Here is a 57,671-nt window from a genome sequence, read left to right as displayed (position 1 = left end):
GATAGATCTTTACAAGTTGCTCTCTAAAATTTTTCATTATTTAATTCCTTTTCAACATTTGGACATGGGAGACATTGAGCAAGCCATGTTTTTCTTTTCGAACTCTTAAACACGCAAGGGTTAAATCAGTTGGCCAATCAAATGAGAAAGTAAGAGTGAACGATTTTAGAAGTTCCTGAATAAACGTGAAGGGGTATTCATCGAGTACCAAGAGGATAGTTAACTTATAATCTTTCTCAACAGCCAAGCTGAATTTTGATTAAGATTGTTAAGTTACCTGTCCTCCGTCATTACCAATATCTTTTAAAAAGTAATGAAATAAGTGAAAAATTGTGCGAATTGTAATTGTTTGATAACGAATTTTAAAGAGGTTGGTTCTCAGCGTTGAGCCAGCTCTTTTGCTGCATTCAGGTCCAGTTTTGTGATCAAGGAAAATATATGGTCCATTTCCTGAGTTGAAAAGGAGTCCTTTAAAAACTTCATGCAGCGATAAGTCAAACTAAGTGCCTCTAATGCTAAGCCAGGCTCCCAAGCTATTAAATGATGTTGATTGATTAATTCAATAATAAACGACAAATAGGCTTTTAGAAGGGATTGTTCATTGGTATCAAGCAAGGATTCGCAAATCGTCATATAGGATAATAATTTTACCTTATTGCTGATGGAGTCTTTGTGCAGCAACTCAAGTTGTTGGCGCGAAATATTCGGTTTTTTGCTGTTGAATTGAGCGATGACTTCTTTTATTTCTTGCAATTGTTGGTGCTCGATTGTAGATAAAGTTTTCTCACTCTCTGAAGTTTGTGAACCTTTCTTTGCGATAAACAAGTTAAGTTGCGTAACATAATGCTCACTCAAAAAAGGAGTCTTGTTGTTAAATCTTAATTTCTCTATACCAGGAATTCTATTTATAAAATGGGCCAATTCGCGTTTGACTGTTTCATAGGCAGGATTAAATGTTCCATCCAGTTTTTGCAGTGCGTTAAGACTAATTAAATTTAAATCGAGCCAATAAGGTTCTTGAGGGATTATTTCTTCTGCGGTGGCGACTATTTCAGCCCAATTGCTCGTGTCTTGAACTTTTTTGAGGCGCTCTTGATTGAAATATTCAGGAGGTTCTACCAGGGTCACTCCATGGTCGTTAACAGGGAGTCCGGTGATTCTACTCCAGGCAGCAACACGATTTAAATAATAAGCATAGGGATTTGCGCGATCCTTTTCCATGAGCTCGCGGGCAAATTGTGTATATAGAATAAACGCGGATTCTAAATTAGCACTTGATTGATTTTGTAGATTGGAGTTCTGCACCTCTGTAAGCATTTGTTCATGTACAGTTGTTGGTATGGTGATTACTTTGGTTGACTCTATTTTCTTTTGGAAATTTGAAAAGAGTTCGATATTGACACCGCGGGTAAGTAATTCCCGTTCGAGATTTTTTAAAGCACTAATACTAGGTTGCAGGAACTCTTCATCGTCGGTACCAAATTTGAGGTGCCTTAAATGATTCAGTGATTGGGTTGCATACCAGTTTAGCGATTCAATTTTGGCTTTTAACCGGCCCTGGGGATAAGCTTCTTCCCAGAAATTTACAATAAAATTTAAAAGAAAATTTAATCCAGCAGCAAGTCCTCTAAATTGGTATTGATGAAATAGACCATAAGCCAAATAAGAAGCGATTTGCATGTCTTTAGTATAATAGGTGAGTAACTCAATGGAATTATCAATAATACTTAACCAGTGCACCTCCGATGATTGCCCTACCCGGGATAATTTCTGCACTTCATTACGAATCTGGGCGTACTGAGCAAACTCATAACATTGTTCACCGGCTTTGTTGATGCCAGGAATAGCTTGCGTTCCCAATTTGTTAATCGAATCAATTTTAAACATCGTATTCGCCCTGGGCCCAACAATCAGTGATGGTTCTTGGAAGCTTAGACACATGAGAGAGATTTTGTTGTGCTACTCTGTAATCTTTTTTGGCAGCAAAGTATTTGTCAATTTGCCACATTATGTCATGACCACCTTTTATGTAATAACTCACGCGAATTTTATCAATTTTATTTGCTTGTAAAAATTTCGCATGCTCTGGAAAATTATGCGGATAAAAATCTTTAACGCCAGTATCAAAGTCTTGTAAGAAGTGCAAAAATCCTTCGTCCCCTTGATAGGGAATTACTAATTTAGCGCCTGGGAAAAACAGAGTAATCTCTGTTGGCCCACAACTTTCTAATTGCCAATGAGGAATTTTTTGTTGTGATGGGTAATTATAATTTTCTAAAGAATATTCTTTTTCCTTACATTCAACATGTAATACTGTTTTATAAGGCAGTACTGTAGCTTTCACATCAAGGTTTGTAGGTTGAGCATAAATCATTAAATTCACTGGGGAGCGTTCTTCAGGTTTTTGTTTTAAATGGCCTAGCGCTTCCAGATCTTCATTGATTCTCATGCCAAAGGTTAACAATTGGTAATACTGATCTTTAAATGGGAATTCGTGGCCTAGAATGTATCTGGGTAAGAAATGAGTTCCAATTTGTTTCATGAAAGGAAGCGCATATTTGTCATTAAAGATCCAGACCAGGCCACCCTTGGCAAATAAAGTTTGATTCAATTCCTCGCCACTTAAAGCAATCGTTCGAAGGTATACTTCATCCAGCCACTTCTGTTGGATATAGCACGATGCAAAACGATTGGTATAGTCAATGTAATAGTCCAAAGGACCACGCATTAATGTCCAAAAAGGATTGGAGGCATCGAGTTGGTCAAAATGTTCAAGAGCTCTTCTCATATCAACTAAAGACTGATATGCCTGCATGACTAATGAAGATTGTCTGTCGACTTCAATTTGACTTAGATACAACTCTCGAGCATTTGTATAAGCCTTTACTGATTGTACATAAGGTTCTTTATAGAGTTGTTTTAGTAAATCACGGTACCTCATATAAGATTTAGCCGCATTTACTTGGGTGTTGAAGTTCAACTTATTCGCAACACTGGGCGGTCTGTTATATACATTACTGGGGCTATCGATTTTCAATTGAGAAGGCTTTTCCTGAAGTTTCTTCATCCAATCTGAAATAAGATCAGAAAGCTGTTTAAACTCTATGCCCTGCTCACTCGTATGGCTATAAACCATAAGGTCAGAAAATTGTAAAACGAGTTGAATCCAACGAGGTTTCGCGAAGGGTAGATTGCCTTGAAACTCTGATGCTAAATCTTGCAAGAAGGCATTGTAAGGACTGGTGGTTTGCAGCATATCATTAAAGGTCTGATCCCATTCATATTGGAAGGCTAGGGTTTTAGTTCCTTTATAGAAATTAAGCGCAAAATTTTTCCATACACTAAGACGATTTTCAGCATACCATAGGTCAAAACTTGTTTTGGACCGGCTCATATCGAGGTATAAAGGTAAGGCATGATTAATTTGTAGCAGTAATGATTGAATGGCTGCATATCCTGTTTTGGTGTAGGCAGGGTCAATTAGGTAATCCCTGACAATATTGGATCCAATCCAGAAGCTGTTTAATCCAAGTTCAGTTACATTGTCTTGAGTATTTGCCCAGGCAAGAAGCCAACGCAAATCCGATGCCAAGAGATGTGATTGATCAAGCCAGAGGGTCAGTTTGCCAGCTTCACCTCGTAGTTGTTCCGAATTTGAATTCCAAATAACATAATCTTTGTATAAAGGACCAAATGTATTAAGAAAACGTTCTGGCAAGCGAGTGTACCCTAAGTATTTTATTTGTGGGTCGGGCATTTGCATCAGTGTGTTAGGGCTTACTCCACTAATAATTTTGGCTTGGATTAAGTTTATCCGACTCACCATATTCTGGACCAAATAGGCTTTTTGGGTGTCGTTAAGACCTCCATGAGTCAGCATTTGTTCCATTCGATTATCAAGAAGTACTAAAATGTATTGTTTAAAATGATTTACATATTGCTCGCTGTAATACGTATATAACCGATTTAAACCGCCTCGGTAAGGTAATATTTTAATTTGTAATTGATTTCTAAAGAGATCAAGTTGCCCCATCAAAACATGATAATCACCAAACTGCAGTAAATTTTGTTCCAATTGATCGGAGAACGATTCTTTTTTGGGTAAGGGTTTGATTAATTCAACTAAACGATTTGATGTGGCGTTATAGACATAAATTAGATAACCCGCAGCTATAGCACTTGCAAAATACCATACTCCTAGATATTCCCATCTCCGTTTATTGCGTTCTTTAATTTCAGAGGTTAATAACGACATTGGGCGGATGAGAGAAAGCTGGATTTGATCAATAAAATCATAATAAAAAACACTCTCTTCTTTGCCATTGTGCTGATATTCACCCAGCAAATAAACCCCATGTAGTACTGCAGGTTCTGTATAGGGTGAGGAAGCAAAAAATAAACTGGTAAACCGTGAATAGTTTTCTTCAAGTTTTCTCAAGGTTGGGGGGAAGTTAAATACAGTTACATCGATTGGCTTTTGAGTATCAAATAAAACAATATCAATCACTTCATCAGCACGATTACTAATGTATTTAAGTGGTTCAGTGGAAGTTGAATCTTTTAGTGGGTTGGCAACAATATACCCCATGGCTTGACTCCACAAGTTGTCAGGCATGAGTGCAACGTATTCATCAAAACCGCTCAAGTCATTGCATTGGGTAATGCAAAAAAGTACTTGCTGGCGATAACCGGTCATAAGACTGACTTGATCAACTCTATCCTTCAATGTTCGGGCATGATGGGCAATATCTGATTTATCGCCATTTAAAAGTTTGGAGGCGGGTAGTTCGATTACAATCTGATCAACGGGGGTACTGGCTTTCTTTTGACTCTTGATGTACTTAAGAAAATCCAGCCATTGTTTTTCCACTTTTTTTGAGGTGTTGGATTCTAGAAGATCTGAATCAACACACCATATGGCAAAATTATCGAGTACATAAACTTGATTACGCTGCAGGGCTTCATCTTCAGCATCGCCAACCATAAAATGGGTATGTAGTTTCAATCCATTAGATAGAAGGATTGTTGTTTTACCAAAAAAAATAATCCAAGGCATTTGCCAAAAGCGCTTTGCTCCACCGGCGATATGATTGGTTTCTATATAGTTCAGGGCATTTTCTAGGGTTAAGCGCAACCCTTCCGTCTCAATTTTTTCGCCAGTTTCTTTTGCTTTTGCAGCTTTTCTATTTTTATACCATTTTCTAATAGCCCAAGTGAGGCTATCGAGGATTATGAATGCCAAAAGCATTGCTAAGAAAATGAGTATTCCTACCCAAATTGGATAATCAAGATGAAATGTTATAAAGGTGGCATAGGCCGCCAAAATAACCACAAGCAAGATCCAAAAAATGATATGTCCTAATCGTCCCATTTGACTCTCTTGCTTACTTAATTAAATGTAAATAATTAGTAACTGTATTATTTATTACAAAATAAAAAAAGAAATAAATAATTAAAATCACCGGAATAGGTAATAACCACCAAAGTACACTTCGATATTGATCTAATTTGGGGGGGATCTTTTGCAAATTATCATTCTTATAAGCTAAAGGAAATGCAACAAATTCAGAGGGGTACTTCGTCATGTCAAACCCATGACTTAGCTGTTCTAACGCAAAATGCTTATATTTTAATAAGTCTGGTTTATCCAACGGTTTATGATAAACCCCTTCAAATCCTAGAACTAAACAACGGTAATAAATGCGTACGAGATCTTCTTGTTTGCTTGGGATTTTACTTAAGCGAACGAAAAATTCTTCCCCGGCGCTGGTAGTATTAAAATATTCAGCTTGCAATAACTTATCTTGCCACGGTCTTACACCTTCCCAACTTGTTTTTTGTACCAATTCATCAATCCAGGCACAAACTGCGAATAAAGCAGAATTCAGATTATGTTTATCCACCTCATTTTCTTTCAATTTAATCTCAGCGATTAAAGAAGTAACTTTGGCTCTGAATTCATCATAACTCACAGTCGCGAACTGATTTGTATTTAAATCCCAGACGTATTTAAATAAATCATAAAAAATGGCTTGAAGATTCACCTTATCCTCCTACCGCGACAATATCAATCACAATGTCTACCGGTGTTTTCCCAAGATAAAAAGCAACCTTTCGTTCCATTTCAATCTTGGACCACATTAAGGATTTATGGTCAATATGGTAATAAAGACAATTCGCACCTTTTGGAACTCCTTCTGGAGCAGAGATAAGTCTGGAAATAGGCGCTCCAGGTAAAGCAAAGTCGATATAGTTTTCTATTTCTGAATAAGCACATAACTTTCCAAAATCTTTTATCATGTCCGCAATTTCTTCTAGATCATTTTGTGCATACATAACTAAATAATAATTTCTGTTTTTTTGGATGAAGTTATTACCCAGATCTGCCCAATAATGAGTTTTCTCTTTAACCATGCGTCGAATACGATCGGGATCTGCAGTAATAGCGATTAAAAGCTTATTCATTAACGCGATAATCAGATTAAAACTTTTACTCAAATTGCTATGGTCATATACAGGTATTGCCGATACGTTGCCACTTCCGCCTTCGAAAAAGTTAATTTCAGTAGAATAAAAACTTAATTCCCCAATCATATGCTGGAGAAGACCGTAGACTTGCCATGGGTGAACTGTTTTGGCATTGAGATAATGTTCCATAACCGGAACATTTCGTAATAATGAGCGTAGCGAAAATAAACGGCCGAAGTTACTTTTATCCACTTGAGTACTGTAAGAGTCAAGCGGTTGTTTGAATTTTTCTAATTTACTGGTTGTTTTAACTAAGTCACTCAGAAGATGATTCATTATTGAATTGAGATTTTGGTGTGCAGAGAGGCTAACACAGGACGGATAAAAATTAGGATCATAAAGAACTTCGTCTTTTGTTGTTCTTCTCAATTCTGCTACTTGGATTATCGAGTAATTATGGGTATTTTCTATCTCGAATTCCCAAAATAATTTGACCACATAGAATAAGGACCTAAGATGAGCTTGTGCTCCTTGATGATAGTAGTCCGGAAGTTCATCACCAGCATTCCAACTAATAAAGCGAGTACTCACGTTACTTAAATTGTCCAGACTCTCTACAACAGTAACATTGCCTACATTTTTCGAAAGTTCTTTGACACCGATGTATACTTTCAGTGAGTTTGCATTCGCTGGCCATTCCGAGATAAAGGAACGAGGTAAAAATTTGGCATTAACATCGATTTCGACAAACTCACCAGTTGGTAAAAAAAAGGCCATTTTTTCCACGTCAAAAATGCCGCTCTTCAATGATTTTTCATTCACTATCAAATCAGTAAATCCCCAAAAGTAAGGGGTTATGTAGCGTAAAAATTGAGAGTGAATATAATGTTGATTGAGTTCAGTATATTGGAAATGTTGCGGTTGTAAAAAAAGTCCATGTTCCCAATCAATTGGTGTATTCCAAATCATATTTATTTATCCCAATATTTTTTTAAGGACTCACGATTTTTCTGTTTCGTGATTATTGTCTTTTTCGAGGAACTTTCAGTGTAGTTAATTCCTTGTGACCCAAATTCAAGATAAATGGCAATTCGTCCCATTTCTTTTGTTTTTTTCCAAAATGTTAATGGATTCCATTTCTTAAAGACTGGAATTTCATAAACGCGCACCGCTCCCGCAGGAGTTAGATTGAAGTATCCTGCAACAACCACAATTTTCTTGACCGCAGCCAGACGCGCAAGCGTAAAGGTTTGAGTCATCCCCGGTGCAATAAAAAAGGTTTGAATATGGACTTTCTTGTTCGGTTGTGTAGTGTTATCTGCTTCAGTATCCCCATTAAGCAGTTGACTGATGCCTTCCGAATTCACTATTTGATTTTGTACATCTTCTATTTTCTCGACCTGAACTACAGCAAACTTTAAAGTATGTTTTCGATGATCATATTGATTCAAATCCTTACTGGCTACTGCCCGAATAAGGATAGCATTATCTTGGTAGCTGCTTGCTAACTGCGGCTCTTTTTCCTTTCCACCTGTAGTGCATCCACCGAGAATTAGAAATAAAATACAAAGTATTATTCGTAGCATGACGTTAATTTTATTATCCTTAACATGAGATGAGCGTTAATTAGTAACAAAATGAATACTTCCATAGTATCAGAACTCTTAAGGAAACAATAGATCTTGTATATGTTTCCTAAAGCTAAAAATCATAGTTCAATCAATCAAGTGGCATCTTTTATTACGATTTTATGTCTATTATTTTAACCAGTAGCGCATTTTGAATAGGTCAATTTCTTTCTGGGGTGACAGCCAGCTGACCACACCTAAAATACTTGTGGTTTCACAGGTTAATCGTATTGGTTTGAAGCAACCTTTATCTAAAATGACCTCAATAAAATAAGAGAATGGTTCTTTCACATAGAGTTGAAGGAGTAATTTTAATCGATTTATATTTTCGGTATTTGCTAAAAATGTAGGAAAAATATCCGCATGTAGAGGGCCTATAGAAATGAGTAAGCTGTTGCTGTTTGCTTTAAACTGACTACCCAGATACGCAGTTTTGCTTAAGCAATGGTTTTCTTTCCCCACCAGACAATATTGTTCTTGAGGGATATCTTGCATGGAGCGGTAAAATGAATGGACTTTGAACGGTACTTTAAAGTAATCATTTAAAAAGCTCTGTAAACTCCAAATAGATTTAGTATCAGAAGCCCAATGACTAGCATATCGCAAGAGGTAATTGTAATTGGGTATTTTTTCACGAACCTCTTCGATTGCTAATCCAATGAATCCATAAAGTGCCTTTTCATAAATCTCATCATGTTGTTCTGCAAATTGTTCAAATATTCGGTTTTTTGACCATGCCTCGAAAAGTAGTTTGTAAAGTCTTTTATGTAAAATATCAAGCAAGCACTTCATTTCGTCAGAATCCAGATCATTATCTTGGATTAACTGCTCGGTATAAAATGTGGGTAAGGGGGAAGTTGTCCCATAAAGACTAAAAAAAGTAGCTGTCAGTGTAAATTGATTATTTTCCTGATTTTTTTGGATCGCATGAATATCCGTTTTTGGAAAAGCCAAGCTTAATAAAGGAATAATCTCTAATGTTCCTTTAAGCCCTTTTTTCGCTTCATAAGCTAAGAGATGGCTAATTAAGCGAATTGCTTGATAAAAATTAAAGCTTTTAGGTTCAGTGAGTAACTTGTCTAAGATATTAAGCTCGGGTTGTTCAACCTCGGTTGCCATTTCCATACCTCTTTAGTTCGTGCATTTTGCAAATGTAATAAAGTAAACGTGTTGAACGACGCATTTGATCCGAAAAAAGCATCCAGGATGCAACCAAATAAATACATATCTCCAATGCATCTAAAACAATCAGGATCACAGATTAAGGTGATATGTAATCCTGGAATCATTTCTCCATAATAGAGACGACGTGCTTTATCAACAATAATATGTTCAACTCCTCTAATCCGGCTCATATTCAATTGATAGTTTTCGCCTTTTTCATAGATGTACAAGTTAAAAATATGCTTGAGGTGATCTTTATCTAAAAGTTGTAATAGATTAAGTGCTAATAAGGACTGAAAATTCCAAATTAAACCGTGATCATAGGTGGGAACCAAAAAAGATGATGGCGGGATAAGATTTGTGTACGTCAAATTCTCAGGTGAGCTATCTGTAGGTAAAATAATATCGTCTTTATCCAAAAGCCTGGTTAAAGGACCATTACTACATAAGAGTTCTATCGATAGTGTCTCATCAACTGGTAACTCCTTCTCGAAATCATAGAAAAAACTGATATAGGTATTCCGGCCTGGTCCAGTGACAGAAGGCCTGTGATGGAAAATATATTTATAATTCAGATTGAGTTCGGGATTAAAATTTAATAAATGATCGTATTCGATCTTTTTTCTTTCTTGTTGGCGATAACCTATAACCGATGTTACATCATAGATTGAATAGTTTTCATTAAAATCATTATTAGGGATAATCTGGTAATCGGGTTGTCTATGATCAAGGTAAATGGGTTCTGCATGATGAGAAAATAAATTAACTATAGGTACCGCATGCAAGGACAGTTGAAAATTATCTAAATTAGCTACCCATGGCGGTACTTCTTCTAATTCAAAGTTAATTTTAAAATCAAATGCATCCGTTTTCTTTTGCCAACGTTCTAAACCGAATAAACGGAGAAATAAAAACTTATTTGGTTGATGGAGATATTCATACAAGACTCGATGAGGATGATGAACATTAGGAGGTGCCGGGTATAGGGTTTCTTCCTGTTCAAAGGCGCAAGGCTGTAGATACTCAGGCGATAAAACCAGTATATCCTCTCCGGGGGCTTCAATAGTAATTCGGTGAACATATCGCTGCAGTAAATAAAAGGTGTTACTGGCATCATGCCAATTTTGATTGATAAAAAAGCGTAGGGAAGATGCTTGCCAATTCTTTAATGTAATACCGCACAGATGGCAATTAATTTCGATTTGCCCAACTCCACTTATTGAGTCTTTAAAATTAATGCTGCTAATCGTAACGGGTTCAACAGTTACAGGTACTGTTGTGCGAAAAATACATTTAACTCCATTAATCGGAATTGAAGCCAGTTCAGTTCCCTTCGGTACTAGAAGGGCCTCTCCTAAGTTCGCCTTAGGAATAAATTGGATCACTGAGGTACTTGGTACTGGTTTTGAGTATTGAGAAAAAAATAATTGGGTTAAATCATCCACCATTCCAGGTAATTTTTCATCAATTACCATGCGTACCTGGCTCGTAAGAAAAGCGACGCCTTCCAAGATACGTTCCACATCGGGATCGGTACTCTGCTCTCTAAGCAATGGGGCAATTGCAGGATAATGCTCGGCATATTCTCTAGCGAGCTTTCTAATTTTATTTAATTCATTCTGGTAGTAATCGATAATCATGTCTCTACCTTGATTTACAACGTAACAAGTACTCGGCCTTTACTCGTTAAAATAGTAGTAAAATAAACTTTGAGGCCATCAAATGACTGGTTCAAATTCGCTAAAATGTTACAGGTAATGGTTTGTTTCCCTGGATCTATTAAAATTTGAGATACTTGGACAGACTCCAGACGCGGCTCATAACGAAGAAGGGTTTTCTCCAAATGAATCCTCAACTCTTCTTGATACGCAAATGAATAATCTTCAACAAGAGTGGGTAACTCAGATAGTCCATATTCTCTATCAATAGGTGCGCTACCTTGTCTTGTTGATAAGATTTTTTCTATATGGTCGCGTATGGATTCAATGAGCATCGATGAATCCAATTTGGCTGGCAAAAGAGATCCTTGACGAGCATAACGACGTACTCGTTCAGTTAAACGCTCTGCTCTCATTAACCAACCCGCATCAATTTAGTCAAATCCCAACCGAATTCTTGATTATTCTTTTTATCCATTACCTTATACACAGTAGGACGCATGTCTACGATGAATAATGGGCCTGCTGGATGCGAATAGGCATAATCTACCTCTAATACTTTGGCATTTTCCAAGGTGATTTCAACCGCAACTTCAACCTCGCCTGAAGCACTGGAGCGCAGACAATGGATTAGGGCGGTGTTTATATTTTCACCTGTAAATATGCTTTGAGTATGGGGCACTACACCTGCTTGATCCCACAAACCGGTAAGACGAAAATATTTGCAATCGGGAACGCCAATAAGTTGATTTTGCGCATCGAATGCTCGAGTAATACGCTGTTTAAAGTCCAGGAGCGCTACCCAACCTTCATATCCTTTTACAGTACTGCTTCCTTTGACAACTCCTGAGGCTTGAGTGGTTATTTTTGCCATTAACTTATACTGAGTTCTTGCTACTTCACTGTCTGGGAGCATAGGTAACATGGCTGTGTCATGTCCATCACTTTCTCTTGAGACCACTTTTATTCTCCTTGTGTAAGATCTAGACTACCAGTTAATTGTAGTGTGATATACGCACCCATGAATTTGAAATGAGGACGAACAATTAATACACACTTATACCATCCCGGTTCGCCAGGAACGTCTTCAACATTTACTTTGGCAAGTCTCAACGGTTTTTTTGCTCTGACCTCGGGTACTGGATTATCCATATCAACAACATAGCCACTAATCCAGGTATTTAATTCACGCTCTATATCATCACGTTCTTTGGCTAGACCAATTTTTTCACGTTGTATTACTTTTAGGTAATGAGCAAGCCTGCAGATAATAAACATATAAGGAAACTGTGTTCCTAAACTATAATTCGTTTGTGCAGTTTTACCTTCAGGGGTATCTGGAAAATGTTTTGCCTTTTGGATTGAGTTCGCGGAGAAAAAGGCAGCATTATCCGCACCTTTTCGCATGGTGAGTGGAATAAATCCTTGTTCAGACAACTCGTATTCACGTCGTTCGGAAATGAGTAATTCTGTTGGAATTTTTACTTGGACTTCACCCATTGCTTCAAAAAAGTAAGAAGGTAGATTCTCAACGGCGCCACCACCTTGGGGACCAATAATATTGACGCACCAACGATATTTAGCAAAACTCTGAGACAAGCATCCAGCAAAAGCAAAAGCACTATTTCCCCAAGAAAAAGCCTCTTCACCAGAGCTTACATTTTCCTCGTAATTAAACGAACGAACACCATAAGTATCTTTGCCATAGGGCATACGTAACATAAATCGAGGTAAAACCAAGCCTATATAACGGGCATCCTCAGATTCACGTAAGCTGCGCCATGCAATATAAACAGGACTTTCAAATATTGCTTCAATATCATTTAAATGAGGCAACTCAGCCATTGATTTGATGTTGAAAAAATCAGGGCTTGCTGCGGCAATAAAAGGAGAGTGTGCCATGGCACAAACTGCAGCAATATTTCTGAGTAAGGTAACATCTTTATGACTCGGACCGAATGAATAGTTACCAATTATGGCACCATAAGGTCTACCACCAAATTGTCCATATTCCTTGGTATAAATTTGTTTATATAGACCTGATTTTGGGATTTCAGGTGCATCAATAAAGTCATCAAAAAGCTCATCTTTGGATACATGAATGAACTCAATCAGGCTGTTTTCACGGAAGTCTGTGCGATCAACTAAATATTTCAAGCTGCGCCACGCGGATTCAAGTTTTTGAAATTCAGGGTTATGGAGAATCTCGTCCATTTGCGCGGATAACTGTTTATCCAGATGTGCGATAATGTCATCTACTAAAGCAGGGGTCACTGTTTCCTCAGTAAGCTTACTTTCAACAACGTTATCTATAAAAGCGAGTAATCCTTTCTGGGTGAGGGCATACTGTTCCTCATCATCAGTTATATTCGTTCCGGCAAACAATTTTTGCAGCGATTTTTCTTCTTTTTTCTTAGCGTTATCTTGTGCATCAGCCATGGCTGTCTCCTTGATTCAGCGACTCGATACTGCTTATTTTTTGTCTTTAATTTCTTTGACCAATTCTTCGCGTGCCGCAGAATCTTTCATGATCGCATCCAATCTGCGTCGAAACTCTGGGATGTTGCCAAGAGGCCCTTTCAGCGCTTTTAACGCTTCGCGTAACTCAAATAGTTTTTGTAACTGGGGAACTTGATGAAGAATTCCATCCGGATCAAAATCTCTCATCGTTTCAAATTTTAAATCAACACTTACAGTATCATCTTTGTTTTTACTAAAACGATTGGGTACGCGAACGGATAATTTGATGTTGTGTTCTTTGAGCACATCATTAAAATTATCTTTATTAATATTTACTGTTGGGCGCTTTTCTAAAGGGGCATTCACTCCATCAGGATAGAATTCTCCTAGAACAAGTTGGCGCAAAGGAAGTTCAATTTCTTCCTCAACCCCTTCAATGAGAGCTTTATACACAATATTAATGCGTTCTTTAGGAGCGACAGATTGTTCCTTATTAGTCATTTTTTTTTCCTTATGAATAAGGGAGGCAATGATAAAGTAAAAAATCTTCTCATATAAATTAAACTAGCATAAATCTCCAAATTTGCAAAATTATTCTCCTAAACCACAATTAATTAAGTGGATGAAATTGAAGATAAATCTAAGTGTGTCTGGAAGAATACCGTCTTCGTCCATGGTTTTGAATGCTTTCTTTTTTACAAAAATGAAGTAGACGCTCCCATGTCAGCTAATCCTCATCAAACTCTGCTTCATATTTTGGGATTTCCAGTCCTTGAGATAAAAGTTGGGACTTAGCCGCCAAGGATGTAAAATAACCAGTATAAGACATTGTTGGGTTAATAACCGACTCCTCTACTGTTGATATCCCCCCTTTTACTTTCTCTACCCCGGTCTCCAATTTCTCAACCACAGCCGATGCTTTCCCAACAAGTGGTGCCAGTTCTGCTTTCATAGCACTCCCTAATTCAACAAATGCATCCGCTGCGACAGTAAACCCTTGTTTTGCACTTGCCCATGCACCAAGAGCTCCCCCTATGAGAGGCACACTTTCGGCCATATTCCAAGCTGCTTCCGATAGGGCTTGGGCCACTGCAGCAGCCTGCGCGGGTGCGGCAAGCTCACCAGCCCCCGCACCAAACTCCGTCATAGGCCCCCCAGATATGTTACCTAACACACTCACGTCAGCGCTGGCTAAATTTATTGTCGCATCAGAGATCAATGTTAACTCTGCTTCAGAGACAACATCAACAGTAGGAGCGGTGATAGTGATACCTTCAGGAGTAATAGTAATTGAAGATGGTCCCACTGTCAGTGAAATAGATGCTTCTGCTTCTTGCATAATAATAGGTGCTGTTTTCAAACTCGTTGATGAGTCTTGTTCATATCGCCAACCACTGCCTAATTTAACTTGAAAACCGGATGTAGAGTCGATCATTGCTCCAGTTCTTGAAATAAAATCAAGTCCGAGCACAGAGGAGGCGCGAGCACCATAGCAAGAGTAATAATCAGCTCCATACACGGTTTTCGAAGAAGTTCCCTTAACACTCACAAGATGATTCCCACCAATACTCAATGCACTATGAGCAGCAACGTCAGTAATCGAATTTTTTCCAATACTTTCGCATACGCTATTATCTGTTCGAAGGCAATATCCTGCATCCAATTGCGAGTTAAATATATTATCTGTGCCTAACACCATGGTGGTATTGTTATTCGTTGTAGAAAATTGTATCCCTTTTGTTTTTCCGTCTTGTTCATTGATAATAAACAGATTGTTTTCTTTGGTGTAAAGCCCCATATAATGTTGGCTATTTGAAGTAATAATATTCCGATGAGTGGAGTTACTCACTGCGCCGAGTATAATAGGCAAGTCGGGGTTACCAAATTGAAAACCAATTAGTACCTCGTCTCCTTTACGAAGCGGCAAATCAAATGCATATTGATCTCCAATATAAGATTCCATTTTGCGTACCCATCCAGATCCTTTTCCTGGGCTGTCTTCACTAATTGCTAAACGAAACTTGTATAGTCCTTTTTTACTAATTTGGACTGTATCCTCATCTCCTTCATGATCCACAAATCCGGGTAAAATACCTGCAATGCGGGGAATTCGATCGTCTATCGTCTGCCGGTAGGCGATTGCTTTATTTATGGCTTTATATTCGCATTGGAAATAATCCTCAGAACCCTGTTCCTCACCACTATGTAATGATGCAAAGGATTTTTTCTGAGAGCCTCGATAGGTACTTTGAATAATCATCATGGGTTTGTTAATTGAAGCTGTTTTGAAATTTTTATGTTGAATTATTGTTCCAGGAATAATCAATGAGCATGAAGAAAAACCCATAAATATTTCTTTTTTCCATTTATAACTTTCACTTATAAATTTTGCGATTTGCTGATTTTCCTGAGCACTTTTGGTGTTTTCCGCCCAATACATTATTTCGGCATGCCCGGTTGGATCTATAATTGCTTTCGAGGTATAAGATTTTGATGATTGATTATGGTTATATGATTTTACAGTAACTTGATGAGGGAGTGCATGGGTTGTGAATTCAAAATTATATACCAAATTTGCAGTTGGATTATTTTGACTGGCATTGGTATACGAATGATAATACATTTCATGGACATCTTTGTTATCTTTCAAAGTAGTATTAGCATCTGTTATAACAAGTTTCTCTTCATTTTGATCTTGACTAAAGTAATAAAATAAACCTTCAAACTGCATCCAACGAGTGATGAAGCTCCAATCCACTTCATCATATTGAAAAATAAATTTTCGGGTTTTATGTTCCATCATCAAATCAAGCTCGACTTGAGTAATTCCATTTCTATTAAGGATTTGCTTTATCACTTGGGGTATTGATTTGTTCAGGTATACCTCGGTATTGCGTGTATATTGCAGGCGATAGACTTTGGGCATTATTAGAATTCTATACCGATAATAATTGTCGTTATTATCAAGTTGTGAAAAAGTAAATATCTCTCCACTCAATGGGGTTGTCCCACCGTCTTTTTTAGTAAAGATTAACTGTGCTTTTTGACTTATAACTTGTTGGCCTTGAATCAACCTTTTGCTCGCAAACTCAACTTGAAATTCATATAAAGCTGCAATAGCTTGTTGTCCTTCAAACTCGAGTACAATGATTTCTGATGGAGCAACTCCTGGAATTTGTAATTGGGGCATTAATAGCTTGGCGTTCATAAGACTCCTGTTGCCTTGATCGTTAGAGTAAACGCAAACATCCGTATACTAAAAAATGGTACATCTGTAGGTGCAGAATGTTTTACTGTGAGCGGATGTATTGACAATATCGAAGGATTCTTCTTCGTGTCAAGATAGCATGAGCCTGTCTCACTTTTTCAAATTGTCCAATTGACAACTATTCATACATCCCTCATATTGTCAGCAACTGTTTAAGTTGATGTTCAAAATCAGGACTACTCTTCAAAGATGAAGATACTTAAAGATAAACCTCATACCGTTATTACATTCAAATTCCGCCACCAAGGTAAACCGCAGTTAGCTGTTACTATTATGACAATGTTCTCTTTTACTCAAAAAGGTGCGTTTCTGAGTTATGCCGATTTTTGGAAGGTTGCAAAAAAATCGTTTAATTCCAGCCAAGGTGAGTTTATCGATTTATACATACCCAAAAAAAAGGCAGAGTTTTTTGTCAAAGGCTCTTGTTATGCCTATGACGACAATACCAGCACAAGTTTTGTGAAGATAACACTTGGCAACATGCAAAAACAATTAACTGTTTTTGGCGATAGGCAATGGGAAGTAGTTGAATCAAATTACCATTTATCCAAACCTAAGTACTTTCGTAGTATCCCGATTAATTTAACAAACGCGTATGGAGGGGAGGGGCATGCAATCAATCCTGACGGTAAGGGATATGTAACAACCGATTCCAGCAATGAAACGAAGGTTCCAAATGTTGAAGTTCCGACACAACTGATTAAATTACCCAGAGATACCCCACCGCCTGCTTTATTGCTTCCTCATACGCCTACGTGTAAGTACCAACTTGATAAATTGGGGACGTTTAACGATGAATGGTTATTAAATGAAAGTCCGTATTACCCAGGAGACATTGATTGGCTCTATTTTAATCGTGCAGAAGAAGATCAGCAAAGTGAACATTTTTTTAAGGGTGACGAGGTATTTACTTGTACTAATATGCATGCTGAGCAATCAACGATTAAAAGCCAGCTACCAGGTTTACGTGTACGTTGTTTTTATAATCGCATTGCTGATCCGGAGAGTTTGAGGGAATTAAATTTGAACCTTGATACACTCTGGTTACTTCCTGATGAAGAAAAAGGGATTCTCATTTGGCATGGTATGTTGGATATTCAGGATATAGCCACCAATGAGATTGATTTCATCTATACGGTTAGTGAATCCTTAAATGAACCGCCAAAGGATATCGATTATTACGTTAAGCTACGCAATAAGCCTAAAGAAATGGCAGCACAAGCTAAGCCAAGAGAGTCAAGATCTAAGACTCGCTCCGCTAAACCCGTTGGACTCGATTTGGATTTAGACAAAGAGATTAGAGAAATAGCTCAAATTTTTCATCCGCACAAGAGTTTGGATGAAATTGAAGCGGCAAAGTTTTTTAAAGGAAAAACTCCAGAGGAAGTATTATCGGAAGTCGAGCAGTTTTATAAAAATCAAAATCAAACAGTGCCTGTATTTGATAAATTCACGTTTGAAAGGGCTCAAAAAAACATTCACCCACAACAAGTTAACCATTTAGATTATCTTAAAAAACAGATCATCAACAATGAATTTCCAGAGGAAAAAAAATCGGAAATCCTAAAAAATTTGGAACAATTTAAACAACAATTTAATCGCTTAGATAAAGTCAGTGCTTTAACTTTATTTCGATTAGGACGGGTTGGAAAGTCACCTTATTCACGAGAAGAAATTATTCGGGATATCCAACAGGGTAAAGAATTTGCCAGTGAAAATTTGGCAGGTATTGATTTATCTGACTTGGATTTGTCAGGTATGGATTTATCGGGTTGCAATTTAAGCGAATGTAATCTGTCCCGTACCCGATTGCACAAGGCGAATTTATCAACCGCGACGCTGATTAATACTAATCTATCCGAGGCGGTATTGACTCATGCCAATTTGTCTCAGACTTTAATAAAGAACTCTGCTTTAAATCGAGCTGATTTTAAAGAATGCGATATGCATCAAGCACAGATTGAAGGGTGTTCAGGAAAAGAATGTAACTTTTCTGCGGCTTTTTTCAATTACGCCAAACTTAAAAATTGTCAGTTTAATGGGAGTTTATTTCTCAGTCTAAAAGCCAATTTTCTTGATATTTCAGACAGTAGCTTTGATTCCTGTAATTTCTCTGAAGCAAGGATGCAATTTGCCAACATTAATAGATGCGTTTGGGTAAATCCTAATTTTGTTAAAGCCGATTTATCTCATGCGCACTTTGATGATACAAAACTATCCAATATGAGCGGGAACAATCTCATCGCACCCAAACTCTCCTTAACTAAATGTTCGATCGATAATCTAAGGATGGAAGATAGCAATTTTGACCATTTAAGTTTTAAAGGAACAAGTATTTCTAAGTGTAGTTTTTCTAACTGCTCATTGTCTGGTTTAAACTTGATGAACGCACAATTAACTCGCGCCGAGTTTATAAAATGTGTGATAACGAAATTGCGGGGTAATGACCATACTTATATATCAACTAGCAATTTTGAGCATTGTGATCTAAGCAACGGGGCAATATTAGGTGGCCATTACGAACAAATTTCTATTGGCGAGTGTGACATTAACTCATCACAGTTTATTAATAGCACCGTAAACAAATCAAATTTCAGCAAATGTAATGCTAAAAAGTTTAGGTTTAGTAACTGTAAAGTGGACTCTTGCCTCTTTCAGGACATCAATTTTTTTCAAGGTATTTTTTACAGTTCAACTTTTGCAAATACTGAATTTAATCATTGTAATTTATACAGCATACCGTTTACAGACTGTCAGAAAAATAATGTGAAAATACTGGATTGCTTGGTGAGAAATATTTCGTTAAAACAAGAAGAGTCCTTATGAACGCTGAAGAATTAGCAACGAAACTATCCAAAAGAGAAATAATTCAAAACGTATCGCTGGATTCCATAATCATTGAACATATTGAATCGCGACGTGCCGTGTTTTTAGACGTTGTTTTTAAAAATGTGGTGTTTAAAAACGTCCAATTTGTTGCATCTGTTTTTGAAAGATGTCGATTTGAACAGGTTACCTTTGAATCATGCACGATGCAGTTATGTACAATAATTTCCTCCACAATAAGTCAACTAAAAAGTCACAAGTCCAGCTGGATTGCGACGGATTTAAACTCCAATGAAGGCTCTATTGATATTCGTGCCTCTGAATCAGATTTCTCGAATAGCAAATTTCGTGGTCAGGTTCTTAAAAATTGTGAGTTCAGCAACTGTACTCTTACTAAAATCAATCTTTCAAAATGTGATCTTTCTCAGGGAAAGTTTGTCGATTGTAATATGGAACGGGTTACTGCAAAAAATTCGAAATTTGTTACAGTCCTCTTTGAAAATGTCAACTTAACTGCGGCAAATTTTGAAGCAAGTGAATTTAATCATATTCAATTTAACCGCTGTAACCTCCATAGAAGTTTGTTTATTGAGGCGAAAATTCAAGAAACAGATTTTTCGATTGCTTCTGAAACAAAACACATCAATTTATTTAAAACGACCATAAGAAAAACTACTTTTAAAGGAATGAACCTGGAAGCAGTTTGTCTTCAGGAGGCCCAATTAGAGGGTGTTGATTTTTCTCAGTGCCAATTAAACCCAAGTAATTTTAATCAGTCCAGGATAATAAATTGTCTCTTTGATTCTGCTAATTTAACCCAGTCATTATTTGAAGAGACAGAAATAAATGATAGCTCATTTATAAAAGCTGAACTAAGTTATGCGCGATTCAATAACAGTTTCTTAACGGCTTGTAATTTTACGAAGGCAAATTTAAATTTAACCTCTATGCATCATGTTACCGAAGTTAGGGTCAATTGGGAGCAGGCAGCTCTTGATAACGTACTGAAAACAAACCCAGAATTATTAGAAGCAGAACAATGGTCATAAAATTAAGGAATTCATCATGCTTGAATCTGATGTAGCCAGTATAAGTACCAAAGGCGAATTGCTGAAGGGAAAAATTAAATTCTTTTCAGATGATACCTACCATATTCTTTTGCAAGGACAATTGGTTAGCGCTCAGCCAGCTTTTTCCTGTTTACTCACTCCTTTAGTTGATGATGAAGTATTACTCTTTAAAGATGCAAATAATTATTATATTTTATCAATTATTCATCGTCATCAATCAGCCGCTTTATCGATTAAATTGGGGGAGAATTTAAGTCTGGTTGGTGAGGATAACAATTTAAAACTTAAAGCACCGACGATTAGCCTGATGGCCGATGACACCATTAATTTAAGTGCATCATCACAAAATATTGATTGTGATACGGGGAAATTTTCGATAACACATGCTCACTTTCGTGGGGAAGAGTTAACATTTTCTTATCAATCACTCAAGATAATTTGTCAGTATATACAAACAATCAGTGACACAATTAATACCCAAGCATTACGTGTTTATCAATGGGTAAAAGAATTGGAACATCAACTTCTGGGCCGATTACGAACTATTGTAAAACACAATTACCGAATTGATTGCGATGAAATGGAAATACATGCCGAGGGTGATACTAAAATTGCTGCGAAACAAATTCAATTAGGGTGATCAAATGACAATGGCGTGTATGATAGGGGGTGAAGTACTCACTCCTGGTCCAATTGATATCTGCAAAATGCCTCCTCGAGGCGTTCCTAATCCTTTTATGAATATTGGTACTTGGCTCATGAGCGTTGATTTCGTTCCTGCGGTATTAATCAATTCATCACCTAGTTGTAATACAGGAACCATTATTCCCGAATCAAATGGAGATCAGGCTGGGACTATGGGAGGAGTGATTTCAGGAACGTTTATGCTTTTAGTCACGCCGCTAACAGGTGCTTTTAATGTACTTATAGATGGTTTACCTGCGAATAACCTGGGCATGACGGTAACTTTATCAAACGACACAAACACCACAGGGATCTATTCCATTCCTTCACAAACAGATGTGATTGCGCTTTGACGTGGAATGTTATTAATAGCTGTTGTAGCCTGGGTGAAACAAAGCGTAACCCAGGTTTCCTGGCGCAGATTTCCTGGGTTACGGTTTGAGCCGTCACCCAGACTTCAATAATGCAGAAACTGCGAACAATCTAATTAAAAAACACTTATTTAACTGTTTTTTATCGTGAAAAATTGGGCTGTTGGATTATCAGGATTATTGTCACTTGGTTTAAAGAATAGTTGCCCAGGAGGTGTTGCTTGCATATCTAACAAAGCTAAAAATTCGTTCATGAGCGAGAGCTGATTCTTAAAATCTTCTTCCAACTGAGGGTTCGCTATACGTTTTTCTTCAAACATCTTAATTGAAATTTTAAGAGCTTCTGCAGGCTTAAGTGGACCACTTTTATCTTGATAGGCACTTAGTTCAGTAGAAATCTCACTTTGAATAAGAATAAAAGGTAAATGATGTTCTATAGCGGAATAAAGATTTGCTACAAATAGCTGTTCTAACTGCTCTTTAAGTTCAGGCTCTTCTTTTGCAAATTGGTTAAGGAGTGCATTTTTTAGTGTCATTAAGCCAGTTAATATTTGGCCCATAGAATGTTGTTTGGAGATTAATGGTCGATGTCCAAATTGTTTTATATTCGCTTCAACGTAAGGATAATAATCTGCACTTTGGCCGCCACGAAATTGCATTACTCCCTCACTATAAAGCCATGCAGTCAATTTATCTTGGTCTAAAGAAGTTGTTTCAGCAACCTTTTTTATGAATGCGCGCATTTCTTTTTCATAGATGCTGAACACAGAGAAGTTAGGCATGAAAGATCCTTATTCATTAATTAAAAAATCGAAGACTACCTAAAATACCAAGAAGGGTAAAGAGTTATTTTATAAAAAAAGAAGATTTCTAGATTGAGTTTTCTACATCGCTAAGTTACTGAATTTTATTTATAAATTTGGTTTAATTTGCTCGTACAGAGAAACATTAATACCTATATGAAAAAATCCAGCAAAGGTATGTAACGGGACATCCATTACATGAGCAAAAGTATGATAAATGGAGTTACTATTGATGGTTGATGATAAAGGTATTTTAAATCCGTAGGCAGGATAATTAAGATCCAACGCATTAATTGTTTTAACTGCGTTTATTCCTTGTAGCCAGTGCTTTACCGCATCCTCTTGTTGATACACTGTGTGGTATGCATGAATCGGTAATGCAAAAGTACCGGTCTGCAAACCATATTGCTTGGCAAATTGAGGATCATATGCAATACAGTAAGCTCTTAAACTATGATCTCTATTGTAGCCAATAGGGACGATACAACCATTTTTTCTCGAGGTGGCAAGTCCGTGCAATTGGGCGACTACAGCATTACTTTCAATCTCCCTTAAAATCCAAAAATCATGGACAAAACGATTAAATAAAGGGGTCGGTAGCCGAAACATGGCTGCTTGAATACAATATCCTTGCATAAAGCGCTCCCAATTCCTTGATTAGGTTCTGTATTTGAGGATACCCAAGATTCTACCCTCTCTTTTTCATCGTTCTCACTATTTTAGTATAGGTGCTGTGATGCATTTAGGCTTGCTTGTTACTAATTAGTGGAAACACCTGGTTTAGGTGCATCGATGGATACAGAAGAGGTTTTGGAGATTTTTGTTTTAAAAAAGCCATAGGTTTTTAATGAGATTCCGACGTCAATTTCTGGATCAAGTTCAACTTCAGAACTGTTGTCATGAGCATTTGGCTTATGATCTGTTTCAACGTCACTTTCGTAGAAGACATCGATTTCTGAAATGACATCTGAATCGTTATCTGTTCCTGAACTTACATCAATTTCAAGGTCGACTTTTTTAGGGTTTAGTTTATTGTGTAATTGTTCTTTTAAATAGTCGGCAATTTCGTTTTGACCACTGGAAGCTGCTCTCTTATAAGCCATTCTTAGCGCTTCTTTTTGCGGTGAATGGATCGAAAGTTCGCATAAATAGCGAACAATTTCAGGTTGTTTAAATTTCACTGCTAATTTCAACGCCTCCTCAATCGCCCGTGGATTGAGTGAGTTCATTTCATTTTCGCATAAATACGCCACAAAACTCTGCTTGCCTTCTTTAACCGCGAGGAGCAAAGCCCCCTTGATAGCCGATTTACTTGGCGGATTTAGTGGTGAACGACACAGAGTAATCAATGTTTCCGGTTGATTGCATTTAACCGTCCAATTTAATGATTGATTCACCGCATTTGGAGTTGGTTTGATCTTGCTTGTCATGGAGCAAAAAAACTCAACAAGTGTTGACTTTCCTTTTTTTGCGGCGGTTACAAGTCCATGATTTACCAAGCTTTGATTTGAGGAATAAGTAGGAGCGCTATATAGGTAGGTAACAACATCTGTATGCCCATTAATAATGGCTTGATCCACTGCTTCTTCAAATCCTCCTCGAACTAATTTTCCAGGTAGGTCATGTAGGCATCGAACTACAGGTAAATGACCTGCCTGACACGCTTTTACAAAAGCTTTCTGGATGACATGCGGTCGTGGAGCATTTGTTGATAAATTACAAAGTCGTTGTATTGCCGCTACGTGCATACTGTTTGTTGCTTGGTTAAATGCTTTTTCAATAGCAGGAAGCGAGGGAGCATGTTGTTCCGACTCCGCAATAAATAGAGCAATATCCCAAAATCCCAATTCGATTGCTGAATGAAAGAATTTATTGATTGTTGATTGGTTAGGCATATATTCAGCAGAATTATAAAAATATTTAACAACATTGGGCTTGCCATTGTTAATAGCCTGATTAAGGAATCTACTAATTTCTGTAGTAGAGGGTTCATAATCGTAAGTCTTCAAGAGGCACTTTATAACGTTTAACTGATCTTGTTCTGCCGCCAAAAGCATGATTTGTTCGAGTTCGTCCTGGGACAGTTGCACTACATCGATTTGACTCAGATGCGATACAACATGCCATTGATTGGCTTTTGCTGCTGTAATTATTGCTTTGTTAAAATCTTCCGAAGCGATTTGATCCTCCATAAGAGTGATTAAACCAAGATTGCCATATTTTGCTGCCTTAAGAACAATGGTTTTACCTTCGTATTCTTTTTCTACCCAATTAAGTCGTTGTATTGGAACACTTTCTAGTTTTTCAATGATTTGTTTTCTGATTAATTCATCATCAATCGTTGCAAGAATTTCAATAAGAGCACGCTCGTACTCACCGACCCCATCTTCGGGAGTTGTGGGAGGTATTGATAGAGCATCAATAAAGGAATCCAAATCAAACTGGGTTCCATGGAAAAGAAAAGCAGTTTCAGCGATTTTTGCTTGTAATGCATACTTATGATTGAGGTTGTATTTCGCTTGCGGTTCGATGAGTGTAAGTACGTTAAGTTTGCGAGTTGCTTCAAGCCAAATATCTTCGATAATCTGATAATTGTGACTGCTAAATGCACGATCGGCAGTTTGTTCTATTATGCATTCAGTGACGCGCTGTTTTATTTGTTCACTTTGCTGGGAAAGTATGGCTTTGCAATTGGGGTATCTTCTTAGCTGACGCAATAATTTTTCATCTTCCAAGAGAAGTGGATGTTGTACAAGATTATCGATTATCGCTTGGAATACGAGTTGCGTAACAGCACCCTTTTTCTTTGAAAGTAACGAGAATAATGCCATTAATTGGAAAATAAGCTCAGGATCAGAAGTATGCTTTAGGGTGATTTGATGAATAAATTCAGTAACATTTTCTTCGTTGATGTATTCAGAGAGTTTTGGTTTATAAGGTAATAGATAAAATACAGCCCCTTCATTATTGGATAAAAGTTCTTGGGCATTTTGATCGTCAATTAAATGAGCTAAATATTCTAGGATTGCCGGGGAGAATTCGCGCGCAATTACATTAATAAGGCCAGGTAGTTCTTTTGTGCGCGTTTCAGCTTTGTTTAGAGTATCTCGTAATGTTTCTAACCATTCCGAATGTGTATGTTCCTCACTGGTAATTACGGCTGCGATTAGGAATGCTGCTCCAAATAACTCATGTAATGCTGAAAAATTCGTTGCGTTTAAGGAAAATTGTAAAGGTTGTTGCTTTCTCTGAATATGCTGAAGTTCTTGCTCACTGAAGAATCCATCGAGTGTATAGTTCTGAAATCCGCGCTCATCACTACCCGTTTTATGGGCATCCTCGACAAGGAGCTTGGCTTCTGGAAAATGATTGAGCAAAGCATATAAGTGGAAAACTTCACTGTCTTCAGAGTGTAAAGTAAATAAATTGTATTTCAAGAAATCATGAAGTAAATAAGCTTGCAGAATTTGTTCGGAACTTACCTTACGCTGTAATAACCACAGGATTAATGCTGTGAACTGCTCTGTATCACCAATCCAATCCCTGCATAATCCAATGATCCCCAAAGGATTTGTTTGATTGGATAACTTGTTGCTTAAATAGCTTAAATTGCGTTCAACACGTTTAATTGCGTCATTAAATCTCTGTTGATGCAACTCAGATTCAACGCGGTTTTGAATTTCAGAACGATCTTTAAATAATGCTTCATTTTGCTGATAAAACTTAAGCGTATTGCCGCTGTCTTCTTGCATTAAAGCCCCAAATAACGCATTCAATTTAGTATTTAGAAAAGGATTTTCTTTATCAGCTTTGGGGAGCAGATATTTGAGGGTAATTAAAAATATAGAGTCTTGCGGATTTTCTTCGAATTCATTTTTGCAAAATTGAAGATAATCCATGAACAAGATGTGTTGTTCTAACTTACTAGTATCTTCGCGCGTATCAAGGCCTTCTAACTTGGCAAGTCGAACATTACTCAGAAGCATACGGTTTGTTTGACTTGCTTGAATTTGTTCAAATTCAAGAAGATCTCGAGACAGGATTTGATTGGATAAATGAACATTTTCTTCATCACTTTGAAGCCATTTAAATAGCTTAGTGATCATCTTTTGGCTCCAAAGGACAGCGTAAGTATAAGATGTACTACAAATGAGCTTGAGTCAAGATATTATTTGTACTTACAGGCCCCAATTTGGTCTCAATGATATATGAATGTCAGTGTTGCGAAAAAAAATATTATCCGATTAAAAACAAGGCAAATAGACTTATGGGTGCGCTCTAAAAGAAAATAATTGGGTTGAAGGTGTAGTTCTTAGTTAGGGTTTTAAAAAAAATTTTGCTTGAATCATTGAGAAAATAAATTGAATAGCAAATAAGAAAATGGAGTAAGTCTGATTAACGGGCGCATAATCAGACTTATATGCAGACTAAAACGAGGAGAGTAACCACATCCCTGTGGTAATAGCGTCTTCCATGATGCTATAAATTCCTTTTAAGACATCCACTGTCATTCCTCGTTGAAGTAAGGATAACAAAATGTTTTAAATTATCATCGTCTTTTTATCTCATATTCGTGTAAGAAATTTCTCAAACTGAAGGTAGACCCGCAAAAGATCAAAATTTGCTCGATGTATCCCATTTATATTAACTGTTAAAAAATAAAAGCCACGTTTAAACGAAAATCAGCGTGTATAAAAACCAAAGAGATCAAAAAGTAGGTCTCAAATTTTTTTCCATTTCCTTCAATTCAAATTGATCCAAAGGAAAATTAATGGTCCAGGGTTTTATTGGCAAAGGTACGTTTTCTGTACAGTAGGTTTCTAAAGTTTTAGCTGAAATATGTTGGATGTCGAATTCGGTTGCAAGTATTTGGCTCCCCTCTAAAAAGCTGGTTAACGTTTTTTGTGTGTATTCGGTTCCTTCATTTGCAGAGTATTTCAACTGTTTGGATTGCGCATCCCAAATTAATGATTTTCGACCATGTTCGGTAATGATCCCAATTACAGTTTTAGAGTCGCGAATTCCAATGGGTGTAGGGTGTCGTTGTAGCTTGAGTAAATTCATTGCTACTTGTTGCTCACTGATGGGAGCTAAGTCGGTTTGCATCAAACGAAACCATCCTTGTCTGGTTTTTTTCTCAAGAACATGAACGTTACCGATAGGATAAAACTTAATTTCATCTTCATTTTGCACAATTGACTCATTTGTTTCTGTAATGGGTATTGGAAATCGAGGAGCCGATGAACCCAACCCAGGATCGAGAAGGAACTTCTGATCTCCAATTGGAACCGTTAATACAAGATGTGTAGGAGGGAGTTTAAGAAGTTCAGGGTCGTTTGGAGTTGCTCCGAGCAGGACTCGTGCAGCACAAAATGAGACCTCATACCCCAGCTGTGATAAGGCATCACTTAATAAAGCTGCTATTTGAAAGCAATACCCCCCATGTTCTTCAGAAAGCAAATTCTTATAGCCAAAAAACGATAATGAATTCCTTTGGAGAAGATGCTGTTTAGAAATTTTCCGTAATTCAATATTTGAGTAAGGAAAAGTCTTAATATGAGCCAAATAGATAGAACTTAAAAAATTAATTTTTTCCTCGCAGCTTGCATCCGTTAGCGAATGGGGCACGATAACTTTTATTTTTTTAAGATATTCTTCTAGATTTATTTTGCTCATGATTAAAAGTTCTTGAGGTAATTTGCTTATTAATAACATTACTTAGTACTTTTTTCTTTATTCCAATAAGAATTTATTAACCGAAAGTGCTAAAAAAATAAATAAGCACTTAGGTAAAAGTTGAGCTTTTGGTGTTCAATTTAATTTTTATGCCAAAGTTTCCTTTGTTAATCAATCCTTAAGCTTATTTGTTTTACACTGGTGAAAAGTAAAGAGGAGACTACCATGTCAAACAAGAAACTAACTGAACGTTTAAATCGAGAGCTTGATGAGCTTGGAGTTCCTGCCCTAATGACAGAACGCGTACAAGTATGCTCTAAACTGTTCCAATTACCAAAATTTAAAATCGAAGCCCTATTACACGGCGTCGTTGCTTTGGATTCTAACTCCATGCAAAAAATTGCTAATGAGCTGGAGGTAAGTATGGATTGGTTGTTTGGTGAGGCTAAAAAAGAAACAGCACATTAACTATCCTTTAGAGTAGCCCGGAACTTTGCAGACCCCGGGCTATTCAATTATTAATTTAAGTCATGAACTCTACATGAATTCAATAGGATTTATTTTTCTCATAATCAGGATAATCGATGATAAAGATTCACTCCATGGTTTAATACATCAGTTGCATTAGCGACACTGGGAATAGTAGAGCTACCTGAAAAAAAGGCGAATCCTGCTTGTATTCCCCGAGCTAAATTGGCGCCTACAGCCAAATTAGTTAATGAGTTAGGTGCGATTGCTTCAAATGCATGAATTGCAACATCGGGAAGATATTCAATCGCTGCAGCCTCTGGGTTATTAATGTACTGAAACAAAACAAGTGAGGCTACCAGGGCATTGTAACCACGATATATCGTGCTCCAATTTAAAAGATTATACATTGTTACTGATTTTGAGGTGGATTGTTGTTTTTCATAAGACATCTTTAATACTCTCCTTTTATTTGGGGATTAAAATCCTGCCTACATATTATAAAGTAAGCTTCACTCCAATTAACTATTTTAAAAAAATTTTTTAAAGCCTGCAGACATTGGGGGGTAAACACCCATCTGGATGTTGTAGGATAAGGAGTAACACATTAAATTGGTTTAAATTTTTAAACTATTGGTGGAAGAGGGGCCCAGTTTTATCCCATTTAATACATTTTCAAACACATCAAAATTATTAGATTGTGGGTTGGTATTAATTATTGGAAAAAGAAGATGTTGAAAATACTCAGCTCTTTTTTCGATTTCTTCAGCATAGGTTCGGGCTACAAGTTCAGGCTCATTTTTAAACGCACCACAACCCCAAGCTCCCAGGACAGCATGAGATTGCCCAGCTAGAATTAATGTATCCAGTTGGGCTGCTATTCGCCGACGTAAATCTTCTTGATGTGTCTTTAATACGCTAGGCTCTTGCGATTGGGATTCAGCGAAATGTTCAGGAGCAGCGGATCTTAATTCATAAAAAGGAAAAATGCTGTCTGAAGGGAGGAATGAGTAACTCAATTCTGGACTTGCAGTTTGCCCAGAGCTCCCATACTCCTCCATGAGCGAAGACAGTAATATCTCCGGGCCTCTAAAACATATTCTAGGTTCTGTACTATGAAGGGTTTTATACGCCTCTCCAGAAACCATAGGGGCACGTTCTTTTAGAATATCTCGCTCTCTTTGGGTCATTTTTTTTCTGGCTTCGACTAACGCCGTGCCTTCTTCAGTATATACAAAAAGGTTGGTTTGTTTATCTAATGTGACTATTTTATCAATAAGTGAAAGTAAGCATGAGCTTCGATGCCACATATTTTCTTCTTGGGCGCTCCCACCTTCTAATACAGCACCTCCGGGATAGCGAGAGTTCGCCATATTTAATACGCTATAAATTACTGCCTGGTGTTTAGTTGCATTTAATGTGGCCGTACCCCAATCCTGATATTCGACTTGCACTCTTGGTTCAAATGAAGCGTTGATTTCTGCTTTTAATTTTTTCCAACGCTCGAAATTTCTCATTGCCGATTTTTGTAAATCTAAATATTCACTGGCAGTGGTTACCTTAATTAATGTTTTCTCGACACTATCATGACGCCAAAGAGTGCCAGATAAACTTCCAGATAGAAGGCTAGGTCTGTGTGAGGCGTGAACATCATGTATGGTAGAATATACCTCATTTGCAGGGACACGACTTTTAAAAAATCTTAACCTAGCTAACATAATTAAATCCTTAACTTATTGGGCATATATTGCTATTTACCTTTAGATTTTATGGGATTACAAGCATTACAAATTAATAAAAAAATACTCATATCGTTCATATATTTATCATAGTGTATCTAGGTTGGAATTCAAGAATGTCTTTTAAGGATTCATTATTCTTTATTGAAAGATAAGAATATTTGTTTTTTTTGAGGAACAGTTCTTTAATTAGAAAAAGCATGAAAGAGATGCCGTAAATATTTTATCTATAACTTAACTCATTAAATGAGGTATATTAAAAGTTCATAAACAAGGAGTGTTTATTATGATAAGAAATACCATAAAAAATTTGAGTGGCCTTGTCATCCTTTCATTTTCAATTCAAGCCATTGCCCATGATACGATTCGCGTGCATGTCAAAACGAATGAAAAAACAGCTGCTGCATTAGGATTTACTGTGGATGGTAAAAAAGCAGGGTCTCGAGGAAAATCTTATGAAGGAAAAGGACCTGTAAATAAAGAATATGTGTTTGGATTTAGAAAAAATTCCGCATTTGGACCCGATGTTTTATGCGGTTCCCAAGTTCTCACCAAAGACAGTATCGTCACTTTAATCACTAAAGGTGAGCGTTGCTCTATTGTAGTAAATTAAAATTTTACATGATGTGTGGCGATTGGACAATATTGATATGGAGTCTATCGGGCAGATAGCGCTGCATCATCAATCATTTGTTCATAAATTAAAACTAAAACAGAACCATGATGAACCTCCAAAACGATTTCAGGTGCTTGAGTTCGATTAAAGCATGAGGTTTGCCCTGGAAAGGAAAGAGGAGTGTCATTGAGCTCCCAATGCAGACCTAATGAAGAGAGGGTTGCTTCTGGTATTCCCATTAATGAAATTTTTGTATGTACTGGCAATGACAGATTTATTTTGGATTGTTTGTTAAGCACAAAACCCCTTATAGGTGGAGCATATAAAAGACAGTTGGTTTCCATAAAGATATTCATGTTATTGAGTATATGATCCAAATGGCCCCCATTTATCCCAACCACAATTGCTGGTAATAAATTATGGTCTTTTAAATAGCCCAAAGCTTTTTGGTAATCACTACTGTTTTGATCCGGTATATGAAGAAAAGGGTGGTTTTTCAGGAGCGCTGGTCGGACAGAATCTAAGTCCCCAGTGATTAACTGTGGATTAATTCCAAGTTCAAATAAACTGTTTGCGGCACCATCAGCTGCGATAATGGGCAAATTCATCGCAGCGAAAAAAGATGAGTCAGGTAAATTTCCATTGAGGCATAAAATAGATTGATAGCCTGTTAAATTAATTACATCGTGTATCATAATGTCTTTTTAATAAGATAAGCAGCAAACTGACAATTAAACCCACCACATTGGAGCTGATTACAAAAAAGGAATCGGTACTACTTCCATAAATAATCCAAGCCACAGAACAAATAAGGTAATTAATTAGCATGATCATGGAAAGATCCTGAGTGGATCGAGTTTTTAATGATTTGACAATTTGTGGCAATAAACCAATAAAAGAAGTAATAAAAGCGATCATACCTGAGAGCATAACAATAGACACATTTTCCTCCGCTCAGCCGAATGAGATCAGGTTCAAAGGGTTGGTTTCATCCTCTCAGCCATAACTGGCACCCCCAATGTACAAAAATTATTCTAGCATGAAAGAGCCTAATACCAAAGGTATATTTGGGAATGCTGTGTTGTTTTATGTTCAGCTCTTAGTGTGAAAAATACATATTCTTGTTGGGAAGCGGGTGCGTCTGTAGATATTCCTGATATAAGCACAGCCGCCCAAGATTGTGCTCCAGATAATGGCACCTTATTATTTATCAAGGATTGCCATGCTCATCTGAATACCCATTCTAATAATGTAGGTAATGGTGTTTAAGTAAGCTATCTTCTTGAGTGAATTGGAAGTACGTAAATCAATTTTAAGTACTTCCAATATAAAATTTTATATCACATTTGCACTCTCCTTTTTGCCCGATTTCTGCCCAGGATATTTGGAATAGCATCTGGTTTCGTATTATTGCGAACAATTTGTTTTCCTATTGATTAAAAAGCAATATTTTTTTATCTGTTCAAATGAATTTTTTCTTAGCATAATGGGAACGCGATGTCAGTTTGGTAAAAATTTTTCCTCCGAATTGACTTTTGAGTAGGTTATTAATCCTTAAAGACACGTTCCTTGAGGATGTTTTTTTCAGATAAGGAATAAAAAATGAAAAGAATTGCTTTATTAATCATGGGATTGGCTCTAACTGGTGTGGCAATTGCAGAAAGCGCCCCCAAAGAGGAGGTACGGCATATTGTGACACTCAATGGTCTCACCCAAGGAGATGGCCGGTATATTCGCACTGATATTACTGAGAATGGTCAATATAAGTATGGCTATTATTTTTGTGGAACCCGTCATAGCGTAGTATATGGTGATATGGTGTTTGCAGATGAAGTGGGAGAGTCTTATCGTGTTGAACGAACGATTAAATTTTCGATTTGTCAGGATGAAACGTTAAGCGAGTGTCAAGAATTTGCAACCGATCAGTTTACTATTTTCAAGAATAAAGATGGATATTTAGAAACGGATAGTCGTCCAGTTTTGCCTATTAGTGTGGCCTCATTAAAAGATTCGTTTAAAGCATGTCAACCTAACCCAGAAGAAGACAATCGGATGAAGAAAGTAATCCACGCAGGGAGCAATTACCTGATTCGTAAAGGTTAATCAAGATTTTCCCTCTCCCAATTTTGGGGAGAGGGTAGGCTCTGGGCACCTTCTTCCCTCAATGAGAGAAGGAAATACTCACTTAATAGTCGTCCGGAATCGCTTACTCAATAAAATCGTGATGAAAATTCCAACTTTTTCCTTAAACCTAGAGCAAAAATAAATAGATTTTACTATAATGGCCCGCTGCTTTTTTTAAAATGAATATTATGTCCCAACCACGAACTTCGATTTTGCTTATTGGCTTATTATCAGCCTTTTCGTTACTTACCTTTGATCTTTATCAACCATCGTTGCCTTATATCACCAATTTTTTTGGTACCACGCATAGCTTAAGTCAATTAACCTTAAGTATTTATCTGTTTGTTTTTGGGGTGACCCAACTCGTTTGGGGACCATTGATCGATCATTTTGGACGACGTCGTTTGTTACCTGGAAGTTTAGTTCTTGCTGTTCTTGCCAGTTTAATCTGCGCTTTTGCGCCGAATATCTATGTACTCATTTTGGGGCGTGCGTTACAGGGATTTGCTTTATGCTGTGCAAATTTAATTGCTTTTTCAATCTCTCGAGACTTTGATGATACAGTTGAGCGTGCCAAGGTTCTGTCCTATGTTTCGATGATTGTTTCACTATCGCCCATCCTTGCTCCGGTACTGGGTTCGCTGATTTTTACCTATTATAGCTGGCAGGCTAATTTTATATTGATGGCTGTGATTGGGATAACACTCTTGCTGCAATCCCGTAAAGGATTATTTGAATCACCATTTTGGACCCAGCCTCAAGAACCTTTTATTGTTAAAAAAGTAATTAAAGCCTATCAAGAGATTATTCCATCTCCGACTCTCTGGAGTGGTTCTTTTATTATGATGTTTAGTTTTGCAGCGGTAATGCTTTCAGTGATTAATTCGTCCTATATTATTATTGAGCAATTTGGTTTTTCACCTTTGGCGTACGGGATTATTTTTATTATTAATGGATTAAATATTATTGTTGGCAACTACTTAGGTATTTGGCTTCGTAAATATTTCAGCATGGCATCGACCATTTATCTTGGAAGTTGGTTTATTATTACTGGTGGTTTTGCGATGTTAGTGTGCGCAGCCTTTTATGAATTCAATCTGTATGCTCTATCTTTTGCATTAATTTGTAATTTAGGGATTAGCTTAACTGCTCCAGCTACTATGTCGATCATGCTGGCTGATTATAAAGAGAATACTGGTCTGGCACTGGCCATAATTCATACCGTTCGCATGTTTGGTTCCTCTGTTTTAACAATCATCAGCGCCTATTTGCTGATGCAAACTCTAAATGCCTTACCTTTAGGATTAATTGCTTGTGGACTTGGAGCCCTTTATAGTTCTTGGCATTTCAATCGCTTAACAGCCGTGTCTGATAACTCTGGATTGGGTGAGGCAGAAGCTGCTTAGTACATGAGCTATTTACCCAAAGTCAATAAATCACGGTAAATAGCTACCAAAACTCGTCATCAGGGATGAATGATGCTCTTCTATGTGTAATTCTTAGAATTTCAGGATGTGCATGTGATATCATTTTGTTTTCACACGTAATTATTGTACACAATGAAAATAAAACTGTTTTTTTATGGATTATTAGTAAGTCTTCACGCTTTTGCCGCTCCTCGTTTTGTAACTGCTGAACCAGCTCCAGCGAGTCAGTATGAGATCAATGGACCCGCATTATGTGCAACTGCTAAAGAAACTCTGGCTTATTTAAATAAAGGGAACCATTATGATCCCCGTGTTATTCATGAGGGTAGTGTTTTCCCCGTACCTTTAGTCCGAGTCAAAGCAACGTTGATATTCATTTGTCAACACCAAAACGAATTGAACAATCCTGAGTTTATAAAAAAGCATTTTGATTTTGTTCGTTGGTATCCCGATCTGGAGCAAGCCAAGACTTTAAAGATGAAAAAATCACTTCTTGCTCATTTGCCCCAAGATAAAATTTTGATGACCAAGTATTATGTCCATCGTGCGAAAGCCTCAACCCAGCCTAGCGCAGCCTATCCATTTGCGCTTTACGGGCTTCCTCGAGATGAAGAATCATTAACACTCGAAGAGGCGGATGCAAAACCTGAACTGATACGTTTCCAATATGGGAAGCAAGCTATATTGAAAGGTGCATTGGCGCATAAAAATGTTCCTGCTTTGGCTTATCTCCATCGAGATGATCTGGAGGCGGCTTTAATGCAAGGTACTCTGGTCGCAGATTTTGGTCCGAATCATCAGACCCAAATTTTTAATGTTCATCGTTGCAACAATATTGCATATGACAAAGCTAAAAAACCTTATCAGCAAGAACGTTACTGGTATTTTAAACCGGTAGCAGGGATTAAAGGGTATGGAAAAGATGCAGATCATAAAATTACAGTAAATACAGAGGTCACTTTTGCCGCCGATCTCGAGCACTTTGGTTTAGGAAAACTGTTGTTGATACAATACCCAGATCGAGCAGGAAAAATGGTGACCCGAGCTGGTATTTTTGCTGATACAGGCGGTGCATTCCAAAACAATTTGTATCAAGTTGATTTTCTAGCGGGGAGTTATGCAGGAAGAGAAGCGTTCACCCAAGCAGCTCGCCATTTGCCCGATTATGTGGCTGCTTATTTTATGGTATTAAAAAAATGAAAATTTTCCTATTTTGCTCATTTTTCATAAGTTCTTTGGCCCATGCATTTTCTTGTTATGATTCGCAAACAATTCATCAGAAACCGATCCAATTTGATAAACAGCGGATAAAGTTAACCCGTCAGTATCAATTAGCTCATTATGGAATTGACTCTAAGTCAATTGAAATTGAGCCCAAAATGATCGTCTTGCATTGGACGTGTATTTCTACGCTCAAGACGACCTTTCGTGTATTTGATTCACCTACATTTCCGCAGAATTCTCCACGTATCAAAGAATTACCTGGTACTTTGAATGTCTCAAGTCATTTTTTAGTGGATCGTGATGGGAGTATTTATCAACTCATGCCCGAGAACTGGATGGCAAGACATGTTATCGGGTTGAACCATTATGCGATAGGTATTGAAAATATAGGGGGGATAGATGGTAAGGATGATCTAACCGAAGCTCAAACCAAAGCCAATGCATTTTTAGTGTGTTATCTCAAAAAGAAATATCCTGAAATAAAATATGTTATAGGACATAACGAATATTTGAATTTTAAAAACACGCCACTTTGGCTTGAACGCGATCCGAATTATCAAACCGATAAAGAGGATCCTGGCCCTGATTTTCGTAATCGCGTCATGAAATTAGTTGATGGTAGTAAAAATACATCACGCTGGATTGAGAACAATTTATAAGTTATTGCTATGGAACATCATCCTAATCCCTCATGTTTTTTTATTTTTGGCTTTGGTTATACCGCCGAGTTTTTAGCAAGAGAACTCTCTCAATTGAATTTGAACGTGGTTGGTACAACCCGAGATAAAGATAAAATTCTCAACGGGGTTCAAAAAGATTACAAGCTTATCGATTTTAATGGGGATGAAATTGCATATTACTTGAGTAAGGCAACCCACATTTTAGTCAGTATCCCCCCCTCAGAACAAGGCGATCCGGTCCTTTCCTGCTTTAGTGATTTAATGATGCAAAACAAAGCGCATATTCAATGGATGGGGTATCTTTCTTCTACAAGTGTTTATGGGGATCATCATGGTGCATGGGTAACGGAGGAATCGGACTCTAAAGCAGCAGAAATCCAAGGTAAATTAAGATTAGTTGCAGAAAATGAATGGATGATTTTTGCCAGAACACAGGAAATCCCACTTCATATTTTTAGATTGGCAGGAATTTACGGGCCGCATCGCAATGCGATAGAACGAATCCTTGGCGGAAAAAAAGTCAGTATTTATAAAGAGGGACAGGTCTTCTCCAGAATCCATGTTGCGGATATTGCTGCAGTCATTCGAGCTTCAATAAAGAATCCGCAACCTTATTCCATTTACAATGTTGCTGACGATGAACCAACCTCAGCGCATATCGTGGATGCTTATGCTGCATTATTACTCAATCGGCCGCCTTTGCCACTCCTCTCATATGAAACAGCAACCATGTCACCAATGGAAAAGCAATTTTATGCAAGTAATCGTCGGGTTTCTAATGCTAAAATTAAAGGGGAATTAAAGATTAACTTGCTTTATCCGTCTTATCGTGAGGGATTAACTCAACTTTTTAATGATAGTTATAAGGGAAAAAATTTAGCCCTTAGAACTCGTGATGAATAAAATTGCTACAATAAAATAAGTAATGTTTATAAGAGTCTGATTCAATGCATGGAGCGCGACTATGTCTGACGAATTATTAGATGTACTAGTAGTTGGGGCTGGACCGGTAGGTTTATTTTGTGCAAATGAATTAACTCGTCAGGGTTTGAATTGTCGGATAATTGATAAAAAATCAACACTTAGTGATAAATCCAAAGCATTGGCAATTCATATTCGAACACTTGACCTTCTTAGGGATTGTGGTTTTATTGAAGAAATCCTTATTCAAGGACAAAAAGTACATGGCGTTTTGTTTAAATCTAAAGGGCATGAGTTAATCGATGCAACTTACGAAAACGTTGAAGCAGATTATCATTTTGTTATTGATCTTCCTCAAAGCAAAACAGAACAAATTCTCCATCAAGGGTTGATTGATAGAGGATTACATGTTGAATGGCAAACCGAGCTTACGGAAATAGAACAAACATCCACTCATATCGTATCCACCCTAAAACATGTTGATGGGCATATCGAAACAGTTCAGGCGAGTTGGGTTATTGCGTGTGATGGTTCACACAGCACTTTAAGAAAGCAAGTTAATGCTGAATTTATAGGTTCTTCTTATAAGCAAACGTGGTGGCTTGCTGATGTGCTGATTGATTGGAAATTACCTGAAGATAAATTTATTCTGTATGTAAGTGACAAAGGCCCTGCTGCATGCTTTCCAATGGGTGAAAAACGGTACCGTATCGTAATGACTGCACCAGAAAAAAATAGGATCCAGGAACCCACAATGGAAGATATAGTACAGGCTTTTAAACTACGATGTACTGATAAAGCCTCGCTCCACGATCCGGTATGGATTAGCCAATTCGGTATCGATCACAAACAAATCCAAAATTATCGCTATGGTCGGGTATTTTTTGCAGGTGACGCTGCTCATGTTAATAGTCCTATGGGGGGACAGGGTTTAAACACTGGGTTACAAGATATCTACAATTTGGCTTGGAAATTAGCCCTTGTACACAAAGGGTTGGCGCATGATGCATTACTTGATAGTTACCACAGTGAACGTCACCCCATTGCTGCTGCTGTTTTAAAAAAAACGGGGGTAATGACTCATTTAATTATGATGACCAATCCACTGTTGATTGCTTTCCGTAATTTTATTTTACATACAGCCATGTCGTTTGATGCAATGAAAAATTTGGTCCTTAACGATCTTGCTGAGTTGAGCGTAAATTATGCTAAAAGCCCTATTGTAAAGGTTCTGGGTCAAAAGACACAGTTCAAAATAGGTGCGTTTCTTATTGATTTCCCTTTGATTGATGCTAAAAGTAAGGAGAAAAAGGAGCTACACCAAATAACCCAAGGAACACGGCATCATTTATTATTGTTTACTGGTCTTGTACCTAATCAATCCCTGCCCTTATTTGAGTTGGCAGCTGAAATGGAGCAGCGATTTAAAGGTTTAATCAAAACTCATATCCTATGTTCCAGTTCTGAAATGACATTACCAGTTGAAGAAATGTCTTTATTAATCGATGAGAATCAAAAAATGCATCAGTACTTTAAAATCAATCAAGCCACTGCTGTCCTGATTCGTCCTGATAAATACATTGGCTTAACCCAAATGCCAATCAATAAGGATGCATTACTGGGATATATTGAACGGACCTATTTGCAGAGAGATACTCGAATTTGACTCAGGATATACCCGTTTAGAACGCGCAGTTTGATCGCCATTGAAGACATTTTAATGCGCCATCTTTTGTATCTTTTGTTACATGCTTAAAAATTATATTATCTCAAACGTGAGTACGATTAATTTTCAAGAAAAAATAATAAACAGATTGTGATTTAAAATGTAAAATAGGTTGTAATCAACCTAAAAATAGAATAAAAATTTGCATAATGCTTTGTACAATTTATTGGTACAAAAAATTTACACCCCTTATCCAGGCCGCAAACCTTCATAAAACTATGGACTGTTACATGCTGATAGGGAAATATCTAACGTACATTGATCATATGAGTTGAAATACGTATAAAAGGGACACATTTATTAATATGTACGCTAAAAAATTGAATAAAAATAATGAGAAATGGATTAATACTTTATGAAAATAAAATTACTGGCGCAACGCGTCAATATTTTAAGGAAAAAAAGTTCCTTACTATGTTGGCTTTTTAGTTTTGTGTTTTCAGTGAATGGTTTTGCGACTCCAAGTGATGCAGAACTGATTAAAAAACTACAATCTATTGAAAAAAATTCGAATACAGTAATGGGAATTACTGCCATTTATATAGAGAAGAATAAGATCATTGAACATAATAGCTCCCAGCGTTTTTTCATGGCGAGCACCATTAAGTTACCCATTGCGATGGCTTTTTTACACCGGGTTGATGAAAAAAAAGATTCATTAGATCGTGTCATTAAAATGGACTCACGTAATTCAGTTCCTGGTTCTGGAGCATTGCATTATTTATTTGAAAAGAAGAAACTCAGCATTTCCTTGAAACAAATATTGATGCATACACTCAAAAATAGTGATAACAGTGCAAGTGATGCCTTATTGCAGGCAGCTAATGGACCTAAATATGTAGCAAAACGGATGAGTGCACTAGGATTCAAAAATACTTTTATTAATCGATCCATCATGGAAATGTTTTTGGATACAAATCACGTCGATCATTCATTTTTAAGAAAACGCCAACCCATCTCTTCCTGGCAAAAAATATCCAATCGTGTGCCTCTTAAAGAAAAACAGCAAGCATGGCAACGTTTTGAAAAAGATATACGCGACACCACAACGCCTGATGACATGGCAAAGTTACTCGTGAAATTATATAAAAAGGAAGCGCTTTCAGAATCGAGTACGGATCTTCTGATGAAGATTATGGAGCAATGTCGCACGGGCCGCAGTAGAATAAGAGGATTACTACCGGCCAATGTAAAAGTAGCTCATAAAACAGGAACTTGGTCAATTTATGAACGGGATTATTTAAGATATCCCGGCTCTAAGAAACTGTATCGTTTTGTCAGTGATGTTGGGATTATTACTTTGCCCAAAAATAAAGGGCACATTGCAATTGCAGTATATGTCAAATCAAAATCAGCGAGTGATTATCCTCGAAGCCGCGCTATTGCCCTTGCAAGTCGCGCTATTTATGATCATTTTATGAAATCATAATATTGAGTGTTGCACCCAGGCTACGATTTTCTGAGTTGTAGTCTGGGTGAAGGTGATACCGTAACCTGGGAGCTATATATCACCTCAATCCGAATCCGTTAAGTCGCTCCACGTATGAACTCCTCAAAAAAATGTTAGAAAAGCTCTTTTTTTTCGTATACCCTGTCATAAAAATAAACTTTGATAACAAGGAGGTTGCAATGCGTCGTAGTTGGACTTTGATTATTAATGCACTCATTTATTTGTTCATGAGTTTCGGTCTATATGCTCAGTTACCCATGGATTATCAGGAATTATCTGCTGCAGAAAAGCAAAATTTATTATGGAATGAAATCACTTTAAGTAATGAAGAGGATCAACTGCCTCCATTAACGGGTAGCAGCTTTAATGAAGTACTCGAGAAATTAAAAGGTCTATTTAACTTAAAACCTACATTTGATTATACCAGTGATGAATTGCCTGAGGGGCGAATAAAAATTATTCATGCAAATGGTTCAGTAGGAAAAATTACTTGGATTCCAGCCGCGGGCCATCCGTTCACCGGTATTTATAAATCCGGTGGAGTTGGGGTTGCGCGCCTTTCTCTGGCAACTCCACCTGCAGATGATAGTTACATCCCTGGAATGGCAATTAAAATTTTAATTTCTAAACATTCTTCGTTGAATTTACATGTCATGAATTTGCTTGAGGGACAAAAAGAGAATTGGAATTATTTTGCAAAAGATTTTTCTAATCAAATACCTCATCCTACCAGTTGGACATTAACTGCCATCGAGAAAATATTCGAATTCACTCGCGATCCAGCGAATAATCTGCCTCTATGGCATTTAGCTGCGTGGACAAGTGAAGGTAAATATAATGGCATTCCAGTATTCCCTGAGCGACTTTATTTCAGACCAACGAGCTTAGTCAACGATTTGATTCCAGAAACTTCTCGAGAAGACTTCAGAATTTCTTTCTTACAAGTACCTATGGGGCCTATCTATGATATATATGGAGAATATCAAGGTACAGAGTACCACATAGGAACATTAGTATTGGAAAGTCCTTTATTGGCTTCAAATTATGGTGATAAAAAATTATTTTTCCAACATCAACGATAAATAAGACGATCATTCGTAGCCTGGGTGAAGGCGTAGCCGTAGCCCGGGAGCTAGTTCATTTCATCCCTTCATCCTGAGGCGTTTACTACGAAGGATCTCCTAGTTTTAGCGTTATATGATCTAGTGCCACGGATTGGGGATCCCTCACTACGCTCGGGATAACAGGCTAAAGGATATACGCTGCGCTGCACCTAAACTTCGATTTTATTATTCATTTAGTTTTAATTCGTTAAACCCACAGCTGGAGCGAATATTATTTCTTCTTCTTTCGAGGCAATGATTAATTCTTTTGGACTGAGTTTGTTGTGCGTGTTCAACTCAATGGATGAGATTGGGGGTGGTAGTACAGGTCTGCCAAGAAGACTTAGTTTTCTTATACTGCTGTTTAATTCGTTATCTGGAGGAGTTTTTGTGGACTCAGGTTTATTTCGTTCTTTATGTTCTAAGCGGCCCTCATCTGAATTGAGTACTTTATATCTTAAAACATTGCGCAGATAAAATTCTGCAGCTGTTTTATCCACAGTTTTATTGCGATTTTCAATGAGATAGCGAAATACCTGGTCGATTTGTTTCTCTTCAGTTTTACGTGCTTCCTTACCACAGAGTGTATCTAGATTGAAAATATGTGCTAAGAGGCTCTGAAAACCATCATGTCCATGAACATAGCTAATGCGGTAGTTATTGTGTGTTTCAGGTCTTGCTGTTTCGGTTTCTTTTGTTAGATCCCAGCGATTCCAGAAAAGATACACTAAAGGCCATGCGGCTCTTTCTTGTTCTGACATATTGGTTCTGTCGTGAATTGCATCCGTATGAAACAGTGTGTGAACGCTATTATTCTCAAGATAGGACTGAAATTGATGATTAATTCGCTCAATAGTTGCCGCTAAAGCCTCAGCGGTGGAGTCATCATAGTGTGCACCTATCTTTTGGGCCATCAATTGAATGGCATCAAAACGGATGGGAGCGTGACTAAATAATGTAATCCCTTGTTCATTGATTGTATAGTCCAGAATTTTTAAGGTGGGTTTATAGCTTTCATTCACTAAATGGGTTAGCTCTTCATGGGAAATAATATTGTTTTCGAGCAAAAGCTTAAGCCCCCAGAACGAGGGAATTTGAAAATCACCTATATAACCTGCAGGCAAAAAGGGATTTCCAGCCATGAATTGCTCGAACGCGTAAATAAACTCGCTTCCATGATTAGAAACAAGAATATTTAATGGGCAATGATTTCGTTGGAGCAAATTAAGAATTCTGAATGTGAAGTAATCACAATTTCCACGATCCGTAACTTCATCACCAATGAGACGAATCATGGTTTGATTATCACGGACTTCTATTTGGTCCATGAAGTGATTAAATTGGGCAACACAGAGAGACAGCTTATCTTTAGGCTCAGCTAGTTTTTGTTTTAATTTTAAGTGCTCTTCTTCAGCGTTTTGTAACTTTTCTAGGGTCTGTTGCCGTAATTGGGCTAAGGCTTGATTTTGTTGAATTTCATTATTTGTTTCAAGGAGTACTTGTTTATTAAGATTTGCAAGGCGTTCTTTGGCATTATCTATTTTGGCTTGTGTTAATTGTAAAAGGGTACGGTTTTCCAAATATTCTTCAAGGATCTCACCATATTGTTCATAAAGTGTTACGAATTGATGATATGCTTGTTCAGTATTTTCAACAGTATCTTTAAATTTAACGATTTGATGGCGAAAAAGGAAATGGATGAGCTTGATTGGATTGCCATGTAAATCGCCGAGGGTGATGGAGCCTAAATTGGGTTCCAATTCATTTGGATACTTATAAATATCAACATTTTTATTTATAAGATGGTTAGTCATCCATTAACCTAGGTTCAGCGATCTTTATTAAAAGAAAATAATTGATCCGCTTAAAAATATCAAATAAAGGTATCCCTTATTATTTTAGAATGAGCATCATCAAATTTAAAAATGAAAGGCAGATAATCACGCCAAAGGTCAAAATCATTCCTCGGAAACGAAACTTTAGATGATGTTTTTCCTGAAGAAAAGCATATGCATGAAAAAATCGCCCCAAGAAGAAGAAAAAAACCAAGATGGACAAGACTATCCAGTTTGTATTGTTTGCTTCTGCACAAAAAAGCAATATTAACGTAAGCGGAACATATTCGCTAAAATTACCATGAGCTCTTATTGCTTTTTCCAGCTCAACACATTCTTTACAGCCAAGAGAAACTTTATATTTTCGACGCAAGGACACAACATACATTGAGAGATAAACATACGCTAGAGCGAATAAAGAACTGCTTAGGGTTGTTAGCGGATACATTTTATTCCTCCAATAAAAATGAATTTATAAAATCATCAAAGCACTGCTGAACTTGTTCAAAAGCGAGTAACCATGGTAAATGGCCTACTTTAGTAATTATTTTATTGATAGTGTTTTTTCCTTGAAAGCTTTGGTTTTCGACAAAGATTTTGGGCGGACAAATAAAGTCATGTTCGCTTGCAATCGTCAGTGTTGGGATTGATTTTGGAATCCATTTGCTGGAGTAATTAGGATAAAAATGTTCAATTGCATGATAATAAGCTGCATTATTAAATGCAAAAAGAGCAATGATTTTCTCTCCACCCGCCAATTCATCAGATGTAAAGCAATAATATTTATAAGTGTTCCAAAATTCTTTATAGGTTTCGTTAGATGGGTGCAAATGATATTGACTGGCTGCAGGAACCAGATCGGGTAACTGATGCAGTTCTTGCATTGCACTTACATGTTGGAAAAAACTGTTTTCGGTCGTGGTATTCATTAATACCAATCCGGTCAGATGGGACTCTAGCTCGGGTATGTTTAACGCGAACATTCCTGAAAAACTGTGGGTTACCAATACCGGCTTGGAAAACGATTTTAATAAATCAATTAAACCGTCTTGCCAAGATGGGATGCTGAGTTCGCCTTGGGTATTTGTGCCATCTTTAGGGAAGTCTAAAAGAAAAATGGATCCGGGTAAATCTAATGTGTCACATAAATTAGTGAGGTATTCCGAACCCAAGCCTGGACCCGCAGGTAAAAAGAGCCAGGAATAGCCAGAACCTTCAGTCAGTTGTTTTATCCTATAACCAAATTTAGTGTATTTCATGCGTTAGATTACCTCTTTTTATCAAGGTGTTATCATAACATATGGATTAGTTGAATTAATGTCACCTTAGCATTTATAGTGAATTTAGGAGTTCTATAATGCAACAGAAGTACAGGGAGTGTATTGTGAAAAAAACATCTCACATCGTTTTTTTATGTCTTTTTTTAATTTCGGCTCATGTACATGCGAATTATCTTAGATACAGTGGTAAATGTCAGTTTGCACTAACTCGCGATAGATATGCTTATTGTTTAGAAAAAGAGATGGTTTTTTATGACAATCAATTTAGCCAACTCTATAGTAATTTAACGCCTAATGTATCCCTTGCTGCAACAGAAGCATTAGCAACACAGGTAGTAGAACCGAATTGTGATGCGATAGCAATGAGAATTGGTGCTGGTTTGGAATATCATATTGCGTTTCGTACTTGCATGATTTACATCACCAAAGAAAAAATTGCCTGCATTAAGCGATTTATCCCCTGCCAAACATGTTGGGGGAGAAAATGGGTTAACTCATTAAAAAAACCTTTGTTGTTCTTAGAGAATGTTTCTATCAATATGTCTGATCCAAGTTGAGAGATCTTCTATCTTAACCGGCAAAGAATCCCGGGTTTCGCTACGCTTCACCCGGGCTACGGTTTCAACAGTTCAAGCATTTTTAATGTGCAGGTTCAGATGCAGGTGCTTGTGTAGACGCTGGTGCTGGTTCAGATTTGGAAGCAGAAGCTGTACTTTCGGCGCACGCATCAGCAATAGTATCAATTTCTGCATAATATTGTTTGTCTGTCATATCATTGGATCTTTTGAGCAAATCCGTTAATTTGGGTTTAGCACAATCGCAATAAGTAGTGATTAATTTTTTATCTTCATCAGATTGTTTGGGGATAACTAGGGCCCATCGATTCTGACAATAATCAGCAACATCAGTATCTTTTGCTTTATCTAAGCCAATGTCATCTTCTATAGAATCCATCGCATCGTGGAGTAATGTTCTTGAGATACACGCCTGAGCTGCTTTTTGAACCGCTGCTTCACTATCTAATGGTTGTTTTGAGGCACAAGCACAATATTTTTCCCCAAAATTTTTAAAATCTACTTTGTCTTTAACTTCATCTGCTTTTTTCATCCAGGCATTAGTACAACGAGATTGGAAATCCTCGGCAGTGTCAGCATAAGTAGATAAGGAACACAGCATTGCAAGAATAGATATACCGATTCCTTTTAAAAAGAAACGATTCATAGTCAGTCACTCCTTGTGATTGTAAATTTTATTATTTCCTCATTGAGGATAGCCAATGTCGTACAGGTAATCTATAGAATTTTCAAAAATTTAGTTTTTTCTTCTTTTAAATAGAGTTATATCAGTTACATGTGGCTCTTATTGGGTAAGGCCCTAAATTGTTAACTTGTGCCTGAGTACCGAGATCTGCCAAGACAGGAATTTGTTGCATGTTGGTTACTGTTGAGACTAAAAAATCACCTTGTTTAAACGTAGTTCCATTGAATGTGCCTTTTCCACGAATTATCTGAATAGAAATCTGGTTTTTCGTGCTTGAAACGGCATGTATTTCACAGAGCATGGATATTTTTTGTTTCGTGGTATTCGTTAAAACAGAAGATTTATAAGGTTCAAGATTTATTTCAATGAGTGAAGCAAAAACAGAAGTATTTACTAAAAACAGGATGCTATATAAAACTTTATTCATAAACCGGTGCATAATCGTCCTTATTCCTGAATCAATATCAAAGCTTTTATAACTTGCATTTCCTCTTTTAATGCTGCGTTAAAATCTCTTTGCTGTGCACTAAAATAAAAATTACAGTTTAGGCAATTGCTCAAATGAAAATCTAGAATATATCGCAATTTCAAATAAGACAAAATTAAAAACTTAAAATGATCCTTTTACGATTGTATTTCGAAAAGCTGAACATCTCAGCCCCGATACTTTTGAATCATTCTGCTATCGAGCCTGACTCGGCTTTTAGGTGGTCAGTAGGAATTGTTGATTATTTTTCCGTTGCAGCGCATCCAAAAACTCTCTAACGGTATGGACTTTTTCACCAACCAGCTCATCGGCTTTACCCGCCTTAATAAACGCTCTTAATTCTTTACCTAAATTACCGTTTCTCAAAGTAGCTACATGCTGGGTTAAATCAATTCTCTTCCCTTTTAAGGCTTCGCTTAAGTCATTAACAGCATCATTTTTTTGTTTTAAGCTTTTCTGGAAACATGTAAAAAAGCTATGAAAATAGTCTTTAGGTTTCCCTTTAGAATCAACTATCTTATTTCTATCTTCAAGATAACCAGAAAGAAGGGCGTTAATGTCATATTCTCTGACTTTTTTCTGATTTTTCAGGGAAGCATACCCTTGGATAATCTCTTTAATGCTTGCCCCGTGCTTCACGCGGTATTCTTCAACCTTTTCATGATTACCCGCTAAAATATAACTTTGCACGATGGCATCAGTATTTTCTTGGGTATGGTATTCTTCCACTTGCTCATGATATCCACCCAAAGCATAACCTTGAGCAATTGCCGGAAAGCCTGCATGTAATCGCGTACGAAATTCTTTAACTTTTTCATGATTCCCCGTTATCGCATAGCCTTGAGCAATTGCATCAACTATATTAGTGCCGACCCCAGGTAAAAAAATATAATCTTCAACTTTTTTATGATTCCCTACTATTGCATAATTTTGAGCAATGACGTTAGGGCTTGCGCCCAGATAACGGTAATATTCAACTTTTTTATCATTTCCTGCCAAAACATAATATTTGGCAATTGCGTGCACACTTACCTGATGATGTTTACGATATTCTTCAACTTTTTCATGATTACCGGCGAGCGCATAACCTTTAGCAATGACACTAGGAGCGGCGCTATGTTGTATTCGGTACTCTTCAACTTTTTCATGATTATTGGCAAAAGCATAGCCTTCAGCAATGGCATTGGCACTTGCATTATGTTCCCTTCGGTATTCTTCTACCTTTAGATGGTTGCCCGTTATCGCATAGCCTTTGGCAATTGCATCTACACTTGCGTTATACATTGTTCGATATCGTTCAACATTAAGATGATTTCCTGCTCTGGCGTAACCTTCTGCGATTGCATCGATACATGATTTTTTCTGGCTTAATTCTCGATACTGTTCAACTTTTGGTGTATTTCCAGATAACGCATAACCTTTAGCAATGCTATCAATGTTTGCATGCAGTTCTAGATAATCTTCAACCCTTTTATGGTCTCCTACAACAGCATACGCTTCCGCAATCTCATGAACGCTTGCATTATAGTCCCTGTGATAATCTTCAACTTTTTTATATTTTCTTGCAAAAGCATATCCTTTAGCAATTGCATGGACACTTGCACCTTTTTTTCGATAATCTTCAACGTTTAGATAATAAATATCTCCAGCAGATGCATAGCCTTGGGCAATTAAATCAACGCTTGCTTTATGAGTGTCACGATATTGAGCGACTTTAGTATGCTTTCCAGCTAACGCATAAGCATAAGCAATGTGATCAACGCTTGCTCCTAGTTCACGCAACCACTCTACTTGTTGAATGTGTCCCTTAAATGCTAATGCACCTGCAGGAGTAATTAATGGGTTGACTCCTCTTTTTTCATCAAGATGTAATTCTTTTAATTTTGACTCAAGCTTTAATTTTTCTAATTTCGAGCATAAGTCTTCTTTGGATTTTGCATCGAGTGCTGCGTTATAAATTTTGTTGAACATAAGTGGAATTTAAATGATCAATAATGGGCATAATTGTACATCAGTTGATCTTATTAGTCGATCTGTATTATTTTCATAAATGCATGAATTAATAAATTAAGAAGAATTGAAAAGTTGAACGTCTCATGTAAAAATTTCGGGTGGAAATTTTGGACTTAAATTTATAGGGATAATCACATGCTAAAAAAATTTCTTATCATTGCTTCTTCTTTCTTGTTATCATTCTCAGCTTACAGTATGCCCGAAGATGAAAAAGCCTATCTTGCTAACCAATGTCATGAAGTGTCGCAAAAAATCGAAGCATTAAGTGTCGATCAAACAAACTCGTGCTCATCCATAATTCTAGAGTCTGCGAAATTAGTAGACCGTAGCGGGCAGTTCATATTAAAAGAATATTGGTTTAACGCAAGGACTGATTTGCATCGTTCCTATAGATTATTAGCGGATACGAATAAAATGAATTGTAAATCAGCCACAGAAATTTCTATTGCCCAAAAAGGGATTGATGACATTTTAGAACAATTATACGGGTTAGAATAAGCCAAAATTGGAAAGGGCGTCTATTATTTATAATGTTTTTTGACGGCTCAATCTTTAGCAAAAGGAAAAGCAAATGAAAATTATTGTAGTCGGTGGAACTGGAATAATAGGTGAAGCAGTGTGTAAAGAACTCTCACAACGTCACACAGTGGTTACCGTCGGACATACAAACGGTGATTTTCAAGCAGACATTAGAGATAACCATTCAATTGAGAAGCTCTACCAATCAGTAGGCTCGTTTGATGCCGTTGTTTCTGTCACTGGGGAAGTGTACTTTGAAACATTAACGAACTTCACTGAAGAACAATATACTGTTGGCTTGAATAGTAAGTTAATGGGACAAATAAGACTGGTATTAGTTGGTCTTAAATACATCAATAAGTGCGGTTCATTTACTTTGACAAGCGGTGTTTTAAGTCATGATCCAATTCCAATGGGAACATCTGCGTCGATGGTTAATGGTGCTATCGATTCTTTTGTCAAAAGTGCAGCGATTGAAATGCCTCATCATATTCGTATCAATTCAGTCAGTCCTACAGTTATATCGGAATCAATGAATCGATATGCACCTTTTTTTCGTGGTTTTGAATCGGTGCCAGCAAGTCGCGTTGCTCTGGCTTTTAGCAAAAGTGTCGAAGGTGCACAAACCGGGATGGTCTATTCAGTAGTGTAAATTTGAGGGTGCACACATAATTGGCTTTATGGCTCCCGTGACCTAGCAATTGAAGGATATTTTAATATGTTGGCTAGAAAATTTTGGTTTTGTTTGTTTTCCTATCTTTTTGCTGGAGAAATTGGGGCCGCTATTCCTGCTGATTTTATGTTTCATAATAAACCCGTCGATGCGTTGTGTTTTTTTAATATGGAAGGAAACGAAATTGATCTGAACCAATGCGGATTGGCTAAAGAAAAATATGTCATGAAAGGACAAAATTCTAAGCTCATTGAGAAAGGTTATATAGGCTATAATTGGCAAGATCCGCAGTTTTCAGACTCTGCGCAAGGTTACAGCTATTATAAGTTCTTTAATGCTGGAGAGAAATTATATTGGCTTTACACCATTAATAGTGGTGGTGGTACAGGAGATTTTACTGCCATTCATCTCGTAAAGAGAAAAGAGGCAGATATTTTGGATCTTGAAACTTTGGCAGGTGGTGATCGGTGCAATGGCGGCTTACAAGACGTGTCAGAAGTCCATAACCACTTAAGCTTTAGTCAAAATCTTACCGCCTATGATCTTGTTGCATTATCCAAAGCGTCTCCTCCTAAGATTAAAGCCTATGATGATTTGGCAGCATGTGCTATTTGCTGTGTTGCTAAAGCATATTATAAAGTGAACTCCGATGCGCAGCTGAAATTGGATTATGTTGATTTAGGAACTATTGCAGATAGCAAAGAAATGCCTGATCAGGGGGCTCTTCAATCATGCTTTAATCAATTACTCTTTACTTATGTTGCAACAGGAAATATCAAGTTAAAACAAAATACATTAGATGAGTTAGTAGCAAAATTTTATCAAACATGTAAAAAATCGAGTTAACGCTAGGTATAAAATTTTTATAATCGAGCTTTTATCCACCTCTCAGGGGGATAAAGGCTCAGTTAAAGCCTAGGGATTGCTTAGTGGAGCACTTTACCCTTGGGATCCTTAACAGTTTCCTTGCCATTAGATTAACTTGTACTGAGGAACCATCTGTATTAGTGATAATCTTGGTTCCATCGGGCTTATAGACAACGGAAGAATGATCCGTATTGGTAATAATTTTTGTGCCATCCGGTTTTTTTTTGTACGCTAGACCCATCGGCATTGGTTATAATTTTGGTACCATCTTTTTTCTCAACCACAGATGAATGGTCTGCATTAGTAATTATCTTAGTGCCGTCGGCTTTTATTTCTACTGAAGAACCGTCAGAATTTTTAATTAATTTAGACTGCTCTGCGTACGACGCTGCGCTCAAAAACCCTAAAACAAAACAATACCATTACCTCGAAAAAATGTTTGATTAATTCTGGAAAGACCAAACGATAAGTGTTCATATGCTATCCTTTCCTTGATTTAGAGTACTATCAAGTATAGTCGTAAAACTTTGTTGGAGTATGTTTGGAGCATGTTGGCTTTTATTTAATCCAAACACATTTATTCTTATAACGTGTGACAGTTTAGTACTCTCCTTAATTCTTAATTTGAGCTATGCTTATTTCAAATAGGTCTACGCGCAATATTGGGGGCTAGAGTCATCTAGGAGAATACCAAGAATGAGTTATTTTAATGCAAAGGACCCAATATGTGAGACTCAAGGATGTCCGCAGCAAGTTAGGGTAGCGTTGCTCCCGCGAGCAGTTGATCTGGGTGGATTTCAAGTCGATCGCATAATACCCTCTAAGGAGAAAAAGACTGTAGGTCCTTTTGTTTTTTGGGATCAAGCAGGACCAAGCGAACTGCTTACTGGCAAGGGAATTGACATACTCCCTCATCCACATATTGGTTTATCAACCATGACGTATCTATTTTCTGGGAAACTGGAACATCGAGATACGCTTGGCAGTCATCAAATTATTATTCCTGGTGAAGTGAATCTAATGACTGCTGGACGAGGGATAGCTCATTCAGAACGTACACCACGTGAGACTCGTTTCTTCCCACATCATTTTTTTGGCATCCAATGCTGGTTGGCATTAACTCTTAACAAAGAAGAAACCAATCCTTCATTTACACATTATGATAAAAGTGCCATTCCTATATATAATGATAAAAATATGAGTTTGCGGATTGTGACTGGGGAATGGATGGGATTGAAATCAGCGGTTATCACTCCACATGATGCGCTTTTTGTTGAATGCAAACTAAAGCCTGATACTCAATTTAGCATTCCATCCACAGTAGAAGAGCGAGCAATTCATCTTTTAAGTGGTAAGATAACTATTGATGATACTGAATATAACGCTACAAGAATGCTCATTCTCAAAACAGGAGTTGAAATCAAAATCACAGCGACCTCTGAGGTCCATATGATTATCTTGGGTGGCCCACCACTTGAACAACGGCGATATATTTGGTGGAATTTTGTAGCCAGTTCGAAAGAACGAATTGAGCAAGCAAAATTGGATTGGAAAGAAGGAAGATTTGGCGCCATACCCGGCGATGATAAAGAATTGATACCTTTGCCAGAATAAACAGTTGTTGCAGTTCCAGTTATAGATACTTCATTAAAAAGGACCTTGAAAAATGAAAAAATCAGATCAGGAAACTCAATATCTCAAAGAAGGAAGCATTAAAACCAAATTGACAGGTTATAACCTGTTGAATAATTCCAGATTAAATAAGGGGACGGCCTTTACTGATCACGAACGAAATGACTTTTCTCTTCACGGTTTATTGCCACCCCAAGTGAGTACTTTGCAAGAGCAGCAAAAACGTCGCTACGATGGATTGAATGAGTTGCCTACTTCATTAGAAAAGTACAGTTTCCTCCGTGGCCTCCAAGATAATAATGAAACACTTTTCTATTCGCTGATTATTAATAACATCGAGGAAATGCTCCCCATCGTTTATACCCCCGTAGTTGGTGAGGGATGCCAGAAATTCAGTGAAATATTTCGCAAGCCGCGTGGTCTATTTCTTAGTTATCCTAATAAGAATTTAATTGACCAAATTTTTTCGCATCCACGTTATGATTTAATTAAGTGTATTGTTGTGAGTGATGGTGAGCGTATTCTCGGTCTTGGTGATCAAGGCGCAGGAGGTATGGGAATCCCAATTGGTAAAATGGCACTTTATACTGCGTTGGCCGGTATCCCGCCACAATATTGCTTGCCTATTTTATTGGATGTGGGAACGGATAATGAAGAACGATTGGCTGATCCTCTTTATGTTGGTTGGCGTCACCATCGTATTCGTGGTGAAGAGTATGATGCGTTCGTGGATACTTTTATATCTGCGGTGAAACGTCGTTGGCCACATGTTCTTCTACAATGGGAGGATTTTGCAGGCGTGAATGCAGCACGGTTATTGGCACGTTATCGCGATCAATTGTGCACATTTAATGATGACATCCAGGGAACTGCTGCGATGGCAACAGGGACATTACTTTCAGCTATTAATGTCACTGGAATTCCCCTGAAAGAACAAAAAATCGTTTTTGTTGGTTTTGGTGGCACCGGGCATGGCATTGCTCAATTGATGCGTGGTGCTCTTAAGGATGCTGGATTAAGCGATCAAGAGGCTGGTGATCGTATCTATGCGGTAGATAGATACGGACTTCTTGTTGAAGGGGGTAAGGGATTGACTGCAGATCAGGCCACTTTTGCGCGTAAACGCTCTGAAGTATCTGGATGGCAGGTTAGCAATCCTGAAGAAATCGGATTACTCGATGTGGTTCGCAATGTAAAACCCACGGCACTTATTGGTGTTTCAGCACAACAGGGTGCATTTACCGAGGAAGTGGTTCGTACTATGGCGAAGTTTACAGATCGCCCTGTTATTTTCCCGCTTTCTAATCCAACATCCCATAGTGAAGCAATACCTCAAGATCTGTTCAAATGGACAGAAGGTCGTGCTTTAATTGGAACAGGAAGTCCTTTTGAACCAGTACAGTACAATGGGAAAGAATTTCATATTGACCAAACAAATAATTCATACATTTTTCCAGGTTTAGCGTTAGGCATTATCTCCTCTAAGGCAAAACGAGTTTCCGATGGAATGATCAAGGCGGCCGCCCTAGCGCTTGCTGAATGTTCTCCAGCTCGGACAGATAAATCGGCTAACCTATTACCTCCATTAGCAAATCTTCGCTCAATTAGTCTTGCTGTTGCAAAAGCAGTAGGGAAACAGGCGATACTAGAAGGGCTTGCGGGGGTCCATGAAGCAGGATTTGAAGAGGAGCTTGCTGACAATGTATGGGAGCCAGTTTATAAACCTTATCACCTTGCCGATTAAGTAGTCTCGCAATGATGGTTTGGTTGATCTAAACCATCATTGAATCACTTTTGTATGCATTAAATTAAAATTTATATAAAAATCATTATGTTAAATATTAATTCATATTAATGCAAGTATATGATAAAAATACTGTGGTATGATTTTCAAAAATGAAGAATAGTTTCCTTGTTTGAAACAAAAATAGAGCTAGGTCAGACTCAATTTCATAGGGGATACATCATGAGGAACTCCAAGTTGTCTTTGGATTTAAAAAAGGAAGATTCCGAAGATCTATTTTCAAATACCCTTACCCATGAAATTTCTCATGATTACCTAATGGAATTATTGGATGTTGGCAAATTAAATGTGTGGCAGTGGGATTTGGGTACCAATGAAGTAATTGATTTTGGTTACTCTGAATCGTTATCGGTTTTAAATGCAGACAGCAAAGTAGGGCATATCGATCATTTTATAATACGACTTCATCCAGAAGATCGTGAAGAAATTGCCAATACATTAGTTAATTCTCTGACCAATTATGAGGACCATTACGCGGATTTTCGTATACAATCAACTAAAGGACATTATGAATGGGTATCGGCTCGTGGGCGTTATATTCGTGATGCAGAAAATAATCCAATTAAAATGATTGGTACCTGGCATTTTATTACAGAACAAAAACAAAATCAGGAATTGATTAAACTACAACAAACCACGCTTGACCGCATATCGAGATGTTATTTTTCAGGAGAAGCTGCCTCTTCATTATCTCATGAAATTTCTCAACCCTTATTAGCACTAAACTCCTATCTACTTGGTAGTATTTTACGTTTACAACAAGAGGATAAAGGCTCAAATGAATTCATTGGCGTACTCCAAAAAGCATTAGAACAAGTTGAATTAATAAGTACGATTATTAAGCGAATGAAACGTTTTGTGACCCATGGAGAATTGCATTTTGAGCGAGTTAATTTAGCGGCATTGGCCAAACAGTCTGTTATCTTGTCAAAATTTTATTCGAATTTTTCCGGAACAGTCCAATATGAGTTTGATGAGCATTTGGTTGAAGTTTATTTAGATCGCAATCAAATGCGACAGGTATTCCTAAACCTTATTAATAATGCTTTTGAAGCAATGTTCGATGCCCAAACAAAAAATCCTTCATTAATGATTAAGATAAAAAATCTTGATACGGAGGTACTGGTGACTATTGCTGATAATGGACCCGGCGTGTCACAAAGTGTCATCGATAGTCTATTTACTTCGTGCTATAGCACCAAAGAGTATGGCTTGGGTCTTGGGTTAAGTATTTGTAAAAAAATTATAGAAGCTCATGGTGGGTGCATTAAAATAGAACAAAACACTGCTGGTGAGGGAACTATAAGTTCTTTTAGATTACCTAATCATATTTTGGAATCATAAGATGAATAAGACAATTTATATTGTTGACGATGATGAGGGTGTATTGCGCGCTTTGAAATGGCTTTTTGACTCAATGAGTTTTGACGTAAAAACCTACTTGGATGCGACAAGTTTTCTTGAACAATATAATCCTAAACACATGGGATGTCTGATTACCGATGTGCGTATGCCTGATATGGATGGTCTAGAGCTCCTCGATAAATTAAAAAGACAAAATAGCTTACTGAAAGTAATTATTATTACAGCTTATGGCGATATCCCCATGGCCGTAAGAGCAATAAAAGCAGGAGCAATAGACTTCATTACCAAACCTATAAATGAGCAAGATTTGTTGAAGTTGATTAAAAAATGCCTTGAACATTATCCGAATCATGTTACGCGTGCAATTGATCAATATGAACTTTTAACGGAAAGCGAGTTACGTGCTCTTGATGTGATTTGGAATAAAAATTAATTTTATTATTCTTTGCGAGGGCAGTTTGTTCTCCGCCTACGTACCGCGCTTCATGCGGTATCTAGAACAATGGTTTATCCTAATTAGAGACCTTTTTTACTTCAATAAGCATTCTCTGGATACCGCATGAAGCACGGTACGTAGGCTCTGGGGAGTAATTATCATTTCCCCCTAATATTCAAGTAATGCTCTAATGCGATTGGTGTAATTTTTTAATGGAGTTTGTACTATAAAATCTTTCAGGGGCGTTTCAATCTCAAAATAGAGAATATTGGCTAGAAAACCATAACAACAGGCATCTACTGTATGTACTTTATTTCCAAATAGGTAATTTTTATCTCCTAAAAGATAAAGAATCGCCTGCAGATCATCGATCCCCGATTGATATATCTCCGTAGTGGAGTATCTACCAATACCCTGATAATGATATTTTTCAATATTATACTTTCGTACTTGTTCCAGAGAGGCTTCTGATAATTCGGAATGTTGTTTTAAGAATTCTGCCTTGAATGAAGGCCAAAATTGTTCATCTTGCCAGCGTGAATAGGACATTACCCAATACAAATGATTATCTAACATACGATTTATGAAAAAATGGATGTTTTTTTGTTCTTCGGTGAGATTATGATCTAAATTTACATAGTTGTGTGAAAGATGATGCAGAATATTATTACTATCCGTAATGATGTGCTCATCATCAATCAGGTAAGGTAACTGCCCGCGAGGTGCATTTTGGGTATTAATAATATGCTCATGTTGATAATCAATTTGGGTTAATCTAAGAAACGTATCTACTTTTAGTCCAAAAGGATTGTTATCAGGCAGGCCAAAAAGCTCTGGATAAGAATACAAAATTATCATTAAAATTCTCCTGAAATTTGCGCAAGTCCAGTTTATAAAAAATTGTAGAGCATCCTCTCGCTATTTATTTTTTAGGTGCTGCAATACAAGTGACTTCGACTAGTAAATCGGGTAATGCTAATGCGGTTACTCCTATAGAAGTACTTGTATAGGAAGAAACGGGAATACAATTTTTTCTGGTTGTAAAATAAGCAAGACCATTTTTCTCAATATTAACAATGTACGATGTCATAGCAAGAATATGTTCTAAACTTGAATTTGCAGCATGAAGGGCATATTCAATATTTTGGAACAGTTGTCGAGTTTGAGATTCAATATCCAAACCAACTATTTTTCCTTCCTTATCTTGTCCTGCTTGTCCTGTGACAAAAATCAACTCATTGTATTGGACGCATTGTGTAAACCCATACTTTTCATAAGAAAGTAATTCGGGAACTTCGATTACGTTTTTTGGCATGATCTTTCCCTTTATCGTTGCTGTGTTCAGATCCCTATATCCGAATTATAGTTAAGAGCGCATAAGTATTTCTTAATATTCTCCCAAACCCCTAACTCACTAAATAGAACAAGTTACAACTTCACTCTTTGAGAATACTACACATGGTATAAATTTTCTCTTATTTAACAAAAATAACACTTTTTTAGTAATTTATTTGTCTTAGTTAATATTTGGTTAATAATTGGTCAGTATTATAGAAAACTATTCCCTATCGCTTAGGAAAGGCAAATAAGCCCAAAAATTTAGGGGGAGGCGATATGATAACACCACTGACACTGAATAAATCCATTAAAGTTTTAATTGACCAGTTAGGAAAAATAAATCCACTTCTTGTTAAGTTATTTGAAAACGAAACAGCGATTGACATAAAGACTCTAATTGAATGGTTTAACCTCACTCAATCGATAAATAGTAGTGATGAATCCTTTTTTTTGGTCACCAGCTTAAGAGCTAGCTTATTAAAAGAGTTAAATAAGAAGCTAAATACCGGGCAAAAGGAAGAAGACACAACAGATGCTCCATTGACGGCAAAAGCCAAATATGCGCTAGTTGCTCTTGGAGGAATTGCTTTTTTTGGGTGTGAGGGTTT

Annotated in this window: 53 protein-coding genes and 1 riboswitch (2 of these 54 cut by a window edge); of the genes, 24 read left to right on the top strand and 29 right to left on the bottom strand. The window is 37.2% G+C overall.

Features of this window, described 5'->3' with window-relative positions:
* From ACWTEW_RS13550 to ACWTEW_RS13490, 13 genes are all read right to left on the bottom strand, one after another.
* Positions 1 to 37, bottom strand: partial view of a pentapeptide repeat-containing protein gene (locus ACWTEW_RS13550; protein WP_454782176.1) — the 5' end (the start) only. Its footprint begins 2,672 nt before the window's first position; the window shows 37 of its 2,709 coding nt (coding positions 1–37); its start codon is at positions 35 to 37; its stop codon lies off the left edge, out of view.
* Positions 38 to 378: 341 nt separating this feature from the next.
* Entirely contained in the window at positions 379 to 1,887 is a 1,509-nt protein-coding gene (locus ACWTEW_RS13545; RefSeq protein ID WP_454782175.1) for a TssA family type VI secretion system protein, read from the bottom strand.
* Entirely contained in the window at positions 1,880 to 5,371 is a 3,492-nt protein-coding gene (locus ACWTEW_RS13540; RefSeq protein WP_454782174.1) for a type VI secretion protein IcmF/TssM N-terminal domain-containing protein, read from the bottom strand. Before ACWTEW_RS13540 ends, ACWTEW_RS13545 begins: the two co-directional genes overlap by 8 nt.
* A gap of 13 nt (positions 5,372 to 5,384) precedes the next feature.
* Complete coding sequence (locus ACWTEW_RS13535) at positions 5,385 to 6,044, bottom strand: DotU family type IV/VI secretion system protein (RefSeq protein WP_454782173.1); 660 nt, start codon at positions 6,042 to 6,044, stop codon at positions 5,385 to 5,387.
* Between the two features lies 1 nt (position 6,045).
* Positions 6,046 to 7,437: a type VI secretion system baseplate subunit TssK gene (tssK, locus tag ACWTEW_RS13530; RefSeq protein ID WP_454782172.1), complete on the bottom strand. Its 1,392-nt coding sequence runs from the start codon at positions 7,435 to 7,437 to the stop codon at positions 6,046 to 6,048.
* A 2-nt stretch (positions 7,438 to 7,439) separates the two neighbouring features.
* Entirely contained in the window at positions 7,440 to 8,054 is a 615-nt protein-coding gene (locus ACWTEW_RS13525; RefSeq protein WP_454782171.1) for a hypothetical protein, read from the bottom strand.
* Positions 8,055 to 8,225: 171 nt separating this feature from the next.
* Complete coding sequence (gene tssG / locus ACWTEW_RS13520; protein WP_454782170.1) at positions 8,226 to 9,215, bottom strand: type VI secretion system baseplate subunit TssG; 990 nt, start codon at positions 9,213 to 9,215, stop codon at positions 8,226 to 8,228.
* On the bottom strand, positions 9,176 to 10,900 hold the full coding sequence (gene tssF, locus ACWTEW_RS13515) for a type VI secretion system baseplate subunit TssF (protein ID WP_454782169.1): 1,725 nt from the start codon (positions 10,898 to 10,900) through the stop codon (positions 9,176 to 9,178). The genes tssG and tssF overlap by 40 nt, the downstream gene beginning before the upstream one ends.
* Before the next feature lie 14 nt (positions 10,901 to 10,914).
* Positions 10,915 to 11,334: a type VI secretion system baseplate subunit TssE gene (gene tssE, locus ACWTEW_RS13510; RefSeq protein ID WP_454782168.1), complete on the bottom strand. Its 420-nt coding sequence runs from the start codon at positions 11,332 to 11,334 to the stop codon at positions 10,915 to 10,917.
* Positions 11,334 to 11,879, bottom strand: a complete 546-nt coding sequence (locus tag ACWTEW_RS13505; RefSeq protein ID WP_454782167.1) for a type VI secretion system tube protein Hcp — start codon at positions 11,877 to 11,879, stop codon at positions 11,334 to 11,336. Before ACWTEW_RS13505 ends, tssE begins: the two co-directional genes overlap by 1 nt.
* A gap of 2 nt (positions 11,880 to 11,881) precedes the next feature.
* Positions 11,882 to 13,357 (bottom strand): type VI secretion system contractile sheath large subunit, encoded by a 1,476-nt coding sequence (gene tssC / locus ACWTEW_RS13500; RefSeq protein ID WP_454782166.1) that lies wholly within the window; start codon positions 13,355 to 13,357, stop codon positions 11,882 to 11,884.
* 33 nt (positions 13,358 to 13,390) lie between these two features.
* A complete protein-coding gene (tssB, locus tag ACWTEW_RS13495) occupies positions 13,391 to 13,879 on the bottom strand; it encodes a type VI secretion system contractile sheath small subunit (protein ID WP_454782165.1) in 489 nt (162 codons plus the stop codon).
* A 226-nt stretch (positions 13,880 to 14,105) separates the two neighbouring features.
* Entirely contained in the window at positions 14,106 to 16,586 is a 2,481-nt protein-coding gene (locus ACWTEW_RS13490) for a type VI secretion system Vgr family protein (protein ID WP_454782164.1), read from the bottom strand.
* Between the two features lie 249 nt (positions 16,587 to 16,835).
* On the opposite strand from ACWTEW_RS13490, the gene ACWTEW_RS13485 reads away from it, so the two are divergent.
* Genes ACWTEW_RS13485 through ACWTEW_RS13470 form a run of 4 tightly spaced genes read left to right on the top strand, consistent with a single transcriptional unit; the run spans position 16,836 to position 21,579 of the window.
* A complete protein-coding gene (locus ACWTEW_RS13485; RefSeq protein WP_454782163.1) occupies positions 16,836 to 19,472 on the top strand; it encodes a DUF2169 family type VI secretion system accessory protein in 2,637 nt (878 codons plus the stop codon).
* Positions 19,469 to 20,521 carry a pentapeptide repeat-containing protein gene (locus ACWTEW_RS13480; protein ID WP_454782162.1) on the top strand — a complete coding sequence of 351 codons (1,053 nt, stop codon included), beginning with the start codon at positions 19,469 to 19,471 and terminating at the stop codon, positions 20,519 to 20,521. The genes ACWTEW_RS13485 and ACWTEW_RS13480 overlap by 4 nt, the downstream gene beginning before the upstream one ends.
* A gap of 16 nt (positions 20,522 to 20,537) precedes the next feature.
* Positions 20,538 to 21,182 (top strand): DUF3540 domain-containing protein, encoded by a 645-nt coding sequence (locus ACWTEW_RS13475; protein WP_454782161.1) that lies wholly within the window; start codon positions 20,538 to 20,540, stop codon positions 21,180 to 21,182.
* Positions 21,183 to 21,186: 4 nt separating this feature from the next.
* Positions 21,187 to 21,579, top strand: coding sequence for a PAAR-like domain-containing protein (locus tag ACWTEW_RS13470; protein ID WP_454782160.1), 393 nt, complete (start codon positions 21,187 to 21,189; stop codon positions 21,577 to 21,579).
* A gap of 149 nt (positions 21,580 to 21,728) precedes the next feature.
* On the opposite strand, the gene ACWTEW_RS13465 is transcribed toward ACWTEW_RS13470, so the two are convergent.
* The 4 genes from ACWTEW_RS13465 to ACWTEW_RS13450 form a co-directional block, all read right to left on the bottom strand.
* Complete coding sequence (locus tag ACWTEW_RS13465; protein WP_454782159.1) at positions 21,729 to 22,379, bottom strand: hypothetical protein; 651 nt, start codon at positions 22,377 to 22,379, stop codon at positions 21,729 to 21,731.
* A gap of 129 nt (positions 22,380 to 22,508) precedes the next feature.
* Entirely contained in the window at positions 22,509 to 23,036 is a 528-nt protein-coding gene (locus tag ACWTEW_RS13460; protein WP_454782158.1) for a hypothetical protein, read from the bottom strand.
* A gap of 122 nt (positions 23,037 to 23,158) precedes the next feature.
* The gene (locus ACWTEW_RS13455; RefSeq protein ID WP_454782157.1) at positions 23,159 to 26,506 is read right to left on the bottom strand and encodes an ankyrin repeat domain-containing protein; all 3,348 of its coding nucleotides are present in this window, start codon (positions 26,504 to 26,506) and stop codon (positions 23,159 to 23,161) included.
* Between the two features lie 601 nt (positions 26,507 to 27,107).
* Positions 27,108 to 28,076 carry an arylamine N-acetyltransferase family protein gene (locus tag ACWTEW_RS13450; RefSeq protein ID WP_454782156.1) on the bottom strand — a complete coding sequence of 323 codons (969 nt, stop codon included), beginning with the start codon at positions 28,074 to 28,076 and terminating at the stop codon, positions 27,108 to 27,110.
* Positions 28,077 to 28,301: 225 nt separating this feature from the next.
* On the opposite strand from ACWTEW_RS13450, the gene ACWTEW_RS13445 reads away from it, so the two are divergent.
* Positions 28,302 to 28,544, top strand: coding sequence for a hypothetical protein (locus ACWTEW_RS13445; protein ID WP_454782155.1), 243 nt, complete (start codon positions 28,302 to 28,304; stop codon positions 28,542 to 28,544).
* Positions 28,545 to 28,648: 104 nt separating this feature from the next.
* On the opposite strand, the gene ACWTEW_RS13440 is transcribed toward ACWTEW_RS13445, so the two are convergent.
* Entirely contained in the window at positions 28,649 to 28,996 is a 348-nt protein-coding gene (locus ACWTEW_RS13440; RefSeq protein WP_454782154.1) for a hypothetical protein, read from the bottom strand.
* Between the two features lie 165 nt (positions 28,997 to 29,161).
* Positions 29,162 to 30,262: a poly(ADP-ribose) glycohydrolase domain-containing protein gene (locus tag ACWTEW_RS13435; RefSeq protein ID WP_454782153.1), complete on the bottom strand. Its 1,101-nt coding sequence runs from the start codon at positions 30,260 to 30,262 to the stop codon at positions 29,162 to 29,164.
* Positions 30,263 to 30,569: 307 nt separating this feature from the next.
* Between ACWTEW_RS13435 and ACWTEW_RS13430 the strand changes: the two genes are divergently transcribed.
* Positions 30,570 to 30,896 carry a hypothetical protein gene (locus ACWTEW_RS13430; protein ID WP_454782152.1) on the top strand — a complete coding sequence of 109 codons (327 nt, stop codon included), beginning with the start codon at positions 30,570 to 30,572 and terminating at the stop codon, positions 30,894 to 30,896.
* Between the two features lie 44 nt (positions 30,897 to 30,940).
* Here ACWTEW_RS13430 and ACWTEW_RS13425 read toward each other — a convergent pair whose 3' ends face one another.
* Positions 30,941 to 31,594 carry a thiamine diphosphokinase gene (locus tag ACWTEW_RS13425; RefSeq protein WP_454782151.1) on the bottom strand — a complete coding sequence of 218 codons (654 nt, stop codon included), beginning with the start codon at positions 31,592 to 31,594 and terminating at the stop codon, positions 30,941 to 30,943.
* Complete coding sequence (locus tag ACWTEW_RS13420) at positions 31,575 to 31,841, bottom strand: SemiSWEET family sugar transporter (RefSeq protein ID WP_454782150.1); 267 nt, start codon at positions 31,839 to 31,841, stop codon at positions 31,575 to 31,577. Before ACWTEW_RS13420 ends, ACWTEW_RS13425 begins: the two co-directional genes overlap by 20 nt.
* Positions 31,828 to 31,926, bottom strand: a riboswitch (TPP riboswitch). Its footprint overlaps the gene before it by 14 nt.
* A 77-nt stretch (positions 31,927 to 32,003) precedes the next feature.
* Here ACWTEW_RS13420 and ACWTEW_RS13415 point away from each other — a divergent pair.
* The 9 genes from ACWTEW_RS13415 to ACWTEW_RS13375 all read left to right on the top strand — a co-directional run bounded on the left by ACWTEW_RS13415 (position 32,004) and on the right by ACWTEW_RS13375 (position 41,533).
* Positions 32,004 to 32,168: a hypothetical protein gene (locus ACWTEW_RS13415; RefSeq protein ID WP_454782149.1), complete on the top strand. Its 165-nt coding sequence runs from the start codon at positions 32,004 to 32,006 to the stop codon at positions 32,166 to 32,168.
* A 333-nt stretch (positions 32,169 to 32,501) separates the two neighbouring features.
* Positions 32,502 to 33,002, top strand: a complete 501-nt coding sequence (locus tag ACWTEW_RS13410; RefSeq protein WP_454782148.1) for a hypothetical protein — start codon at positions 32,502 to 32,504, stop codon at positions 33,000 to 33,002.
* A 209-nt stretch (positions 33,003 to 33,211) separates the two neighbouring features.
* A complete protein-coding gene (locus tag ACWTEW_RS13405) occupies positions 33,212 to 34,429 on the top strand; it encodes a multidrug effflux MFS transporter (protein ID WP_454782147.1) in 1,218 nt (405 codons plus the stop codon).
* Positions 34,430 to 34,582: 153 nt separating this feature from the next.
* Complete coding sequence (locus ACWTEW_RS13400; RefSeq protein WP_454782146.1) at positions 34,583 to 35,650, top strand: hypothetical protein; 1,068 nt, start codon at positions 34,583 to 34,585, stop codon at positions 35,648 to 35,650.
* Entirely contained in the window at positions 35,647 to 36,333 is a 687-nt protein-coding gene (locus tag ACWTEW_RS13395; protein WP_454782145.1) for an N-acetylmuramoyl-L-alanine amidase, read from the top strand. Before ACWTEW_RS13400 ends, ACWTEW_RS13395 begins: the two co-directional genes overlap by 4 nt.
* A 9-nt stretch (positions 36,334 to 36,342) precedes the next feature.
* The gene (locus tag ACWTEW_RS13390; protein ID WP_454782144.1) at positions 36,343 to 37,257 is read left to right on the top strand and encodes an NAD-dependent epimerase/dehydratase family protein; all 915 of its coding nucleotides are present in this window, start codon (positions 36,343 to 36,345) and stop codon (positions 37,255 to 37,257) included.
* Positions 37,258 to 37,318: 61 nt separating this feature from the next.
* Positions 37,319 to 38,941 carry an FAD-dependent monooxygenase gene (locus tag ACWTEW_RS13385; protein WP_454782143.1) on the top strand — a complete coding sequence of 541 codons (1,623 nt, stop codon included), beginning with the start codon at positions 37,319 to 37,321 and terminating at the stop codon, positions 38,939 to 38,941.
* A gap of 415 nt (positions 38,942 to 39,356) precedes the next feature.
* Positions 39,357 to 40,430, top strand: coding sequence for a class A beta-lactamase (gene bla, locus ACWTEW_RS13380; RefSeq protein ID WP_454782142.1), 1,074 nt, complete (start codon positions 39,357 to 39,359; stop codon positions 40,428 to 40,430).
* A 200-nt stretch (positions 40,431 to 40,630) separates the two neighbouring features.
* Positions 40,631 to 41,533, top strand: coding sequence for a hypothetical protein (locus tag ACWTEW_RS13375; protein ID WP_454782141.1), 903 nt, complete (start codon positions 40,631 to 40,633; stop codon positions 41,531 to 41,533).
* 221 nt (positions 41,534 to 41,754) lie between these two features.
* On the opposite strand, the gene wip is transcribed toward ACWTEW_RS13375, so the two are convergent.
* The 3 genes from wip to ACWTEW_RS13360 all read right to left on the bottom strand — a co-directional run bounded on the left by wip (position 41,755) and on the right by ACWTEW_RS13360 (position 44,648).
* Positions 41,755 to 43,368, bottom strand: a complete 1,614-nt coding sequence (wip, locus tag ACWTEW_RS13370) for a Dot/Icm T4SS effector Wip (RefSeq protein ID WP_454782140.1) — start codon at positions 43,366 to 43,368, stop codon at positions 41,755 to 41,757.
* 79 nt (positions 43,369 to 43,447) lie between these two features.
* Positions 43,448 to 43,837 (bottom strand): MAPEG family protein, encoded by a 390-nt coding sequence (locus ACWTEW_RS13365; RefSeq protein WP_454782139.1) that lies wholly within the window; start codon positions 43,835 to 43,837, stop codon positions 43,448 to 43,450.
* A gap of 1 nt (position 43,838) precedes the next feature.
* Positions 43,839 to 44,648, bottom strand: a complete 810-nt coding sequence (locus ACWTEW_RS13360; protein ID WP_454782138.1) for an alpha/beta hydrolase — start codon at positions 44,646 to 44,648, stop codon at positions 43,839 to 43,841.
* A gap of 125 nt (positions 44,649 to 44,773) precedes the next feature.
* Here ACWTEW_RS13360 and ACWTEW_RS13355 point away from each other — a divergent pair, with 125 nt between their 5' ends.
* Complete coding sequence (locus tag ACWTEW_RS13355) at positions 44,774 to 45,226, top strand: hypothetical protein (protein WP_454782137.1); 453 nt, start codon at positions 44,774 to 44,776, stop codon at positions 45,224 to 45,226.
* A gap of 82 nt (positions 45,227 to 45,308) precedes the next feature.
* On the opposite strand, the gene ACWTEW_RS13350 is transcribed toward ACWTEW_RS13355, so the two are convergent.
* The 3 genes from ACWTEW_RS13350 to ACWTEW_RS13340 all read right to left on the bottom strand — a co-directional run bounded on the left by ACWTEW_RS13350 (position 45,309) and on the right by ACWTEW_RS13340 (position 48,387).
* Positions 45,309 to 45,890 (bottom strand): hypothetical protein, encoded by a 582-nt coding sequence (locus tag ACWTEW_RS13350; RefSeq protein WP_454782136.1) that lies wholly within the window; start codon positions 45,888 to 45,890, stop codon positions 45,309 to 45,311.
* 121 nt (positions 45,891 to 46,011) lie between these two features.
* Positions 46,012 to 46,356, bottom strand: a complete 345-nt coding sequence (locus tag ACWTEW_RS13345; RefSeq protein WP_483099568.1) for a hypothetical protein — start codon at positions 46,354 to 46,356, stop codon at positions 46,012 to 46,014.
* Positions 46,357 to 46,632: 276 nt separating this feature from the next.
* Positions 46,633 to 48,387: a hypothetical protein gene (locus ACWTEW_RS13340; RefSeq protein WP_454782134.1), complete on the bottom strand. Its 1,755-nt coding sequence runs from the start codon at positions 48,385 to 48,387 to the stop codon at positions 46,633 to 46,635.
* 177 nt (positions 48,388 to 48,564) lie between these two features.
* On the opposite strand from ACWTEW_RS13340, the gene ACWTEW_RS13335 reads away from it, so the two are divergent.
* The 7 genes from ACWTEW_RS13335 (at position 48,565) to ACWTEW_RS13305 (ending at position 55,722) form a co-directional block, all read left to right on the top strand.
* Positions 48,565 to 48,927, top strand: a complete 363-nt coding sequence (locus tag ACWTEW_RS13335; RefSeq protein WP_454782133.1) for a hypothetical protein — start codon at positions 48,565 to 48,567, stop codon at positions 48,925 to 48,927.
* A 73-nt stretch (positions 48,928 to 49,000) separates the two neighbouring features.
* The gene (locus tag ACWTEW_RS13330; RefSeq protein ID WP_454782132.1) at positions 49,001 to 49,600 is read left to right on the top strand and encodes a short chain dehydrogenase; all 600 of its coding nucleotides are present in this window, start codon (positions 49,001 to 49,003) and stop codon (positions 49,598 to 49,600) included.
* Between the two features lie 66 nt (positions 49,601 to 49,666).
* The gene (locus ACWTEW_RS13325; protein WP_454782131.1) at positions 49,667 to 50,467 is read left to right on the top strand and encodes a hypothetical protein; all 801 of its coding nucleotides are present in this window, start codon (positions 49,667 to 49,669) and stop codon (positions 50,465 to 50,467) included.
* Positions 50,468 to 51,184: 717 nt separating this feature from the next.
* Positions 51,185 to 52,102 carry a pirin family protein gene (locus ACWTEW_RS13320; RefSeq protein ID WP_454782130.1) on the top strand — a complete coding sequence of 306 codons (918 nt, stop codon included), beginning with the start codon at positions 51,185 to 51,187 and terminating at the stop codon, positions 52,100 to 52,102.
* Positions 52,103 to 52,154: 52 nt separating this feature from the next.
* Complete coding sequence (locus ACWTEW_RS13315) at positions 52,155 to 53,864, top strand: NAD-dependent malic enzyme (protein WP_454782129.1); 1,710 nt, start codon at positions 52,155 to 52,157, stop codon at positions 53,862 to 53,864.
* 222 nt (positions 53,865 to 54,086) lie between these two features.
* Positions 54,087 to 55,268: a sensor histidine kinase gene (locus tag ACWTEW_RS13310; protein WP_454782128.1), complete on the top strand. Its 1,182-nt coding sequence runs from the start codon at positions 54,087 to 54,089 to the stop codon at positions 55,266 to 55,268.
* Position 55,269: 1 nt separating this feature from the next.
* Positions 55,270 to 55,722: a response regulator transcription factor gene (locus ACWTEW_RS13305; protein WP_454782127.1), complete on the top strand. Its 453-nt coding sequence runs from the start codon at positions 55,270 to 55,272 to the stop codon at positions 55,720 to 55,722.
* A gap of 171 nt (positions 55,723 to 55,893) precedes the next feature.
* Here ACWTEW_RS13305 and ACWTEW_RS13300 read toward each other — a convergent pair whose 3' ends face one another.
* Both ACWTEW_RS13300 and ACWTEW_RS13295 read right to left on the bottom strand, forming a co-directional pair.
* On the bottom strand, positions 55,894 to 56,583 hold the full coding sequence (locus ACWTEW_RS13300) for a glutathione S-transferase family protein (protein ID WP_454782126.1): 690 nt from the start codon (positions 56,581 to 56,583) through the stop codon (positions 55,894 to 55,896).
* A gap of 64 nt (positions 56,584 to 56,647) precedes the next feature.
* Positions 56,648 to 57,040: a RidA family protein gene (locus ACWTEW_RS13295; protein WP_454782125.1), complete on the bottom strand. Its 393-nt coding sequence runs from the start codon at positions 57,038 to 57,040 to the stop codon at positions 56,648 to 56,650.
* A 299-nt stretch (positions 57,041 to 57,339) separates the two neighbouring features.
* Here ACWTEW_RS13295 and ACWTEW_RS13290 point away from each other — a divergent pair, with 299 nt between their 5' ends.
* A protein-coding gene (locus ACWTEW_RS13290; RefSeq protein WP_454782124.1) for a hypothetical protein crosses the window boundary here: on the top strand, positions 57,340 to 57,671 show its start. Its footprint extends 1,039 nt past the window's final position; the window shows 332 of its 1,371 coding nt (coding positions 1–332); its start codon is at positions 57,340 to 57,342; its stop codon lies beyond the right edge, outside the window.

The organism is Legionella stuttgartensis (assembly GCF_977063405.2).
The sequence above is the reverse complement of the archived record's forward strand: the minus strand, read 5'-3'. Positions and strand labels throughout refer to the sequence as shown.

Coding starts and splice junctions, on each gene's coding strand:
- ACWTEW_RS13335 (WP_454782133.1), top strand. CDS start 48,565: ATGCTAAAAAAATTTCTTATCATTGCTTCTTCTTTCTTGTTATCATTC.
- ACWTEW_RS13455 (WP_454782157.1), bottom strand. CDS start 26,506: ATGATCACTAAGCTATTTAAATGGCTTCAAAGTGATGAAGAAAATGTT.
- ACWTEW_RS13300 (WP_454782126.1), bottom strand. CDS start 56,583: ATGATAATTTTGTATTCTTATCCAGAGCTTTTTGGCCTGCCTGATAAC.
- ACWTEW_RS13385 (WP_454782143.1), top strand. CDS start 37,319: ATGTCTGACGAATTATTAGATGTACTAGTAGTTGGGGCTGGACCGGTA.
- ACWTEW_RS13375 (WP_454782141.1), top strand. CDS start 40,631: ATGCGTCGTAGTTGGACTTTGATTATTAATGCACTCATTTATTTGTTC.
- tssB (WP_454782165.1), bottom strand. CDS start 13,879: ATGACTAATAAGGAACAATCTGTCGCTCCTAAAGAACGCATTAATATT.
- ACWTEW_RS13390 (WP_454782144.1), top strand. CDS start 36,343: ATGGAACATCATCCTAATCCCTCATGTTTTTTTATTTTTGGCTTTGGT.
- ACWTEW_RS13490 (WP_454782164.1), bottom strand. CDS start 16,586: ATGAACGCCAAGCTATTAATGCCCCAATTACAAATTCCAGGAGTTGCT.
- ACWTEW_RS13525 (WP_454782171.1), bottom strand. CDS start 8,054: ATGCTACGAATAATACTTTGTATTTTATTTCTAATTCTCGGTGGATGC.
- ACWTEW_RS13475 (WP_454782161.1), top strand. CDS start 20,538: ATGCTTGAATCTGATGTAGCCAGTATAAGTACCAAAGGCGAATTGCTG.
- ACWTEW_RS13325 (WP_454782131.1), top strand. CDS start 49,667: ATGTTGGCTAGAAAATTTTGGTTTTGTTTGTTTTCCTATCTTTTTGCT.
- ACWTEW_RS13545 (WP_454782175.1), bottom strand. CDS start 1,887: ATGTTTAAAATTGATTCGATTAACAAATTGGGAACGCAAGCTATTCCT.
- ACWTEW_RS13330 (WP_454782132.1), top strand. CDS start 49,001: ATGAAAATTATTGTAGTCGGTGGAACTGGAATAATAGGTGAAGCAGTG.
- ACWTEW_RS13450 (WP_454782156.1), bottom strand. CDS start 28,076: ATGAGCAAAATAAATCTAGAAGAATATCTTAAAAAAATAAAAGTTATC.
- ACWTEW_RS13395 (WP_454782145.1), top strand. CDS start 35,647: ATGAAAATTTTCCTATTTTGCTCATTTTTCATAAGTTCTTTGGCCCAT.
- tssG (WP_454782170.1), bottom strand. CDS start 9,215: ATGGCAACCGAGGTTGAACAACCCGAGCTTAATATCTTAGACAAGTTA.
- tssF (WP_454782169.1), bottom strand. CDS start 10,900: ATGATTATCGATTACTACCAGAATGAATTAAATAAAATTAGAAAGCTC.
- ACWTEW_RS13470 (WP_454782160.1), top strand. CDS start 21,187: ATGACAATGGCGTGTATGATAGGGGGTGAAGTACTCACTCCTGGTCCA.
- ACWTEW_RS13360 (WP_454782138.1), bottom strand. CDS start 44,648: ATGAAATACACTAAATTTGGTTATAGGATAAAACAACTGACTGAAGGT.
- ACWTEW_RS13480 (WP_454782162.1), top strand. CDS start 19,469: ATGAACGCTGAAGAATTAGCAACGAAACTATCCAAAAGAGAAATAATT.
- ACWTEW_RS13435 (WP_454782153.1), bottom strand. CDS start 30,262: ATGTTAGCTAGGTTAAGATTTTTTAAAAGTCGTGTCCCTGCAAATGAG.
- ACWTEW_RS13315 (WP_454782129.1), top strand. CDS start 52,155: ATGAAAAAATCAGATCAGGAAACTCAATATCTCAAAGAAGGAAGCATT.
- ACWTEW_RS13345 (WP_483099568.1), bottom strand. CDS start 46,356: ATGAATAAAGTTTTATATAGCATCCTGTTTTTAGTAAATACTTCTGTT.
- tssK (WP_454782172.1), bottom strand. CDS start 7,437: ATGATTTGGAATACACCAATTGATTGGGAACATGGACTTTTTTTACAA.
- ACWTEW_RS13540 (WP_454782174.1), bottom strand. CDS start 5,371: ATGGGACGATTAGGACATATCATTTTTTGGATCTTGCTTGTGGTTATT.
- ACWTEW_RS13340 (WP_454782134.1), bottom strand. CDS start 48,387: ATGTTCAACAAAATTTATAACGCAGCACTCGATGCAAAATCCAAAGAA.
- ACWTEW_RS13485 (WP_454782163.1), top strand. CDS start 16,836: ATGAAGATACTTAAAGATAAACCTCATACCGTTATTACATTCAAATTC.
- ACWTEW_RS13465 (WP_454782159.1), bottom strand. CDS start 22,379: ATGCCTAACTTCTCTGTGTTCAGCATCTATGAAAAAGAAATGCGCGCA.
- ACWTEW_RS13310 (WP_454782128.1), top strand. CDS start 54,087: ATGAGGAACTCCAAGTTGTCTTTGGATTTAAAAAAGGAAGATTCCGAA.
- ACWTEW_RS13365 (WP_454782139.1), bottom strand. CDS start 43,837: ATGTATCCGCTAACAACCCTAAGCAGTTCTTTATTCGCTCTAGCGTAT.
- ACWTEW_RS13425 (WP_454782151.1), bottom strand. CDS start 31,594: ATGATACACGATGTAATTAATTTAACAGGCTATCAATCTATTTTATGC.
- ACWTEW_RS13410 (WP_454782148.1), top strand. CDS start 32,502: ATGAAAAGAATTGCTTTATTAATCATGGGATTGGCTCTAACTGGTGTG.
- ACWTEW_RS13295 (WP_454782125.1), bottom strand. CDS start 57,040: ATGCCAAAAAACGTAATCGAAGTTCCCGAATTACTTTCTTATGAAAAG.
- ACWTEW_RS13440 (WP_454782154.1), bottom strand. CDS start 28,996: ATGTCTTATGAAAAACAACAATCCACCTCAAAATCAGTAACAATGTAT.
- ACWTEW_RS13400 (WP_454782146.1), top strand. CDS start 34,583: ATGAAAATAAAACTGTTTTTTTATGGATTATTAGTAAGTCTTCACGCT.
- wip (WP_454782140.1), bottom strand. CDS start 43,368: ATGACTAACCATCTTATAAATAAAAATGTTGATATTTATAAGTATCCA.
- ACWTEW_RS13405 (WP_454782147.1), top strand. CDS start 33,212: ATGTCCCAACCACGAACTTCGATTTTGCTTATTGGCTTATTATCAGCC.
- ACWTEW_RS13460 (WP_454782158.1), bottom strand. CDS start 23,036: ATGCAAGGATATTGTATTCAAGCAGCCATGTTTCGGCTACCGACCCCT.
- ACWTEW_RS13445 (WP_454782155.1), top strand. CDS start 28,302: ATGTCAAACAAGAAACTAACTGAACGTTTAAATCGAGAGCTTGATGAG.
- ACWTEW_RS13305 (WP_454782127.1), top strand. CDS start 55,270: ATGAATAAGACAATTTATATTGTTGACGATGATGAGGGTGTATTGCGC.
- bla (WP_454782142.1), top strand. CDS start 39,357: ATGAAAATAAAATTACTGGCGCAACGCGTCAATATTTTAAGGAAAAAA.
- tssC (WP_454782166.1), bottom strand. CDS start 13,357: ATGGCTGATGCACAAGATAACGCTAAGAAAAAAGAAGAAAAATCGCTG.
- tssE (WP_454782168.1), bottom strand. CDS start 11,334: ATGAGAGCAGAGCGTTTAACTGAACGAGTACGTCGTTATGCTCGTCAA.
- ACWTEW_RS13320 (WP_454782130.1), top strand. CDS start 51,185: ATGAGTTATTTTAATGCAAAGGACCCAATATGTGAGACTCAAGGATGT.
- ACWTEW_RS13430 (WP_454782152.1), top strand. CDS start 30,570: ATGATAAGAAATACCATAAAAAATTTGAGTGGCCTTGTCATCCTTTCA.
- ACWTEW_RS13350 (WP_454782136.1), bottom strand. CDS start 45,890: ATGAATCGTTTCTTTTTAAAAGGAATCGGTATATCTATTCTTGCAATG.